This window comes from uncultured Mobiluncus sp. (assembly GCF_947254095.1).
Lineage (GTDB): Bacteria > Actinomycetota > Actinomycetes > Actinomycetales > Actinomycetaceae > Mobiluncus.
On sequence record NZ_CAMYBV010000008.1, the window covers coordinates 1 to 57,671 of the forward strand.

Sequence of the window (57,671 nt, forward strand, 5' to 3'; positions counted from 1 at the left end):
CAGCCGGCAACACACCGTCCTGGTAGCCTTGCGCCAGACTTCCTGTCCGACAAACCCCTCAATCGGAAAGCAGACAAGAAACTTTAGGAAAATTCATTCCAGTACTTAATTTTACTGCAATTGTTCGCACAATCAAGGGAAATTCCCGATTTAGCTGACATTTTCGTTTCAATAGGGTAATAACCGACCGGCACAGTTCACCGCGGACTGAGGCTAAGCTGCGCTGAGCAGCGTCAAAACTCCGCGGGGAGCAGATATCGCCTGGGACAACACCGCGTTGGAAGATTGGCTCAGGATTCGGCCTCGCATATAGTTCATGGTTTCTACCGCCATGTCCGCATCCTGCATGCGACCGTGGGCAGAAGACAAGTTTTCCACCGAGACATTCAGATAGTCTATGGTGGATTCAAAACGGTTTTGTACCGCTCCCAGGCTCGCTCGCGCCCCAGAGATGACCTCGATTTGGTCGTCAATGTTCGTGATGGCTTCCCGGAAAGCATTAGCGCCGGCGTCCTGAGGGATCTGACCCAGTTGGGCACGGGCGATGTCCACCACGTCCACGAAAGTAATCGCGATGGTGTCAAATTCCGTCGCTCCCGCTCCAATCTGGAAGCGCAGGGCGTCGGCTGGCTCGGTGTAGCGGCCTCCCAAAATTTTCCGGCCCATCGCTTCGGTTGCCTGGCCGATACGCCCGATTTCTTGGCGCAGCGCATCCATCTCCCCAGCTATAGAGAGACTGTTTGCATTGGTATTAGTAGCATTGGCGCCCTGCACCGCGAGGACTCGCATCCGTTGCAACAAACTGTGCACGGTTCCCAATACCCCATCGGCCGTTTGCACCAGCGAGATACCGTCCTGAGCATTACGGACCGCCTGTTTGGTGCCCAACACCTGGGATTTAATACTTTCAGCCACCCCGAGTCCAGCCGCGTCGTCAGCCGCCGTATTAATCCGGCGTCCCGTCGAGAGTCGCTGCAGGGATTGGTTCAGGATCTGCTGGGCCGAAGTCACATTCCGGTAAGCGTTTAGAGCCATGGTGTTGGTTTGGATTGATTGGGCGGCTCCCGCTCGCACATTTTTGGAACTGGAGGGTGGCGGGGAGGAAAACTTTGACAAACCCACAGCTTCCCCAGAAATCCGGCTTCGTGGCATCGAACTGCCTCGAGGGCTCGACGCGGAGCCAGCTGCATAGCTGGTGCGAATCGGCGCCGCGTCGCCATCGCTGGACACGAAACTGTTCACGGCATAAGCCAGGTGAGAGGGCATACCGGAAGTATCAATCGAGGACTCATAGCTGGGTTCTGAGCCGGGCAGGGGCAGTTCGGAGGCACCAGACTGATCAAAAGAATCGGTGTCGGGCGCAGAAAAACCCGCCGCTGACATGCCTGGCGACATGGCGACGGAGTATCCATCCACAGTTAACGTGGTCATCGCTCCCACCATCCTTGGGGTCATTTCTGAAAGGCCGGACACCGGGTGCCAACCCATCACCGAGGAACATTCCTTGCCCTCGCGCGGGGCGGATTTTCGGTTTTCCCGAAATCACACCGCAAAATTTAGTGTAAGGGGTGGTGAGGGAAATGTGAATAGTCCAGTTTGGCTTGTGCAAATGACCGGACAAATGCCGCCCGCCCGGCGTCAGCCGTTGATATGCCCGTCGTCAAAGCCGATGTTAACGTGGCTGGCGTCACAAAACGGGGTGTTCTTGGAGTCATCACAGCGGCAGAGCACGTAGCGATTTTGCACCGGGTAAGTTTGCCCGTTCGCGTCCGTCAGCGGGATTGCGCCCTGGACGTAGATTCCGGCGGAGCACTCATTTTGAGGGTCTTGGGTGACGACGACCAACGGCTCTAAGTCCGGTTCCTGCACGGCGCCCTGCGGGTCCAGGCGCGTCAAACGACCGGCCGGGCATTCGTCAATCACCTTGGTGGCTGCCGCCACCTGAGCCGGAGTCTGCGCCGCGGCGACCTGCGTCCACGCGTCCCCGGCGGGGCCGTGACAAAACCGAGCGTAAGCGCAGCGTCCGTCGTCGCCCATCCGCAGCTGGGGACCTTCCACAATGTCAATACGTTCGGTATAGGGCTGGTGATTGGCCGTTTCCGTCCCCACAAAGTCCGCCTGATGATGCGAACCGTCACAAAACGGCTTGTCATGCGACAGTCCGCAGCGGCACAGGGCATAAGTTTCGTCCTGAGGCAGGACCCGTCCCGGATCCCAGGTGTAACCCGGCCCCTCGGGGTGAATCCGCGCCTCTCGCAGCGGCACTCCGCCGGTCACCAGGTACGGCCCGCCCGCGCTGACCTTGATTCCCATTCCTTTCGCTGACTGAGACATCGCAAACTCCTCGCTGAGACTTGACCATGAAAAGGTCAATAAAGCTTATAGAATCTGTATAAAACTGTACTCGCAATAGCCGCCTGGCGCGAGGGATAGACCGGATAGCCCCACTCGCACCAGACCGGGAGGACCCGCGGGAGGCAGAGACGGGCGCCCGCGCCTGAAAAAAGGCTGAAATAAAACCGAGTTTTCCTTGAATTTGCAATAATTTTACCCCTTACCAGACGGTAATTTTTCCCACTACCGGTGAGCGTTGGCAAAGGTCAAGGCAACACGCCGAGTTCAATTGTCCTGACAATTCCCTGAAATGGTGATTTCCTGCGCAAATGCTCCGTAATATTTCTAATACGGCGACGAAAACTGCCGAATATGTCAGGTGTAAGTCACCAAGGCGTAAAGCCGAACAATACTTGGAGTCGTAGATGCAGCTGAATGGATTGGGCAATTACCAGGCGAACAACCTGATTACCCCGTGGAATAATGCCGCGACCTCCAAAGAACTCGCCACCACCAACCAAGGCGCCTCCGGTCTGAGCGCCGGTCTGAACGCCCTGCGGGGAGCGGCGCGTACCGCCCCGGTTGCACCCACAACCACCCAGGTCAACACCAGTTCCGCCCAGGTTGACGGTTTCGGCGACGAAGTCCAAGTTTCCCCCACTTCCAACACTCGCGCGGAAGTCGCCACCGAAAACTTTAAATCCCAGACCGCCCAAGCCGCAGTCACCACTGCCAACGCGGTCAACGCATCCTTGGGCAAAACCGATGAAATCCTGGCCGGCATGAAAACCATCGTGTCGAAACTGTCCAACCAATCCCTGACCGGCACCCGGCGCGCCGAACTGACCGAAGCCTTCGGAACCTTGGCCCACCGCCTGGACAGCCTGGTCGACGACGAATCTTTCGCCGGTCACAAGACGCTGGACGGCCGGTTCCGCGCCACCTTCACCGTCGGCGATTCCACCCGCGTCACCATTGACGCCACCCTGCCCAACGGCAAAGGTTTCAACACCGAAGGCTTGGGACTCCAAGGTTTCGCCGGTCTGCTGGCCACACCGAACGCCACCCGCGACGCCAACCCGGCAGTCTCGCAGGGCTTAGACATCGCCCAAGGCGCGGTCGCCCAGGTCCGCACCGGTTTGAGCGATGCGACCGCCTCGACCGTAGACGCGATGAACTCCAGCTCCAAGCTGTTGGGCGCCGCCATCGGCGGCACCCCCGCCCTGGCTCAGAACCTGGTCGCCAACACGATGGCGCAACTGGCTCAATCCGGCGCCGCCGCTTTCACCGCCCAAGCGAACACGGCGACGTCTTCCGCTCTGCGGTTACTGTCCTAACCTGGCCACGGCCCCCGATTCTGGCGGGGATTATTTTCCCCTGCGTTCCACTCGTTGCTGGTGTCCTCTCATCGTTGCTATCGCGCTGGCCGCTCACACTGCACAAGGTGTTTCCGTCACCCTCTCCGGGAACGGAGCTATGCGGAGGTGCCGCGCGGCGGTTTAGATTCGCAGCGGCAACAGCTCCCCCAGGTCCGCACGGTTCCCCGAAGCCGCCACCAACCCTTGTGAAATGGCAGTTGACCAGGATAAACCCCCGACCGCCAACGCCAGCCACACCTCGGCAGGCATCTCAATAACCGCCGGCGGAGTCCCGCGCCGATGCGTCGTCCCCGGCAGAATCTGCACCGCCCCGAACGGCGGAACCCGCACCTCCACCGCCTGACCCGGCGCTCGTGCCTCTAACAGCTGCAGGGCAAACCGGACCGCGGTCGCCACCGTGGCCCGGGGCACTGACGCACTCAACTCGGGCAAATGTCCTATCAAATCCGGGGGCCACGGCGAGAGTGCAGGCTCGCCAGAACCGACCTCGGGAATGTCGCAAACCCTGGAAATCCAAGCGAAAACCGCGGTCCGACCGACCGTGTCAGAAATCTTCTTTGCCACGAATATAAAATCTTTCTATTCCCAGGTTGCTTTCAGGATGTTATCATTGATTCAACAGCTTGGTGACTAGGCAGGTCACCAAAAACAAACTTATATGTCCCAGGATTACCGGAACGACGATACACGCTAAGGAAGGCCATCATGGTTGTTCAACTGACCACCAATACCAATGCCAGCCTGCTGGCGATGCAGCAGGCAGCTCAGAGCGCCGCGGCTCAGAAAGCCGAGTCCCTCCATCAAGCCGCCGCGCCCAGCCGCGTGGATTCCTTGGACTTGCGGGCTAACCCGCTGGCGGCCAAAGTCGGCCAGACCCACCAGACACTGAACGCCGCCCAGCGCGGGGTGGAAGTTTTGCGTGTCGCCAATGAAAACCTGGATACCGCCGCGAAACACCTCGAGTGGATTCACAGCGTAGTTGCCGCTGGTAAATCCGACCCCTCCGCCCGCTTGGCGCTGGCTGACGGACTGGCGAGACTGGATCAGACCCTGCACGGGGCTCGCTACCAGGGCGAAACCGTCTTGGACGGCACCGACTTTTCCATCGCCCCCGGCGCGCACGGCGCGGGCGTGACCGTGTCGGTCGGCTCCCCGGATTTGCGCGACCTGGCCTCCCTGCTGGCCACCGGCGGACGCGGAATCGCGGCCATCAACCTGGACGACAAGGACACCTCGATGAAATCCGTGGAACGCGCTGATTTGCTGGTGTCCCACGCCAAGATTCAAATCGCGGCTCAGACCTTCGCGCTGGGCGGGCTGTTCAACTCCCTGACCGGCAATCTGGACGAACTGGGCGGATCGGCGATGACTCCCGACCAGGCTGGCGCGACCGCGGGGAACGCGATGTCCGCTATTGCCGCGGCACCGAAAGCCGCGACCGCGGCCCACAGCATCAGCACCGCTGCCGCTGAAAACTTGTTGATGAACTAAGACCCGAGAGACGCGTAGGGCCGGTCCTTTTGCAGGGCCGGCCTTTTCGCTGCCCGAGCTGCGCTGGCTCAAGTGCGGGTCAAGTGCGGGTCAAGTATTTCCTTTTACGGGGCTGAATCCAAGCCATCTCGAATCCGGCTCAAGCCTGACTATTTGTTGCCCACGCTGAGACAGCTCGAGTCCGGCTCTTTTGCTGAACTGGCCTTTCGCGGGGGCCGGCCGAAACGCGACGAGCCACCGAACCGGGCTTGTGACAACCCGACCTTATGCGAACCGACAGTGAACTAAACCTGGCCGGCAGCAGCGGAAGGCTCGCCCACCAAGAACGCCGGCGCTTGCCAACCGGCCTGACGAAACGCGGCAGTCACAGCACGAGCAACCCGATCCACGTCATCCAGGTCAACCAGCGCGATAGCGCAGCCGCCGAAACCTCCGCCCGTCATGCGCGCCCCCAACGCTCCGGCCTGCATCGCCGCCTGCACCGCCAAGTCCAACTCCGGACAGCTGACCTCATAATCGACGCGCAGAGACTCGTGAGACTCGCTCATCATCCGGCCCAGTTTGTGCCAATCCACCGTGGGACGCATCAACTCGTAAGCAAAGTTGCGGGTCCGCACGATTTCGGTGAGCACATGGCGAGCCCGGCGAAACACCTCCGCCGCCGCCTCGCCCTCGCCCAGACGCTTGGACAAACGCGGCAAAATCGTGGCAATATCAGGGTTTTCCAGCGGTCGGTCGAAATCAGAGGGCTGCAGCACCCCCGCCAGTTCACCTAGGAACTCCACGCCCATCGCCGCGGCCGCAATCTCGCATGTCTGGCGGCGGGCCGCGTATTGGCCGTCAGCCAAATCGTGACGCGCCCGCGTATCGATGACCAGCAGTTCCATTCCCGCTTGGGCCAGTGCAAACGGGAAATCAATCGTCTCAAAAGTCCGACAATCCAGCAGGAACACCTGGTTGGGGTGGCTCAGCAGCGCCGCCGCCTGATCCAGCCCGCCGGTGGGCGCCCCGACATAGAAATTTTCCGCCCGCCGACCCGCGTCAACCAGCTGGTGGCGGCCCGGAATCGAATCAGCCAAGCCGAAACCGCACAGCGCGTCAACCCCGACCGCGACGGCACATTCCAGCGCCGCCGACGAGGACAACCCCGACCCCAACGGTACGCAAGAATCCACCGCAATATCGAAACCGGTCGCCGCCCCCGGGCGTTCCAACACGTCCTCCAGACTCAAAATCGTGCCGCCCACATAAGCCGCCGGACCACGCACCAGGCGCGAACCGTCCTCGGGAATCGCATCGGTCAAACCGCGGGAAAACTCGTCCAAGTCCAGTTCCAGAGCCTCGCTGTCCGGGTCAAACTGGGCCGAAATGAGGCGCAACCGGCGGTCCGGGCGCGGGCGCATCGCGGCATAAGTCGCGTGAGGCAGGGCCATCGGCAGCGCGACTCCGCCGTTGTAATCCGTGTGTTCCCCGATGACATTGACCCGCCCCGGCGCGCGAAACACGCCGGCCGGCTCGGCGCCAAACGTTTTCCAAAACAAGCCGGCGGCGCAGGTCCGACCCTGTTCTAACGTGTAGGGGTTCATGAATAGCGGCTGGGATTGGTCCGGGGTGGCCGGGGCGTTGCCCGGATTGGCGGGGGCAACGGGGGTGGCGGGGGTGACGGGGGTGGCGTCGCTCATGTTTTGCCTCGTTTCGTGGTGTGGATTTATGGATTAAGTTCAGAAGGGCGGTTGACTTGGTTTACCGGTCGGGGCGATGTGCGGGGGTCTAGTGGAAAGTCGTGGGGTAATCCAGGCCTGCAAAAGCGTCCAGCTCCACACATTCGTGAGCCGCCTGGCGGGCGCGAGTGGCAATCCGTTCCGGGGTCGTGTCGGAAATCCAAGCGCCCATTCCCGACTCGGAACCCGCCAGGTATTTCAGTTTGCCCGGCGCGCGCAAGAAAGAGAAAAACTCGCAGTGCAAGCCCAGTTGGCCGCGACCGTCCGCGGGCGACACCGGCGCTTGATGCCACGCCGAAATATAGTTGACCGGCAGATATGGCCCCGGCTGCGCGTCGCCGCCACGGGCCAGCTCGCGATGAAAATGGTTCGCCACAATCATCATCTTTAGATAAATATCGGCCAGCGACTCACGCTGAGCCGCGTCCAGAGCCGCGAAATCCGGCACGATTCGCCGCGGCACCAAGTGAAACTCGATGGGCCAACGCGCCGCAACCGGAACATAGAGCACCCAGTGGGCGTTTTGTGCGACCAGGCGCGTGCCCGCCCGGACTTCTGCATCCCGCACCGAGGCGATGAGGTTCACCTCGGGGTCGCCGGTTTTATCCGCCAGGGCGCGAGCCTGGCGCAACATCGCCGCGGTCTTCGGCGTCAAGTATGGATAAGCATAGATTTGCCCGTGCGGGTGAGACAGGGTTACCCCGATGTCCTCGCCGTGATTTTCAAACACGAAAACCTGTTTTATCTGGGGTAACGCTGAGAGCGCGGCGGTGCGGTCCGCCCAGGCCTCAATGACCGTTCGCATTCGGTGCGGTCCCATCGAAACCAGGTTCGTGTGCAAATCCGGGCCGAAACACACGACTTCGCAACGCCCGTTGGCGGGACGCTCGCGAAACAAGTCCTGGCCATCCGGATGGGTTTCGGAGTTGTTTGCGCCGGGAACTTCCAGCAGCGAGGGGAAACGGTTTTCAAAAACCACCACGTCATAGTCGGTGTCCGGGATTTCGCCGTCTTGGTAGGTCGCACCCGGACGCGCCGGCCCGAGTGGGTTAGCATCGGCGGGCGGCAGGAAAGTGCGGTTCATGCGGTGAGCCGCCATCGGAATCCAATCCCCCGTCAACGGGTCGCGGCGCATAATCGGGCCCGACACCGCCGTTCCATCCGCCGACTCAAACCGAGGCGGGAGCGGACGCGGATCATCACTGCGGCGAGTGGCCCGCCCGGAAACATAGGGCTCAGAATCGTCAAAATAGAACAAATCGCGGCCATCAGCCAGTTTTATCGCGGTTTTGCGTACCAGGTGTTCCATCACGTACCCCTTTCGGGTTAATTCTAAGCGGAATGCGCGGCCAAAGTGGGGGGATGTGCCAATATCTGGGTCAGTCGGGGCAAACCGTGGAGTGTCAGTACGTGCGGCGGAAGGAGGATTGACGGATTGGCTAAGCGGCGGAGAGGACCGCGGGCGGCACGGGGCGACTAAACTGGTTTCATGGATAACATCTATGCTCACGGAATCGCGCGCGTAGCCAGCGCGACTTTTACCATCCAGCTGGGAGACCCCCACGCCAATGCCCGCCAAATCGTCGAATTGGCTCGGGCTGCCGCCGCCCAACACGCCGCCCTGGTAGTGTTCCCCCAAGACTGCCTGACCGGCGTCACCCTCGGGGATTGGGGAGCGAACACCGCGGTCGCCAACGCCACCGTTTCGGCACTACAGTGGATTGCAACCCAGACCGCGGATTTGTCGATTGTGACCATCGTGGGGGCGCGCCTCGGCGGGGTGTCGCGAGCCGTGTCAATCTGGGGCGGAGAGGCTCACGATGACTTGGACCAGAGCTGGGGATTTTCGGCCACGAACCTGCCGGGCCTGCATATTTTGCCGGTCGTCGGCTCGCTGAACCGGCTGGCCGTAGCCGACAATCCGGCTCCGGTGAGCTTTTATACCCGCAATTCTTTCGGCGCGGCCATGTCAGGTAATTCCTTGCCGACCGCCACCGTCATCGCCCACCTGGCCGCACCGGCGCACACGGTCGGCTCCACCCGTCACCTGCACCGCGCGGCTCGCACCCTCTCTCGTGACCTGCATCTGGCAGTCGTGCAAACGATTGGCTCCCACGGCGAGTCCTCCACCGACGGGGCTTACAGCGCCAGCGGATTTATAGCCGCCGATGGTCAGGTCCTAGCTGCGGAAACGCACCTGAGCAGTGCCGGTTTGACCCTGGTCGATATCGTGCTGCCGGAACTGGCACGGGCGGTGCGCTACACCGGCCCGGGCTATACCGAGCTGACCGGATACGGAAACTTCGAGGTGGCGCTGGATTTGGACACCGAGATTCCCCTGCTGGAGCCGCCCGCGCAGCGTCCCCTGGTCCCCGTGACGGACCGGCGCTACCGGGCTGACCTGCGCGAAGCCTTCGATATACAGCGCGACGCCCTGGTGCGGCGCTTGGAGGCGCTGGGGGATTCGAACATTGTCTTGGGGATTTCCGGCGGCCTGGACTCTACGCTGGCTCTGCTGGTCGCCACGGCAGCTAAAGCCACGCGCGACAGCGCGACAGCGCATGAGTCGGCGCGGCAAACGGCGGAGCCGAACCGCGAAAGCAACGATTTGCTTTCGCCGGCGGAGCACCTTGAAAACACCCGCGACAGCGCTTTAGCGCATGAGTCCGCGCGGCAGATGGCGGAGCCGAACCGCGAAAGCAACGATTGCGGGCCGGAAATCCTCACCTTTACCATGCCCGGCTTTGCCACCTCGGAACGCACGAAAGGCAACGCCCAAAAACTGGCCGACGCCATCGGGGTGGGCTGCGAACTTATCGACATTCGGCCTTCTGCGACCGAGATGTTGAAAACGATGGGGCACCCCGCCGGACACGGCGAGGCGGTCTATGACGTCACGTTTGAGAACGTACAAGCCGGGCTGCGCAGTGATTACCTGTTCCGGCTGGCCAATCAGCGCCACGGATTCGTGCTGGGGACCGGGGATTTGTCCGAAAGTGCGCTGGGGTGGACGACTTATGGTGTCGGGGACCACATGAGCCACTATTCGGTGAACTGCGGCGTGCCCAAGTCGATGATGCCCGATCTGATTCGCGAGGCGGCCGAGGTGCTCATCGAGCGCGAGTTGGTCGCCGACCCCGCGGGCTTGCTGGACACGGTGGAATCCATCATCGCCACCGATGTCACCCCGGAGCTGATTCCGGATCACGAGAGCGGCGGGACGGCTCAACACCAGACCACCGAGGGGTCAATCGGGCCGTACCTGTTGCACGATTTCTTCCTGTACCACACGTTGCGCGGGGCCGGACCGGACCTGGTCGGGTTCCTGGCGCTGGCGGCGTTTACCAAACCCGAGGGGTGTACGTGTCAGGACACCGCGGATAAGTGTCAGGACGCCGGGGACACGAAAGACTCCACAGACTGGTCAAACAAGGGCCGCTACTTTACCCGCGAGGAAGTGCTGAAATGGCTGGAAGTGTTTTACCGCCGCTTCCTGACCCAGCAATACAAGCGCTCTACCTCGGTCGATGGGCCGGTCATCTGGGAGGGCATGACGCTGTCACCCCGCGCTGGATTCAACTTCCCCTCCGATTTGAACGCTGCCTGCGTAGACGCGGTACTGGCGAAACTCGATGGGTTACACTAGGCAGCCACTATCTAGCGATGGCGCAGGTAAAAGCGGACAGCGCGATAAATCAGCGGACGCAGCGGCAAGTCGAACTCACCCAATTTCTCAATGACCAGCGGTGAAAAGTGAGACTTAAACTTCATCAAACCGTCGTCAAGCGTCCCTGAAACCCCGCCGATGGAGCAGTAGCGCGCCCCGCGCTCGAAAGCATCACTCATGGATTTGATGTAGATAAGGTCCTGCGCAGTGATTTTAGAATAGTGGCGGTTCATGCCGGCGTAGAGCATCTCAAAACCAGTACCGTAAAGCACCGAAAGACACCCCGCCAGGGGAACAGGGGATTTGTCCACGTGCGAGCGCTCGGTGACGAACTCCAGGTTTTTGCGACTAGAGGCGATCTGCTGGGTGTATTCGCGACGCTTCTGGGTTGCGTTATCGGCCAAAGATTTCAAAGATTCCTCCGCCTTGGATATCTTCGCGCGGTAATTGTCGGCTGCCTCGTCCAAATCGAGGTAGGCCATCCACAGCGAAGCCCTCTGGCCATAAATGCGCATCAAGCTCTCGAAGTATTCCCCCGAACGCAGGTGAATTCCCTTGTCCTGCTCGGTGTGAGAAATCACGTCGAGGAAATCTGGAAGCGCCTCCGGGCCAACCTGGCGCACCTGCACAAAGCGAGACTCGGCATCTTTGACGAAACGCCGGGTGCGCTTGGGCACCACCTCCAAAAGCGTCTTACCCTCCGGCGGACACATCGTGGCCGTGGTGTAGCGCGGCTGCAGGGTTTCGTGCATGACCTTCGGGAATCCCTGGTGGCGGAAGCCCTGGTCCTCGAAGCGCGCAAGTACCTGCAAAGCCCCAGGGTTGCGGGCGGAAGGGTCGTCGCTCATTTCTTCCAGGGGTTTGGCTTGCAAGGCTACGGGAGGGTCAACCTTGATAAAAGCAGCTTTTGCGCGTTTCGCGGAGCGGCGCAGCTCCCGGAGGTAGACCTGAAGCAGGTCAGGGGCACCAGGCTCCGGTTGGCCGTAGTCCATAATCGGGCCGTGCGGCAGATACCACATGGTGTAGCCGAGTTTTAGCGGGCGAATCAACACCAGTCCCGCAACAAGTATCCGACCGGAGGTGTCTCGCAGGGCCGTCAGACGGTGGCCCCAGGTGTTTTTCACCTTGGCCCAATCTGCAGACTGCAGTAGGTTGCAGTTCGGCTGGGCGGTGACGAAAGCGTCGTATTCCGCCGGATCGACGTGGTTATCAAAGACAAACTGTTCTGAGGCACTCACAAGTCTAAGTTTAGCCGTTATGCCAAATTTCGCTATAAAGTACGTATTAGTAACGGCTTAGTTGTCGTCAGTCGCAAGGTTCTGTGCGACGTCAAGGAGCGAAGGCGGGGTTACTCAGCAGGAGACTAGGGGGTGTGCTTCCCCTCCATCGGAGAGGAAGCGAGGGGGGTCCGTGCCCCCTCGGTCTCCCGCGAGAATCCCGCGAGCGACGATGATGCCGCTAAAAATCCTTGAAGGACTAGATAACCCCGTGAGCCAGCATGGCGTCAGCAACGCGGCGGAAACCGGTGATGTTCGCACCGTAAACGTAGTCGCCGGGCTTGCCGTAATCCTCCGCGGTCGCCAAGCAGTCGGTGTGAATGTCGCGCATCATGGCTTCCAAACGTTCCTCGGCATACTCAAAAGACCAGTGAGAACGCGAGGCGTTCTGTTCCATCTCGAAGGCGGAAGTCCCCACGCCACCGGCGTTAGCGGCCTTGCCCGGAGCGTAGGAAACGCCGGGCGCAGCCTGGAAGATGTCAATGGCCTCGGGAGTCGAGGGCATATTCGCGCCCTCCACCACATACTTGCAGCCGTTCTTAACCAAGGTCCGAGCGTCGTTTTCATCGATTTCGTTTTGAGTCGCGGCAGGCAGAGCCACATCCACGGGAATGGCCCAAACCCGACCGGAATCGTGGAACTCCGCACTGGGACGCTGCGCGGCATAATCAGAAACCCGACCGCGGCGCTGTTCCTTAATCTCTTTGAGCAAATCCAGGTCGATGCCTTCCCTGTCATACACCCAGCCGTTGGAATCCGAACAGGTCACCGGCTTAGCACCGAGCTGCTGGGCTTTTTCGATGGCGTAGATTGCCACGTTGCCCGAACCGGAAACCGCGCAGGTCCGGCCTTCCAGGGATTCGCCCCGATCCTCGGCCATGAAGCGGGCGAACATGACCTGGCCGTAGCCGGTGGCTTCGGTACGGACCAGAGAACCGCCCCAGCCCAAACCTTTTCCGGTCAATACGCCGGCCTCGTGCACGCCGGTCAGACGCTTGTACTGACCGAACAGGTAGCCAATCTCGCGGCCTCCCACACCGATGTCACCTGCAGGGACGTCGGTCTTATCGCCGATGTGACGGTAGAGCTCGGTCATGAAGGACTGGCAGAACAGCATGACTTCGTTATCTGACTTGCCGTGCGGGTCGAAGTCTGAACCGCCCTTGCCGCCGCCGATGCCCTGGTTCGTCAAGGCGTTCTTAAAGATTTGCTCGAACCCCAGGAACTTGATGATGTTGCGGTTCACCGACTTGTGGAAACGCAAGCCGCCCTTGTACGGGCCGAGCGCACTGTTGAACTCCACGCGATAGCCGCGGTTAACCTGGACATCGCCGTGGTCATCAACCCAGGGAACGCGGAAAATAATCTGGCGTTCCGGCTCGGTCAGACGCTCCAACAGGCCGTAATCAGCGTATTCGGGGTGCCGTTCGATAATCGGATCCAGCGAGATGAGTACCTCGGTCAAGGCCTGGAGGAACTCCGGTTCGCCGGGGTTACGATGATCAGTTTCTTGTAATACTTTTTCTAGTTTAGGATGCATGAGTTTACGCTCCTTTGGTTTAAATAATTTTGTTGCGCCAAATATACCACCTGTCTCACTTGACAAAAGAATCGTTCCGCATCTTGGACGGGTTCCGCGACGTTCCGGGGCTGGCCGCACCACCGCCCTTGTGAACGCCACAATGACCCAAAAAAGTGACCGGGAAACCTGGTGAGGTTCCCCGGTCATGAAGATGAAGACAGAATCAGATGGACAGCGACACCAAGTTCGTGGCTGCTTTGAACACATCGAGAGTCGGTTCGCCCGGATGCCACCCACAAGAGGTCAAGCCGCCGGACTGCAGGGCGTCGAGCTGACGCACCAGCTCCTCAGCGTTACGCCCGACCGAACCGTCGTCGACCGAGACGAAACGCACCCGATTATCGGGGTCGACCAGGAACGACGCGCGGTCACACACGCCCTCGCGATTCAACACCCCGACCGCTTTCACAAAGTCATAAGTCAGGTCGCTGGCCAGCGGGAACGGCACGTTTTTCAGCAGCTCGTCCTTGGAGCGCCAAGCCAGGTGGACGTACTCGGAGTCAGTGTTCACCGCCACCACGTCACAGTGGCGTTCCTGCAGGTCTTCGTACACTCCGGCGATTCCGGCCAGCTCGGTGGGGCAGACAAAAGTGAAGTCCTTGGGCCACATGATAAACAGGCGCCACTGACCCTCCGGCACGTCAGCGGAGCGCACCCGAGTGAAGTAGTCTTCTTCCTTGTTCACGGGCAGCTCAGAGAGTACACCGCCCACTACGGCCTGAAAGTCGTACTCCGGAAACTCATCACCAATAGTCAAAATCGCCATCGTTTATCTCTCCTCTGGGCTTAGAGTCAGCACGAACCGCTGACTTGGTAATTGTATGTGAAAGCCGTACCATATGCAGGCTTATGCGGTCATAGCCCCTCGGCGCGGCTCAGTCAAACAGATTGGGCAAGACCTGGGCGCTGGCGTCGACCAGTTCCCTGACCGAGAAACGCACTTCGCCCTGCGAAAGGGTCATCGACAGGTCGGACCCGCCACTTTCGCCAATCTGCCACACGCCGACACCGGCCGCCTCGGCCCAGTGGCACACCGCGTCTATCTGATCCTCGCGAACACAAGCCACGGCTCGCGCCTGAGTTTCGCTGAACAGTAGCGCGGTGGCGCCCAGCCCGGTTTCGGCCTCCAGCCGGCGCAAATCCAGGCGCGCCCCGGTTTCGAAACGGCACGCCATATCCACCAGGGCTTGCGCTAAACCGCCGTTCGAGAGGTCGTGCGCCCCCAGGTGAGACCCACGTTTCGCGCCGGCAATCAGAATCTCTCCCAAGGCCTGTTCCGCGGCAAAATCCACCACCGGCGGCTGCCCCCCGAAATGACCGTGGAACCGGGCCCACGCCGAACCGTCCAGCTCCGCGGCCGTTTTGGCGCCAAACAGCAGAATCGGCTGCCCCTGGCCCACAAAACCAGCGGGCACCACCCGCGTCACCGAGTCCATCAGACCCAGCATCCCCACCACCGGGGTCGGGTTGATGGAAGAATCCGGCTGGCTCATCGTGTCTCCTGACGAGTTGTAGAGCGACACGTTACCGCCGGTCACCGGCACTTTCAGGGTGACGCAGCCGTCCGCGAGGCCCGTCATCGCCGTCACCAGCTGCCACATCGCGTCCGGATCCTCGGGATTCCCAAAGTTCAGGCAGTCCGTAATCGCCACCGGACGCGCCCCGACCACGCAGACGTTGCGGTAAGCCTCCGCCAGCGCCTGCTGCGCCCCGACGTAAGGATCGAGTTTCGTGTACCACCCGTTCGCGTCCGTCGACAGCGCCACCCCGCGCCCGGTCTCTTCGACCACGCGAATGACCCCGGCATCATCAGGCTGGGACAGGGCGGTGTTGCCGCGCACGTAACGGTCATATTGGTCGGTCACCCAAGACTTTGCTGCCGCGTTCGGGCTGGTCACGCACACGTCAAGGATTTCTTGGCGCAGTTTCGCCACGTCGGTGTCCCCCGGCATTGCCAGTTCGTCACGCGCCATCGCTTCCAGCACCGTGTTTGCGTTCAAGGCGTCTTGCCAAGCCGGTTTCGCATAAGGCCGGTCATACACGGGCGAATCAATGGCGACAGTTTTCGGGTCCACGTCCACGATGCGTTGGCCGTGATGGTCCACGGTCAAGCGTCCGTCCCCGGTCACCGTGCCAATCACGGCGTATTCCACGTCCCACTTGCGGACAATGTCCTCAAACTCGCTGAGGTGGCTCTGGGAGACGATGGCCATCATGCGTTCCTGGGATTCGCTCATGAGGATTTCCCCAGCGGTCAGAGTCGGGTCGCGCAACAGGACTTTCTCTAGGTCCACATGCATTCCCGAGTCTCCGTTGGCGGCCAGTTCCGAGGTCGCGCAGGAAATCCCCGCTGCGCCGAGGTCTTGAATCGCCTCCACCACGCCGGCTTCAAACAGATCTAAACAGCATTCAATCAGGACTTTTTCCATGAACGGGTCGCCGACCTGGACACTGGGACGCTTCGTGGGCATTCCGTCCTCGAAAGACTCGGACGCGAGGATGGAGGCTCCGCCGATGCCGTCCCCGCCAGTACGCGCCCCGAACAGCACTACGTGGTTACCCACGCCGGTCGCGTTCGCCAGGTGAATGTCCTGGTGACGCAGCACCCCCACGCACAAGGCGTTGACCAGCGGGTTTCCTTGGTAGCTGGGGTCGAACTCGGTTTCGCCGCCGATGTTGGGCAGTCCCAGGCAGTTGCCGTAGCCGCCCACGCCCGCGACCACGCCGTGCACCACGCGAGCCGTGTCGGGGTGGTCTACTGACCCGAAACGCAGCTGGTCCATGACCGCCACCGGGCGCGCGCCCATCGCCATGATGTCACGCACGATACCGCCCACCCCGGTGGCAGCGCCCTGATACGGCTCCACAAAAGAGGGGTGGTTGTGTGACTCGACCTTGAACGTCACCGCGTAGTCGTCCCCGATGTCGACCACCCCCGCGTTTTGGCCCATGCCGACCAGCAGGTGTTTCTTCATTTCCGCGGTGGTCTTCGCGCCGAACTGTTCTTTCAGGTGCTTTTTTGAGGATTTATACGAGCAGTGCTCGGACCACATGACGGAATACATCGCCAGTTCCGCCGCGGTGGGTCGGCGTCCCAGAATCTCTTTGATATGCGCGTATTCCCCGTCTTTCAGCCCTAAAGCCCGGTAATCTTGCGGCTCGTCGGGGGTCTGTTGGGCATTTTCAACAGTGTCATAAGTCGTCATGAGTGGTTTCCTTTATTAGTTGATTAGGGTTTGGCGGTGCGGTTTTCTAAGGATCCTCACACCGCGCCTTCGCTTAGACCAGCACTGAGCTAATGGCGGAAGTAAAGAACTTGAGACCGTCAGTGCCGGTCCGATTATCCTGGCCGGGAGTGGAGCCGAAACCCGGCTCCACCGCGTGCTCCGGGTGCGGCATCAAGCCGACCACGTTACCTTGTGCATTCGTAATTCCGGCGATGTCGTTCAACGAACCGTTGGGGTTGCCCAACGGACCGGCGTAGCGGAACACGACCTGGCCTTCGCCCTCGAGACGCTCCACAGTGTGCGGGTCAGCGCGGAAATTGCCCTCCCCGTTTTTCAGAGGAATAAGGATTTCTTCGCCCGCGCTAAAAGCGCTGGTCCAAGCCGTGTGATTGTTTTCGACTCGCAGCACCTGGTCGCGGCAGATGAACTTTTTATGCTCGTTACGCATCAGGGCTCCATCCAGCAGGTGCGCTTCAGTCAGCACCTGAAACCCGTTGCAAATCCCCAACACCGGCATACCCCGACCGGCGGCCTCGACGACTGACTCCATCACCGGGGCAAAACGCGCAATCGCGCCGCACCGCAAATAGTCCCCGTACGAAAACCCGCCCGCCAAGACGATGGCGTCAACCCCGTGCAAGTCCGCGTCCTGGTGCCACAACCGAACCGGCGTGGCTCCAGCCAAACGCACCGCCCGGCGCGCGTCCTGGTCGTCGAGGGTCCCCGGGAACGTCACGACCCCAACTTTTGCGCTCATGCTTGCGCCTCCGTGACGGCTTTGACAGCCACAACGTCCTCGATAATCGGGTTGGACAGCAGGGTTTGCGCAGCCTGGCGAGCCGCTTCAAGGTCCGCTTCGGTTACGTCACCGGCGGTGTCCAAGGTGAAGCGTTTGCCCTGGCGCACGTCCACAAAGTTGTCGATTCCCAGTCGCGCCAGCGAGCCTTTAATGGCTTTGCCCTGCGGGTCGAGAATCTCTGGTTTCACCATAACCTCAACAACGATTTTTCCCATTTTTCTTCCTTTTTTCCGTGGATAGGGAGCTTTCCGGGGTTCCGGCAAGCGTTTCAGAGTTTTAGATAAGGGGCTGGCCGGTCAGAATCCGGTAAGCCTCCAGGTAACGTTCGCTGGTGCGCTGGACCACCTCGGGAGGCAGAGCCGGAGGCTTGGCGTCGCCGTGACGGTCCCACCCGGACTGGGGACCTGTCAACCAGTCCCGCACATACTGCTTGTCGAAACTGGGAGTGACCTGGCCTTCCACCCAGGCATCCGCGGGCCAGAAGCGGGAGGAGTCCGGGGTGATGACTTCGTCGCCCAGCACGAAAGACGCGGCGGCGTCATCGAGGGTGTCGCCGTGGACGTAGTGTCCGGGCAGCGCCCCGAATTCAAACTTCGTGTCAGCCAGGATAATCCCACGTTCAGCCGCGATTTCTGCGGCTTTGCGGTAAATCTGCAGGGTCAGGTCCGTCAGGTTCTTTGCTACCGCCCGGCCATGCAGCTGGGCAATGCGGGAGGCGGAAACATTTTCATCGTGTTCGCCCAGTTCAGCCTTGATAGCAGGAGTAAAAATCGGTTCGGACAGTTTCGAGGCCTCGCGCAGTCCCGGCGGCAGGGCAATGCCACACACCGCGCCCGATTGCTGATATTCAGCCAACCCCGAACCGGTCAGGTAGCCGCGAGCCACACATTCGACCGGATACATTTCCAACCGTCGGGTAATCATCGCCCGCCCCGCGACCTCCGCCGGCACGTCAACCCCGAGGTAATGGGTGTTGACCAGGCCGTTAAGCTGGTTAAACCACCAGCGAGACAGTTGGGTCAGCACCGCGCCCTTACCGGGAATCGGGGTGTCGAGGATAAAGTCGTAAGCCGAAATCCGGTCGGTCGCCACCAACATCAAACGGTCTGCGGTGGAAATTCCGGCGGCGTCTTCGGGAATAAAGATTTCCCGAACTTTGCCTGCCGCTGCCTTTTTCCACCCGGGAATGTCTGGAATCTCAGTCACTGGGTGCTCGAGAACGTCACTGGGAACATAATCTGGAGCTACAAAATCAGCCATGCGTTCATTCTTTCACACAAGCGCCAGCCCCCTCAAACCATTGTGCTTGGCCTCGTCTGACCCAGATTTTGCCGCAAGTCCTGGCGGCGCCAGTATGCCCGCGAGGTTTGGCGGCGTTCGGGGGGATACTTGTCGGGTTGCGGATATAAGGTGGGATTTGGGTCGTAGCTGCCAATAATGGCAGCTACTGCCCAAATCCCACCTTTAAAACACGCACACCCCGAAACCTAGGAAGGTTTTACGCCCAAACAGCGCTGAAATCAGGTTATAGACACCGGAAGGCAGGTTGGTAGCGCAGCCTGAAGTGGATGGTCCCACCATTAGTGACGCTATTTCAGCCCCGGCAGGGAGCTGGGCGTACCCCTGCGGAATGTGATAGCGTCCGCGGGAATTTAGCCAGGCGGGGCGGGGAGCGTGGGGGGCGACTCAGCGAGAGGCTGGGGGGTGAGCGTTTTGCGACAATAGTCGCGCAAAACGCGAGGGGGCACTCCCCCTTCCGCCTCTCGCGAGCGCCCCCGAGCGACGACCCCGCTACAGCCCAGCCTCCAAAAACCGGATAAGTCGCCCCGAAAATCCGGGGATAACTCCCCGCGAAAACCAGGGATAGCTGCCTAGGTTGTAAATAACTAGGGGGATTTGGGCAGTAGCTGCCAATAATGGCAGCTACTGCCCAAATCCCACCTTTAAACCACGCACACCCCGATACCCCGGTAACAAACAGCCCCTAAATTCCTCGGATAACCCGCAATAAAACCTGTTTAAACCTTTCGGTGTGCCATATATGGCACACCGAGGCAAATTGATAGGATTAACGCCGGGGCAAACCCCGGACAACGCCGCTAGTTAAAGCACATGACGCCGAAGCGGCCCTTGCCGTAGCCCTCGATGTCGAGGATGGAATCGCGACGCTCCACATATGAGGTGACCATCTTGTACTCGTTGGCGGGCAATTCCTCGCCGGGGGTGTACATCAAACCGATGGTGACGTGCGGAGCATCGTCTTTGTTTAACAGGCCAGAGAAAATGTTGAGGATTTCGTAGACGTTCTCAATGTAGCTGTCAGCCAGGGTGCCGTTGTTGATTTCATCTTGCGCCCCGGCAGCGGGAATGAGCTGCAGGGCGGCGCCGGCATAAGCGCACAAATCGAGATCCATAATGCAGGCGGCGCACACTTTATCCATAGCGTCGTTAAAGAACGCCACACAGCAACCGAACTCCTCGTCCGGCTTGAGGATTTCGTAGTCCGGCGAAACCTCAACGGTCCTGCCCAACAACATTTCAAACAGGTCGCGAATCTCTTTCGCAGTAGGCAAAGGGGTGGCACTCATCGGTTGAACGCTCCTAAAATCGACTTGAATGTGGCGGCATCGAAAGGTTTTTGAATCAGGAAGTTCGCACCCGCCTGTTGCGCGATTTCCCGCATCTGAGGAGAACCCTCGGAAGTCACAAAGCCGACCGGAATCTTTGACCCCGTCGCCCGCAACTGCTGCAGCATCTCAATACCCAGCATATTCGGCATATTCCAGTCGGAAAGTACCAGGTCAGGCGACTCTGACAGAGCCAACTGCAAAGCTTGGGCACCATCTTCGGCTTCCATAACTTCCCAGTCAAATCCCGCTTGGCGCAGGGTACGCACCACGATCTGTCGCATCACTCGCGAATCGTCCGCAACTATAATACGCATCGATTACCTCCGTGTTCACCCTTGTGCCGCATCCTGCGAGGCACCAAGGTCACATACTGAGATTACCAGGAATTTGCCTTTCCAGTTGAGGTTTACGCTAACTAAAGGCGATTCTGGCAGTGTCGGTTTTTCCTTTCCGACTTCTGGAATAATCAGGTTTCCGGAATCTTCCACAATGGATTTCATGTTTCCGCCAATAACGTTGACGATTTCCCCGAATGCGTCCTGTTGATCTTCCTCAGTCACCTCATCAGTTTCACCCAGGCTGTACATGGCTTTGGTCAGGTCTTTTGCCGTGGAATCTTCCATCTCTAGCATGACGCGCAGCTGCTTATCGCCTTGGGAATCTACCCAGGCATAAACCGGATTCTGAAAGGGCTCGATTTCATCAGGCCACTCCATCACGGTGCCTTCGTGTTTATCAATCAAGGCATAGAAAACATCGTTAGCGATGTTCAGCACCGCTTCCCGAATTTCCTGATCCATCTTTACTCTCCTTGTGTTCCTTGCTCGCAACGGGCCCCGGGGTTTTCGGTTTCACCAGCCGTCCCGCGGGGCTGAGGCGGTTCCTCAAGTTCCCAAGCCCAACAGCATGAGCTTTTCGTTGACCGCTTCGGGGGTGAAAGGCTTGATGAGGTACTCGTGCGCCCCAGCCGCTAAAGCGCGCACAATCTGAGAGTGCTCCGACTCGGTGGTCACCATCATCAGGGTGATATTGCGCAGTTCCTTTTCCGCGCGGATATTCACCACCAGTTCCAACCCGTTCATCACCGGCATATTCCAGTCGATTGTCGCCAAGTCGACGCGTCCCGTGGCGGGGTCATGCAAGACTTCCATGGCCTGTTCGCCATCGGCGGCTTCGAGGATTTCAAACCCCTCCCGGCGCAGGATACCGCCAATAATTTTGCGCATAGCACGGGAGTCGTCAACGATTAATGCTTTCATTTCCCGGCCCCTTTCAATTTATATACCGCACCTTTTGTCAACGTCATGCGCTCCCATACGGGATCCATCCCCATAGTGGTTTCCGCCGCCCCCAAGAACAGGTACCCGCCGGGCGCCATAGATTTCGCCACGCGACGCAAGACCTCACGCTTCGTGTTGATATCGAAGTAAATCAAAACATTGCGAATAAACACGATATGGAAAGGTCCGCCTTTTGGCGGGGTCGACAACAGATTGTGTTCCAGGAAGTTAATGCGCGACCGCAGCGACGGGCTGATGACCCAGTTGGCGCCCTCGCGGGAAAAATAGCGCACCAGCATGGGTGCCGGCAGACCGCGGTTCACTTCCAGCTGGGTATAGAAACCCTGTCTGGCCTTGGCTAGCACTGCCCGAGAAATGTCGGTGGCGACGATGGAAAAATTCGGAGCCTGCGCCATTTCCAACAGGCTCATGGCAATGGAATAGGGTTCCTGACCGGTGGAGCAGGCCGCGGACCAAATCGAGAGATTGCGATGACCGGCCTCAGCCAGGCTGGGAACTACTGATTCTGTCAAACCCTTAAACGGGGTGACATCACGGAAAAACGAGGTTTCGTTGGTGGTCAGCGCCTCGGCGATGTCTTGCAGGTCACCAGCCCGGTGGGTGGCGATAACCTGTTGAATCCACTTGTCCACCGCGGCAGGGCCGGTGAATCCGGCTTCGCGCGCCAAAGGAATCAGCCTGGATTCAACCAGGTATTCCTTTCCGGCGGGAAGTTGGATAGCACTGCGTTGCTTGACCAATCCCGCCACATAGTCAAATGTTTGGCGGGTCAGGCTCATCGTCTGGCCTCCGGAGCATAAGTTTGGACGTGACGCTGAATCTGGGTCGAGATTTCATCTAAGGGGCGAATCTCGTCAGCAAAGCCGGCATTGGCCACCGCTCCCGGCATCCCCCACACCACGGAAGTGTTTTCGTCCTGTACCAGGGTGCGCCCCCCGGCCTCCAAAACCTTGCCGCAGCCGTTCTTGCCGTCTTGACCCATGCCGGTCAGCACGACCGCCAACATATCCCCGCCATAGAGATTCACCGCGGATTCAAACATGACGTCCACGGAAGGGCGGCAAAAGTTCACCGGCTGGGTCTGGGTCAATTTCACGCGCGGAGCCCCGGCGTTACCGGCAAAAGTCATGTGGAAGTTGCCCGGCGCCAGATAAATATGGCCAGGCGCCAGCATCATGCCTTCCGACGCCTCCTGAACAGTCGCGGAGGTCAGTTTGTCCAAACGAGCCGCCAACTGGGTGGTGAACACCGGGGGCATATGCTGAGTGATGACCATCGGTATCGGCAGGGGACGGCTCAGACCGGAAATGACCTTGGTCAACGCCTCGGGGCCGCCAGTGGAAGAACCGAGGATGACGATACGAATCGGCTTGTCGGGCATCCCGGTGCGGTCGTGCAGTTTGAGCGGGCCGGCAAACATGGACGGTACAGACGAAATATTGGCGCGCGCCTCGGGGGACAAATTGGCAGACACCGCCCCCAACGCCCGAACTTTGCTGGGCAGCAAGCCCAAGATGATAGGAACCAGCTGTTCACGAACACTTTGGATAGATTGCTGGACGGAACCCTGGTTAGCCGGTTTCGTCACGTAGTCCGTAGCGCCAGCGGACAGAGCCTCCAAAGTCGCGGTCGCGCCGCGCTGGGTCAAGGTAGAGAACATGATGATGGGGTCTTTGCAGCCCAATTTGCGCAATTCGCGCACCGCCTCGATACCGTTCATCTCAGGCATTTCGATGTCCATGGTGATGGCATCAGGCTTCAGCTGCTTCCACTTCATCAGCGACAGTTTGCCGTTCGGGGCCGTGCCCACGACTTCCAAGTTAGGGTCGGCGTTGAGCGCGTCAGTTACGATTTTGCGCACCACAACGGAATCGTCCACCACGAGGACTTTAATGCCAGCCATCTTCTCTCCCTCAGCTGCGAGTTCTACCTTGTTAAGGCTAACTGGTTTTACGGTTCTTCGCCCGGCAACGGACGGTGGTTTTTTGCGGCGCTCCAGACCCGAACCACGCGTTACTTTACATACAGTTTACCGGAAAAGCCGCCCCGAAAAACGCGGTTGCGCCCCGACCTTGTGCGGACAAATCGGAGGGAGCCACCGCAGTGACCCCCTCCGACTTTGCAATCTCTAAACTACGGCTCGACTTCACGCTCCTCGGGCTTCGGCGTCGATAGCGACCACGCGCTCGACGTCGAGAACCAGCAGCAAGTCGTCGCTCAACTTGTACGCACCCAAGATGAGTTCGCGCATGTCCTGACCCAGCGTGTCCGGCGGGGCCTCGAAATCGGACTCGTCGACCTCGCGAACATCACCAATCGAATCCACCATCAGCGACAGCGTCTCGCCGTCCAGCACCACCACAACCATCATGGCTTCGCGGGGGTCCTCACGAGGCGGCAGGTGCAGCTGATTACGCAGGTCAATCAGGGTCGCGATTTGTCCGCGCAGGTTCACAAGGCCGGTGATGGCGGTCGGCGACAGCGGCACGTTCGTGATGTCCTCACCGTGCAGAATCTCGGTGACCTGGTTGACTTCAATACCGTAAAGTGCTCCGTCCAAACGGAAAGTTACGTACTGCGTCATCGCTCATCACGCCCCCACCATGTCCAGGCGAGAGTTCATCTCGAGTTCCGCGTTGAAGTCTTCGATTTCGTCGAAGAACGTCGGGTCGGCGGCACGGACAGCCTGTTCGACGTCCAGCAGCTCGGTGACCCGATCCTTCAGCACCGCAGAACCCAGCAAGCCGTGGTCTTCGATGTTGGAGTGCTTGCGCTTGTCGTCGGCCACGATGTCCAGAATCTCGCGGACCACCATCGCCACGGAACGCTCGCCTCGACGATACACCACGACCTGCAGATCCTTGGGCTCCTCGTAGTCCATGACCCCGAGCAAACGATCCAGACGGACGATAGGCAGAATCTGACCCCGGTATTGGATAACTTCGCGGCCACCCACGCGTTCCACCGCCTCGACGCTGATGTGCTCCAAGCGGGTAACGGCGGCCAACGGAATCGCCACGCGACGCCCGTCGCCAATCCCGACCACCAGCGCTTGACCGGTCATCTCGGAGCTGCGAGCCTGCGCGGCTTCCGCGTCCATCTGCGCCTTTTGCGCCGCCTGGTTAGTCGCGCCAGTCAGCGACTTGCGCGCCACCGCGCCGATATCCAGAATCAGCGCCACTCGGCCATCGCCCAGCAGGGTCGCCCCGGCGTACAGACCAATGGACTTGAGCTTGGAAGACAGTGGCTTGACCACGATTTCTTCGTTGTTGATGACCTTGTCAACCACCAGGCCGAAACGCTGGTCGTCGTTTTGCAGCACGGCGATGACACCGTTGGCTTCGGAGCCGCGGTCGTTGGATTCCTCGGGGTGCAGCACATGGCTCAAACGAATCAGCGGGAGCAGCATGCCGCGCAACCGGTAAACCGGTGAGGAGTTCACGTACTCCATCGAAGTCTCCTTGCGAGACGAATCCAAAACGACCAACTCAAGCAGGGACACCTGTGGAATGGCGTAGAGCTCGCCGTGAGACTCGACCGTCAAGGACGGCTGAATCGCCAAGGTCAGCGGAATGCGCATCCGCCAAGTCGAGCCCTTGCCGAGTTCAGACTCGACGTCAACCGTACCGCCGATGGCCTCAACAGATGTCTTAACCACGTCGGTGCCGACCCCGCGGCCGGAAATGTTCGAGACTTTCTTTGCGGTCGAGAATCCTGGCAGGAACAGCAGGTTAAAGATTTCCTTGTCGCTCATCTCGCCGAGCTGCTGCTGGGTGACCAAGCCCTTGTCCAGAGCCTTGTTGGCGACCACAACCGGGTCGATGCCCGCGCCGTCATCGATAATGTCGACCACAACTTGACCACCGGCGTGGTAAGCCTTTAAGGTCACCGTGCCCTTCGGGTCTTTCCCGGCAGCCTGGCGAACCTCGGGCAGTTCCACCCCGTGGTCAACCGCGTTACGCACCATGTGCGTCAGCGGATCCTTGATGGCTTCCAGCAGGGAACGATCCAGTTCGGTGTCCCCGCCAATCATGACCAACTGCACGTTCTTATCAGTCTGTTTCGCCAGGTCACGCACCACGCGCGGCATCTTGGACCAGAGGTGTTCGATGGGCTGCATGCGGGTCTTCATAATGCCCTCTTGCAGCTCGGTAGCCACGATAGACAGACGCTGGGACGACTGCACCAGGTTCATGTCGGTCATCGAGTCGGTCAGGCGCACAATCTGGTTACGCACCAACACCAACTCGGACACTTCGCGCATCAGCACGTCCAGCAGGTCGACGTCCACGCGAATGGAAGAATCCGCGGCTGAACGCGCCGAACCGTGTTCCGCCGGTTTGGCTTCTTCCTTCTTAGAGGCCCGCGGAGCTGACTGCGGGGCGGGGGGTGCCGGAGGTTCCGGTTCCGGTTTCGCAGCCGGGGCAGCAGGAGCGGCCGGGGCTGGCGGGGCGGCGTCCTCACCCAGGTTCACGTTACCGTTCTCATCAGCGACATTGGTCAAGAACGGAATCTCCGCCGGGGGCTCCTCGGCGGCGGCTGGCGGGGTGACCAGGTCCTCGCCCAAGTTCACGTTGCCGTTCTCATCAGCAACGTTGGTCAAGAACGGAATCTCAGCCGATGCCTCAGCAGCCGGGGCAGCAGCCTCAACCGGAGCCGGTTCATCCGCTACACCGTCAGCGGCCGGCACCGCAGCACCGGGCTGTTTGCCTTGAATAGCTTCAATCTGAGCGATGACGGAATCGATGTCCACATCGCCCTCTTGACCGGTTTCTTCCACCGAACCCATAATGTTGCGGATACGGTCTACCATCAACAGCAGTACGTCAGCGGTCTCTTGATCCATCTCACGTACACCGTCACGCAGCTCGGAGAGCAAGTTTTCACCGCGGTGTGCCAACTTCTCGAGCCGGTTGAACGCCAGGAATCCTGACGTGCCTTTAATCGTGTGAATAGTCCGGAAAATCGAAGACAGGAGTTCTTTTGAACCCGGTTCGGATTCCAAAGACACCATGTCTTGTTCAAGTTGATCGAGGTTCTCATAGGACTCGACCAGGAATTCGCGGACAATTTCATCCATTTCGCCCATAAAGCGACCTCCCAAATAAGTGGTGCCTACGGCACCGTCTACGCACCAGTTTCGGGCATTTTTCTGAGTTTTTTAGCGAATTCAGTAAATTTTCAGGGATATTTCTTGATTTCAAGAGCGCTTTTGGACGGTTCGCTCAGCTTTATGGGGTTTTGTCCAGCTCAGGAGGCTGGTTCGCGGTGATCAATTCGTCTGTGGGGGGCGAGGTTTCGGAACCGGTTTAGCGGCGGGTTTTGTCTGCGATGCTGGTGAATTCGGGGAGGATTTGGGTGCCTGGGACTGTGCGGAGGCAGCGCCCGGCAGGGCTGAAGACCCTTTCATCAACCGGCGCAAGTCCAAGGGCTGGCCGGATTTGGGCTTAATGGACTGCAGGGACTGCAGGGCTGCGGCAGCTTCGGTATCCGACATGGCGGCCTGGTTTTCCTCAGAAACTGCCTGCAGCAGCTCGGCACGGTTGACTGGGACAGAACGCGGGGCATCCACGCCCAAGCGCACCGAATCGCGGTGAACTTCCACGACGGTAACCACGATGCCGTCACCGATGACAATCTTTTCGCCTATGCGCCTAGATAAAACCAACACGGGACTACTCTACATGAGATAAACCCGCAAACTCACGATTTTGCACACAAACCGCGAAAAACCACCCCGATACCCTCGCCATGAACCCCTATGTCCGGCCAGTCTTGCACGAATGACCGATTTCACTTTGTCTAGGCGCAACCGTCTGCAACTAAAATCGCCATAACCTGCAAGTTTAGAAAACCGGGAGTTGGTGATGACCCAGAATCTAGGTTGAAATCGGTCGTTAGTGCAACTATTCCAGATACCCCGGAAGGTTTCACACCTAAACATGGCAGAAATCCGGAGCATAGACACCGGATTTCAGGCGCGAGAACCCCGAGGCTACTTGCTGGGTTGCGCATATAAGGTGGGATTTGGGTCGTAGCTGCCATTATTGGCAGCTACTGCCCTATTCTCCCCTTATAATCCCCACACGCCCGATACCCCGGAAAGTTTCACGCCTGCATAGCACTGAATTCAGGTTATAGACACCGGAATTTTGGCAGGTTGGTAGCGCAGCCTGAAGTGGATGGTCCCACCATTAGTGACGCTATTTCAGCCCCGGCAGGGAGCTGGGCGTACCCCTGCGGAATGTGATAGCGTCCGCGGGAATTTAGCCAGGCGGGGCGGGGAGCGTGGGGGGCGACTCAGCGAGAGGCTGGGGGGTGAGCGTTTTGCGACAATAGTCGCGCAAAACGCGAGGGGGCACTCCCCCTTCCGCCTCTCGCGAGCGCCCCCGAGCGAACGCCCCACGTCCAAAACAACAAACAGCCTCCAAATTCCCCGGATAACCCGCAATAAAACCAATTTAAATGGCTCGGTGTGCCATATATGGCACACCGAGCCAAATTAATAGGATTAACGCCCGTGCTTTACCGGGATTGTCTCAGGGTTTGAGATCTTGGCACTGCCAAACCAAGAAAGGCTGCAGCCTGTTCACCAAGCGAGGGGATTCTTGGCAACTACGCCAAATTGAGACGGTGCGAGCCGGTTTATTGGCGGAAAATCAGTGGACGCCGGCGAAAATGTCTTCCAGCAGCATCTTCCAGGCTTCCCCGCGGGCGGGAACCCCGTCCAACATACCGATGGGAATGCCCACTTCAAACAGGGCTCCGGGATGTTCAGATTCCCAAATGCGCTGAACCGCCAGGGCATCGGGACGTATCGCGTCGGGCAGGCCGCGAATCCAGCTCTCGATTTTGTCTGCCGGGCTGCGCGCATCGACTACCGCCCAGGTTTGATCGACATAGATAACCGAGATGAGTTTCGCCATGGTGCGCCGGTGGGCTTCAATGAGCGAATCCACCAGAGCCAGCACGCAGGTTTGCCCCGGATGGGCCTCTATCAGGGACTTCAGTTCTTCTCCGGAGCGAGCCCGCAAAGCCTCGCCGGGAAGAGTGGTCTTTGGTCCACCCAGCACGCAGTAGGCGTCCTCGCCCAGCCGACCCGCCAGGCGCTGCGCGGTTTCCACAATCGACAGGGAAATCGGTGAGGAGCCGACCACCACAATCGTGGAACCGGGCTTTTCCAGCAGAGGCACCGGTTCGGGCAAAGCCCCCAGTACATCATCCAGCGCCATCTCGCTGGTGTCTACGGTGCCGTTGGCGACGGATTCGGCCAGGTTTTCCCCGCCCGGCACCCCGGCAAACAAATCCACGGGAAATCCCAGTTCGCTCAGCGCCGCCGCCGGCAGTTTCGGACCGGCAGTAACGCGCGGAGCGGGGATAATGACACGACCGGCACTCGCGCCGGGCGCCGCCGCCCCTTGCAGACGCGCATCAAAAGCCCCGCCGGCCGGTCGAGAGACAGCCCCCAACGCGCCTGCCATACCGGCAATTTCACCCGCCGCGGGAGCCGGAACACTGGGCTCAGGCTGAGATTCTCTAATCAGCGAAGTGGCATCCCCGATTCCCATCTGAGCCATTTGGGCTTCCAGCTGGGCTTGGGCGGCGTCAGTGTTGGAGCTGAGCTGCGAGCGGGCCTCGTCAAGCAGGTGTTCCAGACCGGGGTCTTTCTTAGCGGAGGAAGTACCGCCATCATCTCGGGCATTGTCTTTACGGGCAGGCGGCTCGGCAGAAGCGCCGGATTCACGAGCGGTGGGGGGAGCCTGCTTTTTCCGTCCTAAGCCGGCGTCGTCAGCTTGCTCCGAGAGGGTCTTGTGGGTGGACTTGGGCCTGGCAGCAGCGGCACCGGTAGCGTTGCGGAAGCTCTCCGGAGGCTCGCCGACCCCCTCGACTTCCACCAAGACTTCATAGTGTTCCTTGGCGAACATCCCGGCCAGGCCGCCCTTACGGACTTTTTCGGCTTTGAGCACGGTGACTCGTCGACCCATACGTTTTACTTGGCCGATGAGGACGTCAAGGCGATCGCCTTCAACCAGATATCGCGTGGCTGCCACTTATCGTTCCCATCGTCTCGATCATCACTTTCGCGCCCGATACTTCAGTGTAGGACAGTACCGGCAAGCGCGCTATACCCAGGTTAACAAGTTTTCGCAGCGCTGGGCGTAAGACAGGCGCGCAAACTAAAACAACAGAAAATCCGGTTTGCTCCGCCTGCTCGGTGACTTCGCGGGTCTGGTTCAGGAATGTCTCCATTCGGTCCGGATCCAAAGCCAATTGCGAACCTTCATCGCCGGGACGCACGCTCTCTAGCAGGGACTGTTCAAAAATCGGATCCAGGGTAATCACCCGCAGTACCCCGTCCATCACGTACTTTGCCACAATCGAGGGACCCAGCTCCGCCCGAGCCGCCTCGATGAGCTGCTCAGGTTCAGTGGTTTGCTTGCCTTTCACGGAAAGCGCCTCAAAAATCCGCGGCAGGTCCAGGATGGGAACCTGTTCTTCCAGCAAGCCTTGCAGCACGACTTGGACTTCACCCAAAGACAGCATCGCCGGGATCAGTTCCTCCACCGCGCTCGGGTTCGTCTGGCGCACCCCGTCGACCAAGATCCGCACGTCTTCACGAGACAGGAGCCGCGCCGCGTTCTCGCTGACCAGCGCCCCCAGGTGGGTAATCAGCACAGAGACACGATCCACTACGGTCGCTCCGCCCAGTTCGGCGTTGTAGCGCAGCTCGACCGGGATCCATTTGCCGGTCAGGCCGAACACGGGTTCGTTCGTGATTTCCCCAGGCAGGTCATCCAGCATATCGCCCAAGGCCAGAACCTTGCCAGGCGGGGCGATGCCGCGGCCGACTTCCACCCCGGACATCCTGATGACGTAGGTGGACACCGGCAGGTCCACGGAATCGCGGGTACGCACCGGCGGCAGGACAAAGCCCGATTCGAGCGCCACTTTGCGTCGCAAGCCGCGCACTCGCGCCAGCAGGTCGGTGTCGGTGTTCGCTCCCACCAGGTCGATGAGGTCAGGAGCCAGGAGGATTTCGAGGGCGGGGACTCGCATCTGTTCAATGAGCTGTTCAGGGGTTTCGCCCGCGGGTTTGGAGTCGTCGTCCTCGACTACGACTTCTTCCTCAGCCTCGACTTGCTTGAGCTTCGCCATGGAGCGCCACCCGGCGTACAGCAGCATGGCGCCGATAATAAAGAATGGGGCCTTCGGCATGGCCGGAATAATCCCCATAAAGACGCAGGCCACCCCGGCGATGAACAGCGCGGCAAAGGACTGGGTCAGTTGGCGCGAGAAATCCCCGCCGATACCGCCCTCGGGAGAATCCTTGGAACGGGTAACGATGACACCGGTAGCCAAGCTCATCAGCAGGGACGGAATCTGGGAGACCAGACCGTCACCGACCGTCAGCTGGGAATATGTCGAGATTGAGTCGGTAACCGGCATACCTTCCACGACCATGCCGATGATGAAGCCGGCGATGAGGTTGACGATGGTGATAACGATACCGGCGATAGCATCGCCTTTGACGAACTTGGAACCACCGTCCATAGCGCCGTAAAAGTCAGCTTCGGAGGCGATTTCGGCGCGCCTGGCACGAGCGGTTTCTTCATCGATGAGCCCGGAGTTCAAGTCGGCATCAATAGCCATCTGTTTACCGGGCATAGCGTCCAACGTGAAACGCGCCCCGACTTCAGCTACACGTCCCGCGCCGTTGGTAATGACCACGAAGTTGATGATGACCAGGATTACGAACACCACCATGCCGACGACGAAGTTGCCGCCCACCACGAAAGTGCCGAACGCCTCGATGACTTTGCCGGCTTTCGCGGAGCCGCCCCCGGAGCCGGGAGTCAAAATCAGACGGGTCGAAGCGATATTCAAACTCAGCCGGAACAGGGTCAATACCAAAACCAGGGTGGGGAACACCGAAAAGTTCAACGGCTTAGAAACGAACATGGTGGTGAGCAGGGAAATCATGGACAGCATGATGGACAAGGTGAGGAAAACGTCCATCATCCACGGCTGCAGCGGGAAAACGAGCAGCATGACGATGCCGACAATCCCCACGGGAACTATCAGCTTCGATATTGTGGCGGCATCAAATTTGCCCTTCACGTGCCGGTCTCCTCACGGCCATGGACTCCATTCCTGCTTCATCCTACCGTCAGCTCATCGACAAACGGGTCTTTTACATTAGCTTTTCGAAGTTTTTTGGGGCCACAACACGTCGTCAGGATTCTTTCTCGAACAGGTAAGACGGCATCTTGTGAACTCCGCCGCGGGTCCCGCGCTTCTTCAAAATCAACACGAACGCGAGGACCTGGGCGACCGCGGTGTACAGCTCCTCGGGAATCGCCGCACCGACCTCGACCGTGGAATACAAAGTACGCGCCAGCGAAACGTCCTCTACCTGGGGAATCTTTGAATCCTGGGCGACTTCACGAATTCGCGAAGCCACATGATCCACCCCTTTCGCCAGGACTTTCGGGGCGCCTTGACCCGCTTCGTACTTCAGGGCGACCGCGTAGTGGGTCGGGTTTACCACCACTACGTCAGCGTTCGCGGCGTCGGCGATCATCCGGTTGCGGCTCATGGCGATGGCACGAGAGCGGCGCTGCGACTTAATCATCGGGTCGCCTTCGTCCTGCTTGTATTCCTCCTTGATTTCCTGCTTGGACATCTTGGTCTGTTTCTGGTTCTTTTTAAAGATAAACAGCGCGTCCAGGACGGAAACCACGATACCGGCAATAACCGAAGCCCAGATGAGTAGCCACATCTTGCCCTGACCGTAGGCAATCAAATCCCACAGCGAAATGTGCCCAGCCGCGCCCATTATCTCGGTGACCCCGGAAATGACCACGTACAGCACAATGCCCACGGCAATGGTCTTTAACAGGGCCTTCAAACCATTCCACAGCGGTTGGATGCCAACCACTTTCTTAATGCCCTTGACCACATTCAGGTTCTGAAGTTTGGGCTTCAAGTGTTTGGCGGAGGGGAACACACCTTTGCCTTGGATAATGTTCACCATCACCGCGATGAGCAAAATGGACAGCATGAATGGCAGCAGCGTCCACAAAATCGTCCCCAGCGAACTTCCCAGGTAACCGATTAGTTCGGGCTGGCTAGGGATTTTTGACAATGTAACCGCGTTAATTGCCTGGTAACGAGCGTTTTGGAAAGCCGTATCAATCATGGACGGGAGCAGGGCTGCCCCGGCCGCCAAGGAAATCCACCCGGTCAGGTCCTGGGATTTTTGCAGGCCACCTTCCTCACGAACCTTTTTCAGTTTTCTCGGGGTGGCCTTCTCAGTCTTTTCGCCGGAATCGCTCACTGGAACACCCCCTGGAGACTCACCATGACCTTATCCAACAGTTTGTCCACAACCTGGGGAATGACCACCATAATCAGAGGAGCAGTAAACGCGGTCATCATAATCTTCAGCGGGAAGCCCAACGTAAAGGCGTTCATGGCCGGTGCCACCTTGGTCAGCAGACCCAGCCCCATATCGGTGAGGAACAGTACCAGCAACAGCGGACCGGCAATCTCTATGGACGCCACCATCAGCTCGCCGAAACGAAAAACCAGACGGTCAGCATAGTTGGCCATGTCAAACACCGCCCCCACCGGCATGGCGGTAAAGGAACGTGCCAGCCCCATTATCAGCAGCTGGTAGCCGTTCGTGGCGAAGAGCATCGCCATCGCCGACAGTTCATAGACCCGCCCGAATGTCGCCTGGGTGTTCATGGTCAGCGGGTCGAAAGTTTGGGCCATAGAGAAGCCGCCTTCAAAGTCGATTAACGAACCGGCCATCTGCAGTGCCGCAATGATGATGCGCACCATCACCGCCATCGCGAATCCAATCAAGGCTTGAATCAGCAGCTCAAAAAGGAACACATCCGACTGCGCTACCGGTCCCACCCGACCCATGCAGGCGAACCCCAAAGCCGCTCCCAGCATGGCTTTGATCCGGCCGGAGATGGCGCGGTTATTGAAAGGCGGACACAGCGCCAGGAAAACGGTGGCACGCACGGTAGCTAGGGCAAAAGCCGTAAATAAAGCGAGATTGATGGTCATAGCCCCACCCCGCCTTAAGAATTCAGCAGGGCTGGAATCCGCGCCATCATGTCCTCGGTGGTGGTGACCAGGGTTTGCAGCATCCAGTAGCCCGTGATGTACAGGGCAATCCCCACGGCGACTGTCTTTGGCACGAAAGTCAGGGTAACTTCTTGGATTTGGGTGATGGACTGGAACAGTGAAATCAGAAAGCCCACGACCAGGGAGGTAATCAAAATGGGTGCCGCCAGCTTGGCCCCCATCAGCATGGCGGTCAACGCGAGGTCCAAAACAGCGGAGGAGTTCATCGGTACGTTCCTATCAAGGTCTTGGTCAACAAGCCCCATCCGTCAACCATGACAAACAATAGAACCTTGAATGGCATGGAAACCATCACCGGAGGAAGCATCATCATACCCATACTCATGAGGGCGGCGCCCACGACCAGGTCAATGACCAGGAAGGGGATGAACACGACAAACCCGATGATGAAAGCGGAACGAACTTCGGAAATCATAAACGCCGGCACCAGCGTGGTGAAAGGGGTTTCTTCCAGGCTAGGCGGGTTGGGGCGATCCGCAGCGCGAGTCATCAGGGCGATGTCCTCCTCGCGGGTCAGCGGTCCCATGAACTCGCGCACCGGCTTTTCCGCAAGTTTGAACATGTCCTGCACTTGAATCTTGCCGTCCATGTAAGGCTGCACCGCATCTTGCCAGATAGACGTGATGGTGGGGCTCATGATGAACAGGGATAGGAATATCGCCAATCCGGAAATGACCTGAGTCGGCGGAATCTGGTTCAACCCCATCGCGTTTCGCGCCATCGCCAAAACGATGAAAATCTTAGTGAAGGACGTCATCATCAGCAGCAGTGACGGCGCTATCGAAAGCACGGTAATCAGCAGGAACACCAGGACGGCGGTGGAGGGTGCTTTATCCCAGCCGTTGACATTAAGTTGAATCCCGGGCTTTTCTGGATTGACCGGGGCGTTCGGGTCATTGGGACCGATGATGTCTCCCGGATTCGGTAACGGGTCGGTTTGTCCCGGTTGGATTCCAGTAGAATTCACAAGGGCGGGTTGTCCTGGTTGACTAAACGCGGGGGCTGCCGACTGGCTCGCGGGCGACACGGCCGAAACGGTCAGCGCCGCGGGTTCGGCTGAGGCGTGAGGGATGGAAAAATTAATGGCAAACACCGCGATGACCGCCAGGAACCAAGCCAGCTGCAGACGCAGACGAGCCACGCGCTGTTCCGGGCTCAGCTCCCGATGTTTCAGGCCGAATCCAAAGCGAGAGCTACGGGCGCGGTTTTCCCGGTTTTCCCGCTCGAGGCTGGCGGCATCGACAGGTCCACGCCCAGGAACGAGGGTGTCCACAGTAAAATCGGGGGGCAGGGTGAACGTGACACCCAAGCGTTCCCAGTGAGCGGCGCTGGTGCGATACTGCTCACGAACTGCCTGCCGGAAAGCGGCTTGACGCCGCGCTTGACGTGCCTGGCGCGCCCGCGCATAGGCTTGAAAGTCCGCCACCGAAGCGGCGTGTTGAGCCAGCAGCACGTCATTCATGCGGATTCACCGCCTGAGCTGCAGGCTTCGAGTTTCCAGCGGCGGGGGGCTGCGGTGCGGCGCTAGTTTTTGCGCTTTCCCCAGACCCGGACTGGGCTGATTTTGCGGGGGCTGCCGGTGCTTTCGCAGCCGGTTTCCGCGGCCCTTTAGCGCCGAACTCAGCGGCAATCTGAGCCGCGAGAGCATCCATCTGTTCCTCAGTGACCTGGGATTTCGGCTTGGCTTTGGTCGGTGAAGGGGCGGGCGGGGTGGGCGTGGCAGGCCGGCTCTGCACCGCGGAACGAGTCTGCACCGCGGGTTTGCTCTGCGCTCCGAGACGACCCCCGGCAGCGGAACTCGCCGGTTCCGGCGAGGGGCGCGAACCTCTCTCGACCCGCTTCGTAGCGCGAGCCAACAGCTCCCCAAAAGGCCTGGTTACCGGCTGATTAGCACGCTCTTGAAACGCCTCGGCGGCAGCGCTCAACTCCGCAGACATTTCTTCGGTGTCATAAATCTCGGCGATAGGAGTGACGGCAGAATCTCCCGCCCCCACCAGGAACATCCGCCCGCCAATCTCGATGAGGGCGACTTGGGAAACTCGAGACAGCTGCAGACGAGACACCAAACGCAAGCCCGGACCCTCGTAATCACCGAGGTTGGTGCGCTTAAACCAACGCCACAGCAACCACATCAGCAGGAAAACGACCACGATTCCCACGATGAACCGCAGGAAAACCATCATGGGATTCTCGGCGGGCTGGCCCGTAAGCGGCACGGCCGGGGTGGAAACGTCGGCGGCAGGGGAACTCGGCGTGGGGCTCCCCGCGGGGGTACTCGAGGTGGAGGCCGGAGTGGGGCCGACCAGTTTCGTATTACCGGTCGGGCTGGGGGTGGTCGGGTCTGAGGTTCCAGAGGCGCTCAGAGCAGCGGCAAAGCTATTGAGGCGAACGTAACCGAGCGTTGCCCACGCCGCACCGGTCTGTAAAACGCCCAGCAAGCTCACCGCACACCCCTTTCCGACTGATTCAACCCACTAGGCCTGGCTCTGATTCTGTTGGTCGGCCAGAGACACAATCTCAGTAATACGGATACCGTATTCTTCGTCAACCACGACAATCTCACCGCGAGCAATCAAGCGGCCATTCACCATCACGTCAGCAGCTGAACCGGCGGAACGATCCAACTCGATAACAGAGCCGGGGGACAAATCCAGCACATCGTGCACCGCCAGTTTCGTTCGCCCGATTTCCGCCGTCAAGGTCATCTCAACGTCATAGAGCAGTTTCATCGACTCGGCACGTTGTTCCGGAGTGGCGGTGGCCTGGGTAATCGGACCCTCCGGGGCGGCCTGGGTTTCATCCTCATCGGCGGTTTCCTGAACCGGAGCCGGACGCACCGCTAACCAGCCCTGTACCGTTCCGTCAGCCTCCAAGGTGACCTTGGTCCAGTCCTCGCTGTCCAGCAGGTCATCCACCGTTCCCTCAGTGGTGTTCTCCATGACTCCGGTCCCCAGGGAGGAAGCCGCCGCCTCCAAAGCCGGCAGCAAAGCCTGAGTTTGGGTCATCCCTTCCGCGCCCTCTAAAGCTTCCGCAATAATCGAGGACGCCACCAAACACACTTGCACAGATTCCTCGGCTGAGAGAGTCGTGACTACCGCTGGAGAATCAGCACTCGGCATCGGGTCGCCCGGCTCCCACGAAGAGGCCGAAAGCTCAGTTGTCGAGGGTAACAGGGGGATAACCGCCTGAGCAGCATCCAGTACCTGGTTCGGGGTCACGCTCATTTCTTTTCTCCTTTGTTAACTGAAACCACCATCGCCGCTAGACGCGACCCGGAAGTTCCTGCAGCCGTTTCCGCCAGAATCAAATCCCCAACCACCATATCCAGTGGACGGGAAGTCGGGTGTATCAAGGGCAAAGTATCGCCGATAGCCAAACCATCAAGTTCGCGCGGATTGACCTTTCGCGGGGTGAAACGCACCGACACCCCAATCGGCACGTCTTCTAAAGTGTCCACCAGATGCTGACGGACCGCAGCCGCCTCCGCCTTTTGCTGCTCGGTACGAGTGTCATGCACATCGCCCTGATGAATCGCGTCCGTAATCATCGACACCGGCATCATAATGGAGCAATTGTCCTGATGCTCCCCGGCAGTCAAAGTAATCGGAGCAAACAGCACCGGGGTGGATCCGTCAACGACCTGCACAAACTGGGGAGCGTACTCGATGGTACGGAACTGGCTGCCCAAAGGCAGCATCGATTGAAAAGCCGTATCAAGGTCGGAAAGCACCCGCTTGAGGAAGTCAATCAGGACCGAAACCTCCACCTCGGTCAGTTCCCGGTCCGGGGTAGACTCGACGTCTCCGGTTCCGCCCAGCAGGTGATCGACCCAAGCCAGAGCGGTTTGGCGGGGGAATTGCAGGATTCCTTTGTTGCGTCCCCCTTGGAAATCAATAATCACCATCAGGGTCTGGGTCGGCAGGGTCTGGATGTAATCGTCATAAGACCGCATCGAAAGATCCCCAACCTCACCGGTTATCACCACGTGCAGGCGACCTACCAGCTGATTGACCCAATGTCGGGTGAATGCTTCCAAAGCCATTTCCATAATGCGCGCGTATTCGCGGGGAAGCTTCATCGGTTTACTAAAGTCGTAAACTCTCGCATCCACGTCGGTTTGAACGGTACTTGTCTTTGCCATCGTTTCCCATTTTATCTAGGTCAACCGTTAGATTTTCGGGTTTTCCTGCGTTGTTAGTAAGAATCGCCTTTGGTTCCAGGGGCTTCGCCAGGCAGCCTCGGGGCTTTACTGATAAGCAAACGTGGTGAACTGAACCGTTACCACGTGTCCGTCGTAAGGCGGGATAGGGCTCTTATTCAGCTCGGCGGTGTATTTCTTTTGCAGCTCCTGCATCGCGCCGGGCTTGTCCAAATCGGCCTTTTTCATGCCCTTGAACAGCCGTAACGCGGCGTCACGAGCGGGGGATGGATCGATGTCCGAGCTGCCCTCGCCCTCCGGCTTGACCTCTTCATCAAAATAAATCGTGGCCGCAAACGACATATAGCCATCGTCGAGGTTGATACTCAGTGGCTCCCCAGTCGACACCGACAGCTCGCCCATCACCAAAGTTTTCTTGGTCTCTGCAGGTTTCGGAGCATCATTGCCGCCTCCCCCAAGGACACCAAGCAGTTTCAGCACCAGGAACACACCCACCGCTAGAACGGCCAGAATCACCACAATCAGGACGATAATCAGAATCTTTTTCTTGCCGCCGCCCTTCTTTCCCGGTTCCGCACCGGCTGGAGGCGCGGTCGGGGGCGCAGCCGGTTTAGCGGCCACCGGGGCCGGTTTCGCTGCGGTGCCTCCCGCTGGTTTCGCTCCAACTCCGACTGGCATATTTCCTCCCTAAGGTCCAGACCATTGTGGCCGGTTCCAATCTGTATTTAGAATCGGACCGCGTCAGGGACATTCAAATCACCTGCACCGGGACGATTCGTATTATCCTTCTCCTACGTTACCTATAAAGTCCTGCTCTCGGGGCGGCTTGACCTCAAAAATCCAGCTTTTCCAACGTCACCGCTCGACCAGCTCACCGAGTCTAACCCGCACTGCCGCCCTGGGCGCCTTCCGGGGGTGCCGGCGCCACAGACGGGGCAATCGCCGGAGCTTCGGGAGAGATATTCCCTTGTGGCCCGCCCGCCAGTTGTTTAGCCGCATCAGGCAGCAAGGCGCGGACAGAATCCTTAGCGGTTGACATGATCACAATATCCACACGTCTGTTGAAAGCCCAGGCATCCTGACCGGGCGTAGCCTCAGTCTGGTGATCGGCTCCATAAGAAATGGAACGCAGTTTCGTCCCGGGCACCCCGTCGTCCTTGAGAGCAATCAGAACCTCAATCGCACGAGCTGAAGCCAGGTGATAGTTCGAGGGGAATTTCGCGCTGAAAATTGGCCGCGGGTCGGCATAGCCTTCGATGGCAATGCTTTCTTCCAAAGACATCAGAGTCGGAGTAATCGCTCTCAGCACTTCCCGCGCGGTGGGCTGTACGGTCGCGTCCCCGGTTTTGAAATAGGTGTCGTTAGCAACCATGCCCAACACCAGACCCTTGTCGGTAATCCGCATCGCCAGGGAGCCTTCCTTGCCGGCCGTCTTTAATTGTTCCTCAACCTGGTTCTTAATGGAGTTCAGGTGACTGGCTTCCTTCATGGCCTGGATACGTTCGGGCTGCGATTCAGGATTTTGGTTCAGGTTCCCCATCATGGTCCCCAGCTGCACCGCCGAGGTGGAACCGGCCAAAATCCCCAACCCCCCATCAGTTTTGAGCGGATTGGTGACCTGAATGGTGGAGTTAAAACCAGCCGCCAAAGACGTGCGCAGCTTGGCCAACTTGCCCTGATCAACCTGAGAAATCGCGTACAACACCAGGAACAGGCACATCATGACGGTAATCATGTCCAGATAGGACACTGCCCAACGTTCTGTGTTGTCAGGTTCCGGACATTCATGCTTACGTTTGGCCACGGTAGGTGCCTCCTCTCAGTGTGTTACGGGAAATCGGTTTTCTGGTCACAAGTCGGGGTTAGGCGGCTTTCTCGCCCTTTTCGGTCTTTAACTGGTTCGGCGGAATCAGCGAGCGCAGACGTTCGCCAACCTGACGCGGGTTCGCCCCGGACTGCAGACTGATGAGCCCCTCCGTGACGATTTCCATCCGCGCCAGCTCCAGACCGGAAATCCTCTCCATACGTGAGGAAATAGGCAACCAAATCATGTTGGCACTCATCAGACCCCACAGGGTAGCCACGAACGCCGAAGCAATCAACGGGCCCAAAGTCTCGGGCTCGGACAACTGCGTCAACACGTGAACCAAAGAAATCACGGTACCGATAATGCCGATAGTCGGGGCATAACCGCCGGCCTGTTTAAAGAATCCATAAGCGGATTTGTCTGACTGCTTGCGGGCCTCAATCTTATCTGTCAGCATGGAACGCAAATCTTCCGGATCCATACCGTCGATGGCGGCCATGAGCCCCTCACGCATGAACGGATCCTCAATGCCTTTCGCGGCATCTTCCAAAGCCAGCAAACCTTCACGGCGGGCCTTTTCAGACAGCGACACAATGGTGTCAATTGCGTCGGTAGCATCGGGAACCTTGGCGGTAAAGGCTTTCGGAACCTGGCCAAAAGCATAGAGAAAATCTCTCATGGTGAAAGACGCCATCGTTGCCAGGATGGTTCCGCCGAACACCAGAATCATCGGAGGGGGCAACAGAATGCTCGTAATCTCGGCACCCTCCATGTACAGCATGGCGACCACTGCCGAGAGCGCGCCAACAATGCCAACTATTGATGCGGGATCCATACTCAGTCCTCCGAATCTTGCTTAATGTTCACCACGGTCAGCCTCGCCGCGGGAGCCGAAGTCCGGGAATCTTCTTGGATGAGTTCCTCCACCCGAGCCAGTAGGCGGGCGCGGTCCTCACGAATCAGTTCGATGACTTCGGTCACGGTTTGGGAAACCACGTAGCGAGTAGCGTCCACCATGACGATAATCGTGTCAGGCGTGGACTCGACGCGCTCAATCAGGTCAGGATTCAGGACAAAGTCCGACCCGCCCAAGCGTGTCAACGCAATCATGGCTCCTCCTCTGCGTGGTTTTCCTTAACTTCGGTGCTTTTTCTGAAATTGAAAGGCTTTTAGGGATTTTTCAAGGATCTTTTCGGGATTTTTCACCCCGTGTTCAGTCCTGGTTTACCCCTGTTTTAGCGCTTCATGTTCACCAGTTCCTGCAGGATTTCGTCCGAGGTCGTGATGACACGGCTGTTTGCCTGGAAACCGCGCTGGGAGAGAATCAGGTTCGTGAACTCGGCGGCCAGGTCGACGTTCGACATTTCGATGGCGCCGCCCGTCATAAAGCCTCGGGGACCAGTGCCTGCTTCCCCAATCTGGGGCTGCCCGGAGTTACCCGCTTCCACAAAGTAGGAGCTGCCGGCCTTTTCCAATCCCAGCGGATTAGCAAACGAGGCTAAGGCGACCTTCGCCAAGGCTCGAGAATCCCCGTTTGAGAACGTCCCGCGAATGGTCCCGTCCGATTCAATGGAAAACCCGGTCATAGTCCCGGCAGAGTTACCGTCGATAGTGTCATGAGCAGCGCTGTTGACTCCTGCGTAACCCGTAACAGCAGAGAGATCCAGAGTGGTTTTGGCCTGAGCTACCTTGTCATTTTCAACTGTAACAGCCTTCGTATCGGGATTCACGTTAACCTGTCGAATTTGGAACTGTAGCCCTTTGAGCGCAGCTTTTGACGCTTCATCCAGAGTTCCGTCCGACTTGAAATCAACTGTCAACGATCCTTCATTGATTTTTTCCCCTGCATTAGCCGTCTGTTCATTCCCATCTGCATCAATGTACTTGACCTCAGTACCTTCAAAGTCGATACGCGCACCTCCTTCGTCTAGGCCTTTTTCTTGCTCGGCCGGTTTACCGTCAAGAGCCTTGTAGGCATCCGCATCATAAGCAGTTAGTTTCCACTTCGGTTTCACACCTGGAGCCGCATAATCAGGACGGCTAAACTTTAACAGGACGTTATGTGGATTGCCCTTATCATCAAAGACCCGCAAAATTTCCGTTTTGATGAACGCATCACCCGATTCGTTCCTAACTTGGTCAGCCGGCAGGTTTCCTGCGTAAGTGATTTTCTTGGTGGGATTAGCCTCGAAAGTTGCGGTCAGAGGCAAAGTAATGTTCTTTGTGGCCCCCGCCACTTCAACTTTGCCCTTTTCATCCGCCATCCAGCCTTGGACGAAAGAGCCATCCGCCGCCACCATTTGTCCTTGAGCGTCCAAACCGAAAGATCCGTTGCGAGTATAAACCTGGGTGCCGTTAGCTTTCTTAAGAACATAGAACCCATCACCGTTAATCATGGTGTCCAGGTTACGGCCCGTCATCTGGGCCGCGCCGCCGGTGAAGTTTTGGGTAATGGACTGGAGTTTCACACCCAAACCGACCTGTGCGGGGTTCATACCGCCTTGCTCATTGAGTTTCGGGGCTGCCCCGGTACGCACCAGCTGGCTGAACGTGTCCTCAAAACGAGTCGACGCGCTCTTAAACCCGGTGGTGTTGACGTTAGCAATGTTGTTGGAAGTCACATCGAGCATGGTCTGGTGGACACTCAAGCCCGAGATGCCGGTAAATAGTGAACGTAACATTTTCTCTTTCCTTTGCTCTATGAAGCCGCGGGGGCTGGAGTGTTGTTTTCTTCATTAGTGGTCTGTGCAGCCGGGGCGGGAGTGGCTCCCGTCTGGCTCGGGGTGGTTCCAGTGGCGGTTCCCGAAGCCGCCGGCGTGTTCTTGGGTTCGGTGGCCGCCCCTGTCTTTTGGCCCTCTTTGACGGCATCCTTGATGGCCTTATCCAAAGGCGTATCGTCAGTCGGGTCGGCGATACCGAGGATGTCGGTCATCTCGACCTTTTTGTTACCGATGTGGGCCAACACCTTGCCGTCCGCGAGGAACTCGACAGCTTCAATCTTGCCGGCGGTGGTCACGGCGTTGCCTTCGGCATCAATGGCGTCATACACGGCGGTCTTACCGACCATGGTCGTGCCTTGGGCGCGCTGCTGAGCCTCAAAAGACTTCTTGGAGGCCTCGGTCATCTGAATCATCTGTTCCATGTTCGTCATGGTCGAGGTCTGTTCCAACAGCTTCGCGGTATCCATCGGCTCGGTGGGATCCTGGTACTTCAACGTCGCCAACAGCAGCTTCATGAAGTCGTCCTTGCCCAGCTTGCCGGGGTTTTCTTTCGTTTCGGCCGCCTTGTCAGTTTTCTGTCCCTGGTTCATTTTCTTAAGGAACAGGGCTTCTTTTTCGGCCTCAGTCATTTCCTTGGTGGTGGCGAGGGTTTTTGCTTCCTCTTTTGCCTTGGCGTTCGCCCCGATTGTGTAGTTATCCACAATCGGATTGGCGCCGGCGCTTACTGCATCAACTGGCATTATCTTCTCCTCACAATCACGCGAACATATCCACCGAACCGTCAGTGCCGTCCTTCAGGACGTCACCCACTTTCGGCTGGGTCACGACGTCTTCTGGTTCTGTTTCGGATCCATCCGTTCTGGCTGCGCCTGCCTGGCCAGCCTGACCGGTTCCCCTCTCGGAAGAACCGGTTCCCGCGCCCGTAAACTGGGCAAACTCTTGAGCGTTTTCCGCCAAATCCAAATCCGCCTGCAACCCGGTGGATGCCAGGTCGCGGCGCAAGTCACTCAGGGCTTGGCGCAGCTGCTCGCGCGCCGCTTCCGAAGCCCCCAACAGCTGCAGATGCACGGTGCCGTCAGCGTGGAAGTTCGCCGCCACCCGCACCGGCCCGAAAGTCTCGGGGTTGATGGCTAACTTCAACTGATGCTGACCCTGACCCAGAACTTTCAACCGCGACAGCTGGTGTTGCATCTGATCAAAGAGCTGCTGGCTCAAGTTTGGGGCATAAGTCGGCGCGGCCTGAGCCACCGGATTCGGGGTAGACACAGACGGAGCGGCAGCCGGCGCGGCGGAAGCCACGGGAGTGGTCTGGGCAGAAGTGCCAGACACGCCGCTCACCGCGGAACTACTCGCGTTAGACGCTCCCGCAGCAGTGGCATTCGCGCTGTTCCCAGCCGTTTGCCCAGCCACCGCTACAGCTTCGGCCAAAATCGTTGGCTGCTCGGTTGCTTCGGGTGTCACCGGAGCTGTGGCCTCCGGTTTTGCCGGAATCAGTGACGGGGCTTTCCCGGATTTCAGCTGGGCGGCGATATCTGCCCCGTCTATGGGTTTTTCTGCCTGCTGGGCCTCACCCGGGGCAACGTGAGTCTCCGGGATGTCCGGGGCGGTCTCGGGTTGCACCAAAGCCGATTCCCCGGTTTCAGGCGCCGTATCTGGTGTTTCCATAGCTGGCTCTGGGGTCTGCACCGCGGTTTCCTCCGGGGTGAGGGGAGCGGCGGATTCCTCCGGGATAACTGCCGCAGCAGCTGCAGCGGTCCCAGTCAGCTCCTCCACAATCTCCGCGCCCATCTCGGTTTGCCCAGCAATCGCGGCATTCGCAGCAGCGTCGGTGTCGAGAGTGGTTTCCGAAGTTTGTTTGGCCTCAGCCGAGTCCGTGGCATCATTAGCCGGTTTATCTGCCGTTTTCGCTTTATCGGCAGGATCCTTTGCAGAGCTCTGATCCTTTGCCTCGACTTTTTCGGGACGCTCCGGACGCTCCGGACGTTCCGAACGCTGGGGACGTTCCGGCCTGCCGGGCTTGTCGGCCCGAAAATTGTCCGGTTGACCAGCGGCATCACGACGGGTACTGGACGGACGCACCGATACCACCGGTTCTGGAGTCCCGACGCGAGACGGCTTTGGTGCAGCAGGGCGGTAATCACGAGCCGGGTCGGGGTAGTTTTCCCCTCCGCGCGCCGCGCCCTCAACGGGAGTGCGGGCCTCGGTCGCCAACGCACTCATGAGCGACTCAAAAGCGGTGGTGTCGGCTGCTTTCGCGCCCTGCGAAGCCATTTGCGCGGCTATCGCCGCCGCGTTCGTGTTCTTAATATCAATCATGTCACACCCCCAAAGATGAACGTAAAGCGCCCAGCGCGCTCAAAGACGAAGCCGTATTGCTCAAGCTCGCGTTGGCTCCCATCGTGCCCTGGTTGCCTGCCAAAGCTCCCAAGCCGCCAGCCGCGTTGGAGCCGTACAGGGAGGAGCCGCCCAGGAATTGGCTGAGCAGCGTCGAGCTGTAAGAGTTATTCGAGTTGGCGGTTCCCATCAGGGACGCCAGCGGATTCGTACCCGCAGCGCCCGCCCCCGCTCCTGACAGGGCTCCCACCAGGGCGGCAGCCAGGTCTGCGGACGGATTGCCCGGATTTGCCGTACCCCGGTTCGCTGCTCCTGGCACGGCATTATTCTGAGTCAAAGCCGCGTTGCCCAGGGCTCCCAGCAAACTCACCAAGCCTGCCCCCACCGCATCAGCCGAGGGCGCCACCGCGCTGCCGTGGTTTTGGGTCGCCGGATTTTCACGCACCGCATTAGCAGCCGCGGGCCTGGCAGCACCTGAGGCTGCCGGCATCACCCGAGACGCCGCTTTTGCGGCAGCATTAGCGGCGGGAAGAGCGTTACCCGTGGGAACGGCCGCCCCCGGAGCATCTCCCGCGGAACGCATGACGCGACGAATGGTCACAATCGGACCCAAGTCAGAGACATTGGCTTCCGTCACGGTCTTGCCCGGACGCGGAGCGTGAATCGCCTTGCCGTTGCCGACATAAACCGCCACATGCCCGGAGTTACGCAGAATCAACAAATCGCCGGGTTTGGCATTCTTAATGCCGTCCACTTCCACCCCGGAGTGCTGCTGATCATAAGTGACTCGCGGCAGCGTTACGCCGACTTCCCGCGCGGCAGTCTGGACCAATCCGGAACAGTCCAAACCGGTTTTAGGGTTGGTGCCGCCCCACACGTAAGGTACCCCGATATAGGACCGGACCTTTTCCACAAAGGCTTCAGCAGTCCCCGGGACTCCTTGGACTTCCCCCTTGCCGGAGGTTCGGGTGGGAGTGGCCTTGTTAGCCGCAGAAATTTGACTGGCCAGCATAGTGCTGAAGTTTCCTGAGGTCCCGGAAGTTTTAGACGCAGAATTCGCGGCCCCGCTCTCGGTCACAGAGACCGGAGGACGGCCGTGATTATTCAACGCGTTAATCATGTCTTGAATTGCACTAATTCTCGACTGGACACTAGCCAGGCTCACAATTGACCTCCCTTGGCAAAAGCCGGGTTTCGCTGACCGGTTGAGCCCGTCACAGACTCACTCGGGAGCGTTTCCCTCTTCGTGCGAACACGCGGTTCCGCACCGGTTTTGCCTTCCGTGGCACTGCCAGTGTTGCCCATGTGAGACGCGAGCTCATCAAGAACAACCTGTTCCTTATGCAAATCATCGGCAATAACTTCTTCCGCATGACGATTTTCAAGCTTTTCTAAGGTTGCGGTGAGGCGCCGCGCCCCCTGCCATTCGTCTTGACGCTGATCCACCACCGCTTGCGCGTATTCTTTTCGAGCAATACCCTCTTGAATCTGCATCATCGCCGCGTTACGCATCGCCGCAGCTACAGCCAGGTTTGTAGCCCCGGAAGTCTGCATGGAACCGAGCCGGGCCCGGGCCGAAGACAGCTGTTGGTCAGCGTGGTTTAAGTCCGCGTGAGCCGAGGCCAGACGACCGGCCGCCTGATCCTCTTGAAGCTGGCGTAAATTGAGTAAACCCTGAAGACGAAACGCGCGATCTACCATTTACTCCACCCCCTACGCCGCTTCCTCAGACTTGAAAGCCTGATAGAGGTCAAACAGTTGTGACCATGCCGCGTCGAATTCGACCTTTTCATCGGTCTTTTGAGTCAGGAACGCCTCGATGTCAGCATCGTATTTCACAGCCGTATCCACTTCGGGGTTCGTACCGGCCTGATAAGCCCCCACGTCCAGCAGGTCCTGAACCGAACGTTTCGCCCCCATAATCTGCCGCAGAGCGGTAGCAGCCTCCTTTTGTTCCCGCGTCGTCACTTTTGAAGCCACCCGGGAAATGGAACCCAGGGCGTCGATAGCCGGATAGTGGCCGGCTACCGCCAGTTTCCGGTCCAGCACCACGTGCCCGTCAAGGATAGAACGCGCTTGGTCAGCGATGGGTTCGTTGTGGTCGTCACCATCCACCAGCACGGTGTAGATGCCGGTCACGGACCCGACCGCACCGGAACCGGCCCGTTCCAACAGTTGGGCCATCATCGAGAAAGTCGAGGGCGGGTAGCCGCGCGTGGCGGGCGGTTCGCCGACAGACAGGCCGATTTCGCGCTGCGCCATGCAGGTACGGGTCAGGGAATCCATCATCAGCAGGACGTGGCGGCCCGCGTCTCGGTAGTACTCGGCGACGCGGGTGGCGGTAAAAGCAGCGCGTTTACGCAGCATCGGGGACTCGTCCGAGGTCGCCACCACCACGACCGAACGGGACAGCCCCTCCTCGCCCAAGTCATCTTCCAAAAACTCACGAACCTCACGCCCGCGCTCACCCACCAGGGCAATGACACAAACTTCGGCGTTCGTGCCGCGCGCAATCATCGACATCAAGGTCGATTTACCGACCCCGGAACCGGCAAACAAGCCGATGCGCTGGCCTCGTCCCAAAGTCACCAGCGTGTCCAAAACCCGCACCCCCATCGCGACGGGCATATCAATTCGGGCGCGTTCCAAAGCATTGGGAGCCGCCCCGTGAATCGGCACGCGGTCAGCCGCATAAATAGGACCTTTGCCGTCAAGCGGACGGCCCGCCGCATCAATAACCCGACCCAGCAGAGCCGGACCGACCGGAACTGTGGCCGGTAAACCGGTACCGCGAACCGGAGAACCAATCCGCAAACCGTCCAGATTGTCCAGCGGCATACACGAGGCAATGCCCGCGTCCAGCGCCACCACTTCGGCGGGCACTCCCGGATCGTCACCGACCAGCACGACTTCACCAACAGAGCATTGCAAGCCGCGGACCTGCACAGACAGGCCCACAACGGATTCCACCTCACCGACCCGTTGGGGGCGTGAGGCGTTCAGCAAACTCACAAAAGATGGTAAAGTGGCCAGCTCCAAGATGCTCACTCCTCGGCTGCTTGGGCGGACACCAGAGCCTCTCGAGCACGCCGCACAGCCGAAGTCAGCCGGGCATCCAGCAAACCCTCCGGCATGTAAGCCACCGCGTCGCCCGGATCCAGTTCCGAATCGGGAACCAGCTCCACCGGGCAATCCACGCCCAAGCTGGTCAGCGTAGCCACATCCTGTGGGTTCATATTGACTTTCACAATGTCTTTCGGATCATTCATCGACAAAGCCCGCTTTAACGCCGCCTTGGCGCGAGTCGGTTCGTCGGACAGTTCCGCCCCTATCAGGGCTTCCGCCAAATCCACAGCCGCTTCCATCAACGCGGCTTTCATCTCCTCGATGACCAGGGCGTCCCGGGAGGAAACCGCATCGGCGATGGCCTGAATTTCATCCATCGCGTCGACATAAGCTTCGGTGCGGGCTTCCTCAGCCAGACGAGCGTCCTCGTTTATGATGTTGCGTTCCTGTTCAGCTTCACGCGACGCCCGTTTTTGACCGGCCGCCCATCCGGAGGAAAACCCTTTGGCGTATCCGAAAGCCTGGGTGGATTTGTCGTCGCCCTTGGCTTGATTGGAAGCACCCGCCAAACGGAACGCGCCCGCCGCGGCCGACCCGGAAGCAGTGGACAAAGCCACCGGGTTGGGCGCGCCGCCGCGTCGCTGATTTTCCTTGACCTCCAAGAGGTCCTGATCAAGCCACATATTCGTCTTCCTCCTCGCGGCGGATGACAATCTGGCCGGATTCCTCCATCTTGCGGATCAGCTGGACGATTTCGGAACGAGCCTCCTGAACCTGGCTCATGCGCACGCTGCCCAGCATGTCGATTTCTTCCATAACGTTCTGACGAGCACGCTCGGAGAGATTCTTCATCAGGCGAGAACGCAGATCTTCGTTCGTGCCTTTCAGAGCCATCGCCAAGCGAGCCCCATCGACCTGACGCAGCACCAGCTGAATGCCCCGGTCTTCGAGCATAACGATGTCTTCAAAGACAAACATGCGGGAACGGACTTCATCAGCCAAGTCCTCGTCACGTTCTTCCAGTCCGGTCAGAATCATCTTTTCAGTGCCCGGATCGGCTCGGTTGATGATATCGACCAGCGGCTCGACACCGCCGATAGCTTGCATCTCTTCAGAGTTAATGACCTGCTCAGCCTTCTTTTGCAGGGATTCGGCGACCAAGGTCACCATCTCGGGGTTAGCGCGTTCCATCTGGGCAATCCGCACCGCCACATCGCCTTGGAGTTTCGGTCCCAAACCGGCCATGACGCGCGCGGCATGATCCGGACGCAGGTGCGCCAGCACCAGGGCAATAGTCTGGGGATGTTCCGAGGAAACCAACGTCACGATTTCACGCGGGTCGGCGGACTTCAGGAAATCGAAAGGCTGACCCTGCATGCCTTGCATCAGGCGGTCCATGATTTCCTCGGCCTTTTCCCGACCGAAGGTCTGTTCCAAAACTTTCTGGGCGTAATCCAGACCGCCGTGGCCCAGCTGCAAACTTGCCGACGCTATCGAGTTTTCATAGAACTCATCAATGACATCAGCGGTGATTTCGCGGGGTACGTTAGTCATCCGCAGAATCTCGGCTGACAGAGCCTCGACTTCATCATCATTCATTTCGCTCATGACGCGAGCGGCACGGTCCTTGCCAATCTGAATCAGCAGCAAGGCGGCTTTCTGCAACCCGCTCAGAGTAAGCGCTTGTGACACTACCATGATTAGTGACCTCCCATCCAAGCACGCAGCTGCTCAGCAACCAGTTGCGGCTTGTCCAGAGCCAGTTCGGAAATCTCCTCGCGCTTAGCTTCCAGCTTGAGCAGGACTGGATCCGGTTCAGGCTCGGGTTCCGGTTCAGGCTCCGGCTCGGGTTCCGGAATCGTGGCCGCCTCAATCTCGAGAGCTTCATCTTCCGGAGCACTCAAGGTGTAAGGATCGGGCAGCTGATCCAACTCGCCGAGGTCCAAAGCCTCACGTTCACGAGCCTTGGCACGTTTCTTGGCCACCGCCGCGATAATAATCAACAGCAGGATAATCAGCCCAGCAATCACAGCCTGACGAATCAGGGAGGCGGTCTTTGCCGCGGCCTCCGCGGCCGCTTCATCCGCCGCCGCCTTTTCGGCCGCTTTCTTGGCCGTGTCGTCAAACGGGGAGCGGGAAATGTTCACCATGTCTCCGGTGGCCGCATCGATACCGGTAGCCGCCGCCACCATGTCACGCACTTGTACCATATCTAGTTTCATGGAAGTCTCTTGATTCAGCACAACCGACACGGACTTGCGCAACGCCGCGCCAGGACCGCGAGTCGATTGGGTCACCTCTTCGTTGACGGCGTTGTTCTGCACGTTTTGGGTGTTGGTGTAATTGCCCCCGTTATTACCGTTCAGCTCATAAGGGTTACCGATGTTATCCGGCCCCAATACGCCTCCGACGATGGCTCCACCTCCTGTGTACTGTTCGGCCGCGTTCGAGGCGGACAGAGGCTTGACCCCGCCCTCCGGATCGGTATAGACCCGAGTCGTTTTCACTTGGTTATCTTGGGAGAGGTCAACTTGCGCCGAGACGCGGGCATTGCCCACTCCAACCAGGGGCTCCACTACCGCCAAAGCCTTGGCGACTAGACTCTTTTCCATCTCTGAAGCTGCGGCCGTACCACCCTCGACCTTGTCTGACAAGCTATTTCCCAGCGTATCGACCACGGTCACTCCCGACTTATCCAGGTTCGGCACGGAAGCTGAAACCATATTAATAATCGCCTGCACCGTGTCATTGGTAACGTCTTTGCGATTCTTCGGGGTGATAGTCACCGAAGCGGTGGTGGCAACCGGTTTCTTCGGGTCGGCAAACACGGTTTCCTGAGGGATGGCCAGGGCGACCGAGGACTTTTCAATCTCGTCCATCGTGTCAATCGTTTTGGCCAGCTCGCCTTCCAAGGCGCGTTTCTTTGCCATCTGCTGTTGGAAGTCTGAAGCCGCTACGCCCAAGTTGTCCAAAACGGCGTAACCGGCAGTGGGCTGAGTAGGCAGGTCGGCGGCAGCCAAGCTCATCCGTGCGCTCTGCACATCTTTGGCTGGCACCTTCACCACACCATTGTCGGTGACTTGATATTTGATGCCTTGCGAATCGAGCTGTTCAGTTACGGCGGCTTGATCTTTGTCCGTTAAACCGGAGTACAGAGTGGTGTAATCAGGACGTGCCACCCAAGAGTAAAGCACTACGCCGCCCAAAATCAGCACGGCTACCCCGATAATCGACAGGGTCTTTTGGCCCAGGGAAAACTGGCCGACGGTGCTCTTGACTTTATCTACTGCGTTTACGATGACCGGTGGCATTATGCTTGCATCCTCATAATCTCGTTGAACATATCAACTGCCTTATTCCGAATGGTGGAGGTCAGTTCCATGGTCAGCTGGGATTCTGCGGCTGCAATAGTGTATTGGTGGACATCATTGAGTTGCCCGGTTAGGGCCTGCACACCCAGCTTCTTGGCGGTACTCTCACGTTGCTGCATGTTGTAAACCGCATCGGCAAAGACGTTGCCGAAAGAGGTTTCCGCGACGTCGCGGATATCCCCACCCAACGGAGTTAGACCGGTGCCAGTCGGAGCGACGTGCGCGGCATTAGTGCCCAGGCGCGACGGACCGGCTTGGGTGGCTGCGGAACGTGAGAACCCAAGGGATTGTACGAAGTTATTGGTCAGCTGCTGAGTTCCGGTCAAGGAACTGGTCAGGTTGCTACCAATACCGTCTACAGAGTAAGGCATGGCTTACTTACCTCCCGATTTGCAATGCTGATTCGTAAGTGGACTTAGCACGGTCCACCACGGCAGCGTTCGCTTGGTAAGCCCTTTGCGCCATAATCAACTGGGTCATCTGTGATCCCAAGTCAATATCAGGGTGGCGGACATACCCTTCTTCATTCGCGTTCGGATCGCGAGGGTCGTACACGATCCGTCCATCGGTGCCACCGAGCGCAATGCCCGATACCATCGTTCCTGCTGGACGCCCATAATCAACAGCCTGAGCCACGACGTAGCGGGCCCGGAAGGCCTCTTCGTCCATGGGTTTGGTGGTGTTGATGTTGGCGATGTTGTCCGAGATGCAGTCCAACCATTTACGGTTGACTGTCATGCCGGTTCCAGCGATACCGATTGCTCCAAACGTGGTCATGATGTCGTCCTCATGGCCGAGCGAATGTTGGTATATTCCCCACTGATTGCTTGGGTAGCCAGCTGGAAGCGAAGAACCGTATCCACACTCGAGATGGTCTCAGTGTCCAGATTGACATTGTTACCGTCGATACGAGTGGGCTCCAAAGAGCGGGCAGTGGCGATATGCGTGGTGGCAGGGTGTCCGAACTCAACGGCGCGAGCCAGTTCATTTTCGAACGAAACCTTGCCGGCTAAGAATCCCGGCGTCTGAATATTGGCGATGTTGTCGGCGATGACTCGCTGACGCATTGACAATCCATCCAGCGCGGTCCGCATTGCTACGTAACCAACAGAATCAAACATGACGACCTCACATGTTTTCTCGCTGGATCATTCCTTCGATCCTCATTCCGCATAACTTCCTGCTTGCGGTTCAGTGCTTTTTGCGCTGACATATTCAAGTATCGGCAGTTCCCAAGGATTTGTCGAGGGAATTTAATTATTGCGTTTGGGGTTCATGGGAAGTTCCTGGGAACCTCACTATTTTTACATCAAGTAGGTTTTTGTCAGTACAATTGTCCGAACTATATTCCCTGGTAAAGGCGGTTTCTGGAAGATTACACAGCTGTAACTTACCGTATTCCCAGCATTGGACTTTTACCACCTTGTAAGCTTTCAATCCGACCGCTTGCGTTCACCGTGGAAGTATTTTTTATAATGCTGAGAAATATTTTTTCAGGCTTCTCTCAGTTTATGAGACGACGTCTTCTGATTACATTTATCCCCCGGTAGCTCGATTTCCATCTTTTTCTTGAACATTCAAAAGGTTCCCCCACAAGCGGCTTTAGACACGAATACTTTAGGGGTGGTAACTTTCTGAAGTCTGACTGGGAGTTATAGTAAACTTTCCAGGGTGCACAAAATTTATTAGCGTGTAGGTTACATGGTGAGAAAAATCGTGTAGCGTTCATCGCATGAACCCCGATGGGACTAATGTCCCGCATGTGATGTTGGTCACATTATCTGATTTGTTCACATTTACACAGCAATTCCGCCGCTGTTTTGCCCCAATACTAAGGAAACTTCCAGGAAAAGTCTTTTTCCTGGAAGTTTCCCGTGAACGCAAAGCGAAGTATAGGCCTCTAACCCTGAACATCTAAATAAATCGGATTCGGATCGGTTTTCTGACTCGACCGTTGGCGCAAACGATCTCTTTCTTCACGGTTATTATCCATTGCAGCCATGATTCGTGCCTGTATGTCCTGCAACTCGCTTTGTAATTTGTGGGCCTGATTACGCAGTTGCGGCGGCAAAGCCCCCACAGCTGGTGGCTGCCACACGATTTCTTCCGGAATCTGACCGGCGCCAAGCTGCTGGCGAGCTTGCAGAACCTGCTGATGGATTTTTTCTAACTCTGCGGACCACTGCACCACATCCTGACTATCCGACACCCAAATCACCCTTAGAGTTACGCTTGACCCCTGCCAGATCCGGCTGAGTCCCACCATTTTTTGCGTCGTTAGCTTCCATTTGCGCAGCCGCCTGTTTCCACGCGTCCGCCAGCGGCTCAAACAGCTCCCGTATCTCTTGAGCTTTATCAGCGTCACCCTGCACGTTGGCGTTGACCAGTTCCTTCATGGCATACACATACAAAGCCATCAAACCCTCAGCGCCGTCCCACACGTCCATCCGCAGGGATGACATCAATTCGGCGATAATGTCCTGGGCGTGAGTGAGATTCTTATGCGCTTCTACCCGGTTCTGGCCGCGCAGGGCTTTCTCAGCCCGTCCAATATCAAGCAACAATCGGTCATAAAGCATTGTAAGCAGCCTCGCGGGAGAAGCTGTCGCAATAGAGTCTTGTTGGAACCGGTTAATTGCGGTTTGCATAGTTTCCCTCCGTAAAAATCACTACCCACTACTACAATACTTCGGCTGGGTCACTAATACAGTGAACCCAGCCGAAATACCGAAAAATCTGCGTGGAGAATCTTCAGTCTGTCAAAACTACCTCGCCAACCCGGCCAACTGAGAAGTCAGCCAAGCCTGCTGCTGACTGAACCCGGCCAGCAAGGTCTCCAACCGAGAGTACTGCTGCTTCAAAGATGCCTCCTTGCGCACCATACGCTCCGTAAAGTCGCTAATCCGAGACTCGACGTAGCTCTTCTCGTCGTCGTTGGACTTGATAACACTCGTCAGCATTCCCGTGCTCGAATCGGAAATGTTGCTGCCGAAATCCCCAATTTTTTGGGCAAAAGCAGACACAACTTTTTCAGTCTTGGTCGGGTCAGACTCCATCATGGCCTGGAACTTAGACTCATCGAACTCCACCTTCAAACCATCCGAGGTGTTCTTCAGGACAATCCCGAAGTCCTCCGCAGAATAGGTTTGAGCATTCCCTGCAGCATCCTTAATCGTGACTCCAGAGGAGAGTATATCTCCCAGCTCGGACTGCACCTGGCGACCAATCGAGTTCGATAGGACACCCGGAGCCTTCCACGTAGACTTTCTTCCATCTTCGTCGGTTCGGGTTTGCTCCACCGACTTCATGCCTTTGGCTAAAGTCCCCAGAATCTTGTTCACGTCTCCGACGAGGGACTTCACCTTGCTGGTTGCCTCGGACTGGTCGGCCACGACATCAATCTTGACACCCTTGGTCAGGTACCCGGGGTAGACATTGGTTCCGTCCGCCTTGGTTTCCGCTTTCACACCAGAAATATCCACCGTAACCTTATCCATCAACTCAATCTGGTTGGAGGAGTAGCGGTGGTCCTCACCGTAGAGAGAGATAACCGCATCACTGGACGCCCGGCGCACCGTACCGTCATAGGAAGTAATCTTCGAAGTGGCGGAACGTAGCGCTGCCGCATCATCAAAGGTGTAAGACACTGAATGAGAAGCCGCGTCGGGAGTGGTGGTCTTGGGGGTCACGGATAGACCCTTCGTTACGTCCCCGGCAAAAATCTTGAAGTCCCCAGCTTCAGCGCCAGTTTCCTTGCCAGTGACCTGCAAGACATACTGGGCTTGTCCGTTGCTGTCGCTAACGCGCACCACGGTGGCAGCCACGCCGGAGTCTTTCACGGAGTTGATTGCCTGGGCAATATCCTGCATAGAGTTGGAAGCCGGGGTAACGTTTGTGACTTTGTTCCCAACCATAATGGAGAAAGAGCCGCCCTGGCCAACTGCATTGGTAAGCTCGGTGAGCTGATTGCTGTCAAAGGTAACCTGCTTGGATTGAGCTAGGGACTTGACGTCAAACTCCACCGAACCCACGGCCGCGCCAGCCTTGGTACTGACACTGACCATGTCGCTGGAAGAAGAGCCCTTCACTGCACCCCAGACGGCCGAGGCGTCAAGGCTTTTATCGAACTTGCTTTCCTTGCCATAGACCGTCCAAGCATTCTTCGTCAAAGCTGCCAGCTGTGTGTTCAGATCCCGGAATGCCTTAGTGCGGGATTCAAGCTGGACTTTCTTGGTCTGCAGCCCCTTACCGGCCTGCCATTCCAAAGCCATTAACTTCTGGACAATACCCTCGGTATTGAAACCGCCAATACCGCTTATACCCATACCCATGATTTCTCCTTCCATGGAATAAAAGGTGTTATCCCATCCTGAGATAACGCCGAGGCACAGAACACCGACAGGTGTCCCGCTGACACTACCTCACGCTTAATTGTCGGCCATTAACTCTGAAAATTAAGGGGAAATTATTTTTTTCGTCGATTCCGGCGTGCTTCCGCCCGCATATTCTGTTGCCGAATGGACAATCCTCCCAGGTAAGAGGTGGTTGGCGGGGTCGGTGGTTTTTCTTCTTCCGCCGGTAGCTCCACTTCGGGTTCCCCACCACGAGACCGGACTTTGTCTTTACTTTTAGGTTTCTGAGCTTCTTCGGCGGCACGCTTGGCTTCTTGCTCCGCTTCGAGACGAGCCTTCGCCTGTGCCGTGCCGCGGGCGTGACCAGCCAGGAAACTCTTGGTGGAAGTACCCGGGGAATCTTCGGTGGCGGGCTCCCCGTCCTTTTCCTTACGGCGAGACGACCCCGCGGACGTGCCGGACGAAACTTGTGACAACGAATCACGCAGAGACGACGAACGGGAACGAGTCGCCCCGGAAGAATCCCGCGGGCGACCTCGCGCTGACGAAGAGTCAGGGGGTGGAATCAGCGTGTCCTCTATCTCCAGGTCCGCGTCTGAATCTGCGCGCAGCATCTCATCAGCGTGATCTTCAATCTTTTGGAAATAGCTCTCGCGGCGTTTCTTAACGATGCCGGTGACTTCCTCGTTTTCTTCCGCGGCCGTTTCGGGATCGAGGTGGCGGTTCATCCCCTCGCGCATCAGGGTGAGCGCCTCCGAACGTAGCTGGGACACCCGAGATTGGGTTACACCCAGCTCATCGGCAACATCTTGAATCGGACGTTCCTCGAAAAATACCTGTTCCACCACGTAGCGCAGGCGCTGGGGCAGAGCCCGCACCGCCGCGCGCAGATACACCAAACGTTCGTCGTCCAGCAGCGTGTCCTCCGGGGAGGGGCTTTCATCAGGCACTTCCAGGGTCCGCTCGTCGTCTTTGCCGGCGGGCGCATCCATCGAGATGACACGGCGGGCGGCGTCTTGCTGGGCGGACTCCACCGTCTCTACGTCCACTCCCAAGGCCGAAGCAAGTTCCTCTTTCGTGGGGGCACGTCCCGCGGCGGCGGTGAGCGTGGAAGTCATTTCTTCCAGCTGCTTGGTGCGTTGGCGGGCCCCGCGCGTCGCCCAGTCCATAGAACGCAGCTCATCCAGCATGGCCCCGCGAATCCGGTAAATCGCGTAGCGATGAAAGGGCACCCCGGTCGATGGGTCGTAAGAATTAGCGGCTTGCACCAGAGCCAAAGAACCCGCCGAAGCGAGGTCCTCACGCTGCACAAAAGACGGGACACGGCGCAACAACTCCGCCACTTGGTAACCAACCAAGGGGAGGTTTTTTTCAATTAGTTCGTTGCGGTTCACTTCGCCGAGTGAAGCCTCCACCGTGTCTCTCCTCAGAAAAAATCGCAGGTGCAGTCCAAATCAGTTTACCTTTTATACCCTTTAATTAGCGGTAGATTAATGAGGAATCGGCAGGATTGAGAGATTGGCAATTTTGCGGGTAAGTTTAGCTAAAGACCGGTCAAGCATTGACGATTGTGCTGACTGAGGAGGAGAACGCTATGTCATTGGACGCATTATCACGCCAGCTGTGGAAACAACGCGAAACTCTGGAGGTCATGCTGTTCAAGCTGGAGGAAGAACGTTTGATTACCGCCACCGCCTCGTCCCGGTGGCTGCCGCGTGCCACCCGTGAGCTGGAAGCCGTCATTGCGCAGGCTCAGACGATGGAACTGGAGCGCTCCATGGAATCTGAAGCCGTGGCGGTCGACTTGGGACTGCCCCCCGAGGCATCCCTGAAAGAGATCGCCGAGGCGGCCGATGAGCCGTGGAAGACCCTGCTACACCAGCACCGCGAAGCCCTCATCTCCCTGACTTCTGAAATTGCCGATATGTCCCAGGCGAACCAGGAAGTCCTGGCCTCTCTGCAGCGCGCCACCCAGGAAACCCTGATGAGTATGCAAGGGGCGGAAGAAACCTACGGTGAGGACGGCGGAATCCACGCTTCCGGAACAGGTGAATCCACCATGCTTGACACCTCAATGTAAGAACAAGGCCACGGGGTTTTAGAAAAACTCTCATATCCGACCCTTTCAAGCCGATGAGCTTAAACGTGGGCGCGAGAGGCGTCACAAAGATTGAGTAAGCACACAGGCTAGAGAAAGGACACTCCGATGGGTTCAACGTTTTCTTCGCTGAACGCCGGATTGACCGGTCTTTATGCAGCCCAACGTCTCATCGAGGTTTCCGGGCAGAACAT

55 protein-coding genes (1 of these 55 running past the window's edge) are annotated in these 57,671 nt (G+C 58.4%); 5 read left to right on the forward strand and 50 right to left on the reverse strand.

What is annotated here, in order from left to right:
- Positions 1-213 precede the first annotated feature (213 nt).
- On the reverse strand, positions 214-1,431 hold the full coding sequence (locus Q0X47_RS03925; RefSeq protein WP_297723110.1) for a flagellin: 1,218 nt from the start codon (positions 1,429-1,431) through the stop codon (positions 214-216).
- A 207-nt stretch (positions 1,432-1,638) separates the two neighbouring features.
- Positions 1,639-2,334: a CDGSH iron-sulfur domain-containing protein gene (locus tag Q0X47_RS03930; RefSeq protein ID WP_297723112.1), complete on the reverse strand. Its 696-nt coding sequence runs from the start codon at positions 2,332-2,334 to the stop codon at positions 1,639-1,641.
- A 425-nt stretch (positions 2,335-2,759) separates the two neighbouring features.
- Here Q0X47_RS03930 and Q0X47_RS03935 point away from each other — a divergent pair, with 425 nt between their 5' ends.
- On the forward strand, positions 2,760-3,671 hold the full coding sequence (locus Q0X47_RS03935) for a hypothetical protein (RefSeq protein WP_297723114.1): 912 nt from the start codon (positions 2,760-2,762) through the stop codon (positions 3,669-3,671).
- 162 nt (positions 3,672-3,833) lie between these two features.
- On the opposite strand, the gene Q0X47_RS03940 is transcribed toward Q0X47_RS03935, so the two are convergent.
- Entirely contained in the window at positions 3,834-4,277 is a 444-nt protein-coding gene (locus tag Q0X47_RS03940) for a sterol carrier family protein (protein WP_297723116.1), read from the reverse strand.
- Positions 4,278-4,418: 141 nt separating this feature from the next.
- Here Q0X47_RS03940 and Q0X47_RS03945 point away from each other — a divergent pair, with 141 nt between their 5' ends.
- Positions 4,419-5,204: a hypothetical protein gene (locus Q0X47_RS03945; protein ID WP_297723118.1), complete on the forward strand. Its 786-nt coding sequence runs from the start codon at positions 4,419-4,421 to the stop codon at positions 5,202-5,204.
- A 284-nt stretch (positions 5,205-5,488) separates the two neighbouring features.
- Here the strand turns inward: Q0X47_RS03945 and galK are convergent, their stop codons facing one another.
- Together galK and galT are read right to left on the reverse strand one after the other, a co-directional pair.
- Positions 5,489-6,886 carry a galactokinase gene (gene galK, locus Q0X47_RS03950; RefSeq protein WP_297723120.1) on the reverse strand — a complete coding sequence of 466 codons (1,398 nt, stop codon included), beginning with the start codon at positions 6,884-6,886 and terminating at the stop codon, positions 5,489-5,491.
- Between the two features lie 88 nt (positions 6,887-6,974).
- A complete protein-coding gene (galT, locus tag Q0X47_RS03955) occupies positions 6,975-8,234 on the reverse strand; it encodes a galactose-1-phosphate uridylyltransferase (RefSeq protein ID WP_297723122.1) in 1,260 nt (419 codons plus the stop codon).
- A 180-nt stretch (positions 8,235-8,414) separates the two neighbouring features.
- On the opposite strand from galT, the gene Q0X47_RS03960 reads away from it, so the two are divergent.
- Positions 8,415-10,571: an NAD(+) synthase gene (locus Q0X47_RS03960; RefSeq protein WP_297723124.1), complete on the forward strand. Its 2,157-nt coding sequence runs from the start codon at positions 8,415-8,417 to the stop codon at positions 10,569-10,571.
- A gap of 11 nt (positions 10,572-10,582) precedes the next feature.
- On the opposite strand, the gene Q0X47_RS03965 is transcribed toward Q0X47_RS03960, so the two are convergent.
- The 45 genes from Q0X47_RS03965 to Q0X47_RS04185 all read right to left on the reverse strand — a co-directional run bounded on the left by Q0X47_RS03965 (position 10,583) and on the right by Q0X47_RS04185 (position 56,794).
- The gene (locus Q0X47_RS03965; RefSeq protein WP_297723126.1) at positions 10,583-11,830 is read right to left on the reverse strand and encodes a peptidoglycan bridge formation glycyltransferase FemA/FemB family protein; all 1,248 of its coding nucleotides are present in this window, start codon (positions 11,828-11,830) and stop codon (positions 10,583-10,585) included.
- 238 nt (positions 11,831-12,068) lie between these two features.
- A complete protein-coding gene (gene gdhA / locus Q0X47_RS03970) occupies positions 12,069-13,409 on the reverse strand; it encodes an NADP-specific glutamate dehydrogenase (protein WP_297723128.1) in 1,341 nt (446 codons plus the stop codon).
- A 205-nt stretch (positions 13,410-13,614) separates the two neighbouring features.
- A complete protein-coding gene (locus tag Q0X47_RS03975) occupies positions 13,615-14,217 on the reverse strand; it encodes a redoxin domain-containing protein (protein WP_297723130.1) in 603 nt (200 codons plus the stop codon).
- Between the two features lie 109 nt (positions 14,218-14,326).
- Positions 14,327-16,657, reverse strand: coding sequence for a phosphoribosylformylglycinamidine synthase subunit PurL (purL, locus tag Q0X47_RS03980; protein WP_297723132.1), 2,331 nt, complete (start codon positions 16,655-16,657; stop codon positions 14,327-14,329).
- A gap of 73 nt (positions 16,658-16,730) precedes the next feature.
- Complete coding sequence (gene purQ, locus Q0X47_RS03985) at positions 16,731-17,435, reverse strand: phosphoribosylformylglycinamidine synthase subunit PurQ (protein ID WP_297723135.1); 705 nt, start codon at positions 17,433-17,435, stop codon at positions 16,731-16,733.
- On the reverse strand, positions 17,432-17,692 hold the full coding sequence (gene purS, locus Q0X47_RS03990) for a phosphoribosylformylglycinamidine synthase subunit PurS (RefSeq protein ID WP_297723137.1): 261 nt from the start codon (positions 17,690-17,692) through the stop codon (positions 17,432-17,434). The genes purQ and purS overlap by 4 nt, the downstream gene beginning before the upstream one ends.
- Before the next feature lie 61 nt (positions 17,693-17,753).
- Complete coding sequence (locus Q0X47_RS03995) at positions 17,754-18,737, reverse strand: phosphoribosylaminoimidazolesuccinocarboxamide synthase (RefSeq protein WP_297723139.1); 984 nt, start codon at positions 18,735-18,737, stop codon at positions 17,754-17,756.
- Positions 18,738-19,576: 839 nt separating this feature from the next.
- Entirely contained in the window at positions 19,577-20,065 is a 489-nt protein-coding gene (locus Q0X47_RS04000) for a hypothetical protein (protein ID WP_297723141.1), read from the reverse strand.
- Entirely contained in the window at positions 20,062-20,421 is a 360-nt protein-coding gene (locus tag Q0X47_RS04005) for a response regulator (protein WP_004007547.1), read from the reverse strand. The genes Q0X47_RS04000 and Q0X47_RS04005 overlap by 4 nt, the downstream gene beginning before the upstream one ends.
- A 15-nt stretch (positions 20,422-20,436) precedes the next feature.
- On the reverse strand, positions 20,437-20,907 hold the full coding sequence (locus Q0X47_RS04010) for a chemotaxis protein CheX (RefSeq protein WP_297723143.1): 471 nt from the start codon (positions 20,905-20,907) through the stop codon (positions 20,437-20,439).
- Positions 20,908-20,991: 84 nt separating this feature from the next.
- Positions 20,992-21,366, reverse strand: a complete 375-nt coding sequence (locus Q0X47_RS04015) for a response regulator (RefSeq protein WP_169756067.1) — start codon at positions 21,364-21,366, stop codon at positions 20,992-20,994.
- Positions 21,363-22,187: a protein-glutamate O-methyltransferase CheR gene (locus Q0X47_RS04020; RefSeq protein ID WP_169756066.1), complete on the reverse strand. Its 825-nt coding sequence runs from the start codon at positions 22,185-22,187 to the stop codon at positions 21,363-21,365. Before Q0X47_RS04020 ends, Q0X47_RS04015 begins: the two co-directional genes overlap by 4 nt.
- On the reverse strand, positions 22,184-23,311 hold the full coding sequence (locus tag Q0X47_RS04025) for a chemotaxis response regulator protein-glutamate methylesterase (protein WP_297723145.1): 1,128 nt from the start codon (positions 23,309-23,311) through the stop codon (positions 22,184-22,186). The genes Q0X47_RS04020 and Q0X47_RS04025 overlap by 4 nt, the downstream gene beginning before the upstream one ends.
- A gap of 243 nt (positions 23,312-23,554) precedes the next feature.
- Entirely contained in the window at positions 23,555-23,992 is a 438-nt protein-coding gene (locus tag Q0X47_RS04030) for a chemotaxis protein CheW (RefSeq protein ID WP_169756064.1), read from the reverse strand.
- Between the two features lie 6 nt (positions 23,993-23,998).
- Positions 23,999-26,497 carry a chemotaxis protein CheA gene (locus tag Q0X47_RS04035; protein WP_297723148.1) on the reverse strand — a complete coding sequence of 833 codons (2,499 nt, stop codon included), beginning with the start codon at positions 26,495-26,497 and terminating at the stop codon, positions 23,999-24,001.
- A gap of 183 nt (positions 26,498-26,680) precedes the next feature.
- Positions 26,681-27,079 (reverse strand): carbon storage regulator CsrA, encoded by a 399-nt coding sequence (gene csrA, locus Q0X47_RS04040; protein ID WP_297723150.1) that lies wholly within the window; start codon positions 27,077-27,079, stop codon positions 26,681-26,683.
- 988 nt (positions 27,080-28,067) lie between these two features.
- Positions 28,068-29,459, reverse strand: coding sequence for a hypothetical protein (locus tag Q0X47_RS04045; RefSeq protein ID WP_297723153.1), 1,392 nt, complete (start codon positions 29,457-29,459; stop codon positions 28,068-28,070).
- The gene (flhA, locus tag Q0X47_RS04050) at positions 29,434-31,527 is read right to left on the reverse strand and encodes a flagellar biosynthesis protein FlhA (RefSeq protein ID WP_297723156.1); all 2,094 of its coding nucleotides are present in this window, start codon (positions 31,525-31,527) and stop codon (positions 29,434-29,436) included. The genes Q0X47_RS04045 and flhA overlap by 26 nt, the downstream gene beginning before the upstream one ends.
- 115 nt (positions 31,528-31,642) lie before the next feature.
- Complete coding sequence (locus tag Q0X47_RS04055) at positions 31,643-32,746, reverse strand: flagellar biosynthesis protein FlhB (RefSeq protein WP_297723158.1); 1,104 nt, start codon at positions 32,744-32,746, stop codon at positions 31,643-31,645.
- Complete coding sequence (locus Q0X47_RS04060; protein WP_297723160.1) at positions 32,743-33,489, reverse strand: flagellar biosynthetic protein FliR; 747 nt, start codon at positions 33,487-33,489, stop codon at positions 32,743-32,745. Before Q0X47_RS04060 ends, Q0X47_RS04055 begins: the two co-directional genes overlap by 4 nt.
- A 14-nt stretch (positions 33,490-33,503) precedes the next feature.
- On the reverse strand, positions 33,504-33,776 hold the full coding sequence (locus Q0X47_RS04065) for a flagellar biosynthetic protein FliQ (protein ID WP_296182551.1): 273 nt from the start codon (positions 33,774-33,776) through the stop codon (positions 33,504-33,506).
- A complete protein-coding gene (gene fliP, locus Q0X47_RS04070) occupies positions 33,773-35,032 on the reverse strand; it encodes a flagellar type III secretion system pore protein FliP (protein WP_297723163.1) in 1,260 nt (419 codons plus the stop codon). Before fliP ends, Q0X47_RS04065 begins: the two co-directional genes overlap by 4 nt.
- Entirely contained in the window at positions 35,025-36,014 is a 990-nt protein-coding gene (locus tag Q0X47_RS04075; RefSeq protein ID WP_297723165.1) for a flagellar biosynthetic protein FliO, read from the reverse strand. The genes fliP and Q0X47_RS04075 overlap by 8 nt, the downstream gene beginning before the upstream one ends.
- A gap of 30 nt (positions 36,015-36,044) precedes the next feature.
- Entirely contained in the window at positions 36,045-36,794 is a 750-nt protein-coding gene (fliN, locus tag Q0X47_RS04080) for a flagellar motor switch protein FliN (RefSeq protein ID WP_297723167.1), read from the reverse strand.
- Positions 36,791-37,711 (reverse strand): flagellar motor switch protein FliM, encoded by a 921-nt coding sequence (locus Q0X47_RS04085; RefSeq protein WP_297723169.1) that lies wholly within the window; start codon positions 37,709-37,711, stop codon positions 36,791-36,793. The genes fliN and Q0X47_RS04085 overlap by 4 nt, the downstream gene beginning before the upstream one ends.
- 105 nt (positions 37,712-37,816) lie before the next feature.
- Positions 37,817-38,407 carry a flagellar basal body-associated FliL family protein gene (locus tag Q0X47_RS04090; RefSeq protein WP_297723171.1) on the reverse strand — a complete coding sequence of 197 codons (591 nt, stop codon included), beginning with the start codon at positions 38,405-38,407 and terminating at the stop codon, positions 37,817-37,819.
- 202 nt (positions 38,408-38,609) lie between these two features.
- Complete coding sequence (locus tag Q0X47_RS04095; RefSeq protein ID WP_297723172.1) at positions 38,610-39,533, reverse strand: flagellar motor protein MotB; 924 nt, start codon at positions 39,531-39,533, stop codon at positions 38,610-38,612.
- Positions 39,534-39,591: 58 nt separating this feature from the next.
- Positions 39,592-40,371, reverse strand: coding sequence for a motility protein A (locus Q0X47_RS04100; RefSeq protein WP_297723174.1), 780 nt, complete (start codon positions 40,369-40,371; stop codon positions 39,592-39,594).
- 2 nt (positions 40,372-40,373) lie between these two features.
- On the reverse strand, positions 40,374-40,646 hold the full coding sequence (locus Q0X47_RS04105; protein WP_297723176.1) for a flagellar FlbD family protein: 273 nt from the start codon (positions 40,644-40,646) through the stop codon (positions 40,374-40,376).
- A 125-nt stretch (positions 40,647-40,771) separates the two neighbouring features.
- Positions 40,772-42,217, reverse strand: a complete 1,446-nt coding sequence (locus tag Q0X47_RS04110) for a flagellar hook protein FlgE (protein ID WP_297723178.1) — start codon at positions 42,215-42,217, stop codon at positions 40,772-40,774.
- A 17-nt stretch (positions 42,218-42,234) separates the two neighbouring features.
- The gene (locus tag Q0X47_RS04115; RefSeq protein WP_297723180.1) at positions 42,235-42,996 is read right to left on the reverse strand and encodes a flagellar hook assembly protein FlgD; all 762 of its coding nucleotides are present in this window, start codon (positions 42,994-42,996) and stop codon (positions 42,235-42,237) included.
- Between the two features lie 16 nt (positions 42,997-43,012).
- The gene (locus tag Q0X47_RS04120; protein WP_297723183.1) at positions 43,013-44,572 is read right to left on the reverse strand and encodes a flagellar hook-length control protein FliK; all 1,560 of its coding nucleotides are present in this window, start codon (positions 44,570-44,572) and stop codon (positions 43,013-43,015) included.
- Position 44,573: 1 nt separating this feature from the next.
- On the reverse strand, positions 44,574-45,710 hold the full coding sequence (locus tag Q0X47_RS04125) for a C40 family peptidase (protein ID WP_297723185.1): 1,137 nt from the start codon (positions 45,708-45,710) through the stop codon (positions 44,574-44,576).
- 41 nt (positions 45,711-45,751) lie between these two features.
- Positions 45,752-46,291: a flagellar export protein FliJ gene (locus tag Q0X47_RS04130; RefSeq protein ID WP_297723187.1), complete on the reverse strand. Its 540-nt coding sequence runs from the start codon at positions 46,289-46,291 to the stop codon at positions 45,752-45,754.
- A gap of 12 nt (positions 46,292-46,303) precedes the next feature.
- On the reverse strand, positions 46,304-47,602 hold the full coding sequence (locus Q0X47_RS04135) for a FliI/YscN family ATPase (RefSeq protein ID WP_297723189.1): 1,299 nt from the start codon (positions 47,600-47,602) through the stop codon (positions 46,304-46,306).
- A gap of 32 nt (positions 47,603-47,634) precedes the next feature.
- Positions 47,635-48,339 carry a FliH/SctL family protein gene (locus Q0X47_RS04140; RefSeq protein ID WP_297723191.1) on the reverse strand — a complete coding sequence of 235 codons (705 nt, stop codon included), beginning with the start codon at positions 48,337-48,339 and terminating at the stop codon, positions 47,635-47,637.
- Positions 48,329-49,354, reverse strand: a complete 1,026-nt coding sequence (fliG, locus tag Q0X47_RS04145; RefSeq protein WP_296182507.1) for a flagellar motor switch protein FliG — start codon at positions 49,352-49,354, stop codon at positions 48,329-48,331. Before fliG ends, Q0X47_RS04140 begins: the two co-directional genes overlap by 11 nt.
- A 2-nt stretch (positions 49,355-49,356) precedes the next feature.
- Positions 49,357-50,967: a flagellar basal-body MS-ring/collar protein FliF gene (gene fliF / locus Q0X47_RS04150; protein WP_297723193.1), complete on the reverse strand. Its 1,611-nt coding sequence runs from the start codon at positions 50,965-50,967 to the stop codon at positions 49,357-49,359.
- Positions 50,967-51,398 (reverse strand): flagellar hook-basal body complex protein FliE, encoded by a 432-nt coding sequence (locus Q0X47_RS04155; protein WP_297723195.1) that lies wholly within the window; start codon positions 51,396-51,398, stop codon positions 50,967-50,969. The genes fliF and Q0X47_RS04155 overlap by 1 nt, the downstream gene beginning before the upstream one ends.
- Positions 51,399-51,405: 7 nt before the next feature.
- Entirely contained in the window at positions 51,406-51,804 is a 399-nt protein-coding gene (gene flgC / locus Q0X47_RS04160) for a flagellar basal body rod protein FlgC (protein WP_296182501.1), read from the reverse strand.
- Positions 51,801-52,148 carry a flagellar basal body rod protein FlgB gene (flgB, locus tag Q0X47_RS04165; protein ID WP_297723197.1) on the reverse strand — a complete coding sequence of 116 codons (348 nt, stop codon included), beginning with the start codon at positions 52,146-52,148 and terminating at the stop codon, positions 51,801-51,803. Before flgB ends, flgC begins: the two co-directional genes overlap by 4 nt.
- 779 nt (positions 52,149-52,927) lie before the next feature.
- A complete protein-coding gene (locus Q0X47_RS04170) occupies positions 52,928-53,236 on the reverse strand; it encodes a hypothetical protein (RefSeq protein ID WP_297723199.1) in 309 nt (102 codons plus the stop codon).
- Positions 53,226-53,675: a flagellar export chaperone FliS gene (gene fliS, locus Q0X47_RS04175; RefSeq protein ID WP_297723201.1), complete on the reverse strand. Its 450-nt coding sequence runs from the start codon at positions 53,673-53,675 to the stop codon at positions 53,226-53,228. The genes Q0X47_RS04170 and fliS overlap by 11 nt, the downstream gene beginning before the upstream one ends.
- Before the next feature lie 117 nt (positions 53,676-53,792).
- On the reverse strand, positions 53,793-55,358 hold the full coding sequence (gene fliD, locus Q0X47_RS04180) for a flagellar filament capping protein FliD (RefSeq protein ID WP_297723203.1): 1,566 nt from the start codon (positions 55,356-55,358) through the stop codon (positions 53,793-53,795).
- 134 nt (positions 55,359-55,492) lie between these two features.
- A complete protein-coding gene (locus Q0X47_RS04185) occupies positions 55,493-56,794 on the reverse strand; it encodes a sigma-70 family RNA polymerase sigma factor (protein ID WP_297723205.1) in 1,302 nt (433 codons plus the stop codon).
- 179 nt (positions 56,795-56,973) lie between these two features.
- Between Q0X47_RS04185 and Q0X47_RS04190 the strand changes: the two genes are divergently transcribed.
- Together Q0X47_RS04190 and Q0X47_RS04195 are read left to right on the forward strand one after the other, a co-directional pair.
- Positions 56,974-57,459, forward strand: coding sequence for a flagellar protein FlgN (locus Q0X47_RS04190; protein ID WP_297723207.1), 486 nt, complete (start codon positions 56,974-56,976; stop codon positions 57,457-57,459).
- A gap of 126 nt (positions 57,460-57,585) precedes the next feature.
- Positions 57,586-57,671 carry the start of a flagellar hook-associated protein FlgK gene (locus tag Q0X47_RS04195; RefSeq protein WP_297723209.1) on the forward strand. The gene runs 1,927 nt beyond the window's last position, so only the first 86 of its 2,013 coding nucleotides appear in the window; its start codon is at positions 57,586-57,588; its stop codon lies beyond the right edge, outside the window.

What these genes read in the sequence shown, in the direction of transcription:
- galT (WP_297723122.1), bottom strand. Translation starts at nt 8,234, where the DNA reads ATGGAACACCTGGTACGCAAAACCGCGATAAAACTGGCTGATGGCCGC.
- purL (WP_297723132.1), bottom strand. Translation starts at nt 16,657, where the DNA reads ATGACGACTTATGACACTGTTGAAAATGCCCAACAGACCCCCGACGAG.
- Q0X47_RS04060 (WP_297723160.1), bottom strand. Translation starts at nt 33,489, where the DNA reads ATGACCATCAATCTCGCTTTATTTACGGCTTTTGCCCTAGCTACCGTG.
- Q0X47_RS04100 (WP_297723174.1), bottom strand. Translation starts at nt 40,371, where the DNA reads ATGGATCCCGCATCAATAGTTGGCATTGTTGGCGCGCTCTCGGCAGTG.
- Q0X47_RS04030 (WP_169756064.1), bottom strand. Translation starts at nt 23,992, where the DNA reads ATGACGCAGTACGTAACTTTCCGTTTGGACGGAGCACTTTACGGTATT.
- fliF (WP_297723193.1), bottom strand. Translation starts at nt 50,967, where the DNA reads ATGCCACCGGTCATCGTAAACGCAGTAGATAAAGTCAAGAGCACCGTC.
- Q0X47_RS04130 (WP_297723187.1), bottom strand. Translation starts at nt 46,291, where the DNA reads ATGGTAGATCGCGCGTTTCGTCTTCAGGGTTTACTCAATTTACGCCAG.
- Q0X47_RS04035 (WP_297723148.1), bottom strand. Translation starts at nt 26,497, where the DNA reads ATGGGCGAAATGGATGAAATTGTCCGCGAATTCCTGGTCGAGTCCTAT.
- Q0X47_RS04005 (WP_004007547.1), bottom strand. Translation starts at nt 20,421, where the DNA reads ATGCGTATTATAGTTGCGGACGATTCGCGAGTGATGCGACAGATCGTG.
- Q0X47_RS03930 (WP_297723112.1), bottom strand. Translation starts at nt 2,334, where the DNA reads ATGTCTCAGTCAGCGAAAGGAATGGGAATCAAGGTCAGCGCGGGCGGG.
- flgB (WP_297723197.1), bottom strand. Translation starts at nt 52,148, where the DNA reads ATGTTTGATTCTGTTGGTTACGTAGCAATGCGGACCGCGCTGGATGGA.
- Q0X47_RS04015 (WP_169756067.1), bottom strand. Translation starts at nt 21,366, where the DNA reads ATGAAAGCATTAATCGTTGACGACTCCCGTGCTATGCGCAAAATTATT.
- Q0X47_RS04105 (WP_297723176.1), bottom strand. Translation starts at nt 40,646, where the DNA reads ATGATTGCGTTGACACGCTTGGGCGGGTCGGACTTTGTCCTGAATCCT.
- Q0X47_RS04190 (WP_297723207.1), top strand. Translation starts at nt 56,974, where the DNA reads ATGTCATTGGACGCATTATCACGCCAGCTGTGGAAACAACGCGAAACT.
- Q0X47_RS04120 (WP_297723183.1), bottom strand. Translation starts at nt 44,572, where the DNA reads ATGATTGATATTAAGAACACGAACGCGGCGGCGATAGCCGCGCAAATG.
- Q0X47_RS04085 (WP_297723169.1), bottom strand. Translation starts at nt 37,711, where the DNA reads ATGGCAAAGACAAGTACCGTTCAAACCGACGTGGATGCGAGAGTTTAC.
- fliD (WP_297723203.1), bottom strand. Translation starts at nt 55,358, where the DNA reads ATGGGTATGGGTATAAGCGGTATTGGCGGTTTCAATACCGAGGGTATT.
- Q0X47_RS04065 (WP_296182551.1), bottom strand. Translation starts at nt 33,776, where the DNA reads ATGAACTCCTCCGCTGTTTTGGACCTCGCGTTGACCGCCATGCTGATG.
- Q0X47_RS04010 (WP_297723143.1), bottom strand. Translation starts at nt 20,907, where the DNA reads ATGGATCAGGAAATTCGGGAAGCGGTGCTGAACATCGCTAACGATGTT.
- Q0X47_RS03995 (WP_297723139.1), bottom strand. Translation starts at nt 18,737, where the DNA reads ATGGCTGATTTTGTAGCTCCAGATTATGTTCCCAGTGACGTTCTCGAG.
- Q0X47_RS03975 (WP_297723130.1), bottom strand. Translation starts at nt 14,217, where the DNA reads ATGGCGATTTTGACTATTGGTGATGAGTTTCCGGAGTACGACTTTCAG.
- gdhA (WP_297723128.1), bottom strand. Translation starts at nt 13,409, where the DNA reads ATGCATCCTAAACTAGAAAAAGTATTACAAGAAACTGATCATCGTAAC.
- Q0X47_RS04155 (WP_297723195.1), bottom strand. Translation starts at nt 51,398, where the DNA reads ATGCCTTACTCTGTAGACGGTATTGGTAGCAACCTGACCAGTTCCTTG.
- Q0X47_RS04125 (WP_297723185.1), bottom strand. Translation starts at nt 45,710, where the DNA reads ATGATTAACGCGTTGAATAATCACGGCCGTCCTCCGGTCTCTGTGACC.
- Q0X47_RS03935 (WP_297723114.1), top strand. Translation starts at nt 2,760, where the DNA reads ATGCAGCTGAATGGATTGGGCAATTACCAGGCGAACAACCTGATTACC.
- Q0X47_RS04110 (WP_297723178.1), bottom strand. Translation starts at nt 42,217, where the DNA reads ATGTTACGTTCACTATTTACCGGCATCTCGGGCTTGAGTGTCCACCAG.
- Q0X47_RS04020 (WP_169756066.1), bottom strand. Translation starts at nt 22,187, where the DNA reads ATGAGCCTGACCCGCCAAACATTTGACTATGTGGCGGGATTGGTCAAG.
- Q0X47_RS03925 (WP_297723110.1), bottom strand. Translation starts at nt 1,431, where the DNA reads ATGACCACGTTAACTGTGGATGGATACTCCGTCGCCATGTCGCCAGGC.
- fliP (WP_297723163.1), bottom strand. Translation starts at nt 35,032, where the DNA reads ATGAATGACGTGCTGCTGGCTCAACACGCCGCTTCGGTGGCGGACTTT.
- Q0X47_RS03945 (WP_297723118.1), top strand. Translation starts at nt 4,419, where the DNA reads ATGGTTGTTCAACTGACCACCAATACCAATGCCAGCCTGCTGGCGATG.
- Q0X47_RS04025 (WP_297723145.1), bottom strand. Translation starts at nt 23,311, where the DNA reads ATGGCTGGCATTAAAGTCCTCGTGGTGGACGATTCCGTTGTGGTGCGC.
- fliS (WP_297723201.1), bottom strand. Translation starts at nt 53,675, where the DNA reads ATGCAAACCGCAATTAACCGGTTCCAACAAGACTCTATTGCGACAGCT.
- Q0X47_RS04115 (WP_297723180.1), bottom strand. Translation starts at nt 42,996, where the DNA reads ATGCCAGTTGATGCAGTAAGCGCCGGCGCCAATCCGATTGTGGATAAC.
- purQ (WP_297723135.1), bottom strand. Translation starts at nt 17,435, where the DNA reads ATGAGCGCAAAAGTTGGGGTCGTGACGTTCCCGGGGACCCTCGACGAC.
- galK (WP_297723120.1), bottom strand. Translation starts at nt 6,886, where the DNA reads ATGAGCGACGCCACCCCCGTCACCCCCGCCACCCCCGTTGCCCCCGCC.
- fliG (WP_296182507.1), bottom strand. Translation starts at nt 49,354, where the DNA reads ATGGTAGTGTCACAAGCGCTTACTCTGAGCGGGTTGCAGAAAGCCGCC.
- flgC (WP_296182501.1), bottom strand. Translation starts at nt 51,804, where the DNA reads ATGACCACGTTTGGAGCAATCGGTATCGCTGGAACCGGCATGACAGTC.
- fliN (WP_297723167.1), bottom strand. Translation starts at nt 36,794, where the DNA reads ATGAGCGTGACCCCGAACCAGGTACTGGATGCTGCTCAGGCGGTTATC.
- Q0X47_RS04000 (WP_297723141.1), bottom strand. Translation starts at nt 20,065, where the DNA reads ATGAGTGCCACCCCTTTGCCTACTGCGAAAGAGATTCGCGACCTGTTT.
- Q0X47_RS04140 (WP_297723191.1), bottom strand. Translation starts at nt 48,339, where the DNA reads ATGTGGCTTGATCAGGACCTCTTGGAGGTCAAGGAAAATCAGCGACGC.
- Q0X47_RS03960 (WP_297723124.1), top strand. Translation starts at nt 8,415, where the DNA reads ATGGATAACATCTATGCTCACGGAATCGCGCGCGTAGCCAGCGCGACT.
- purS (WP_297723137.1), bottom strand. Translation starts at nt 17,692, where the DNA reads ATGGGAAAAATCGTTGTTGAGGTTATGGTGAAACCAGAGATTCTCGAC.
- Q0X47_RS04090 (WP_297723171.1), bottom strand. Translation starts at nt 38,407, where the DNA reads ATGCCAGTCGGAGTTGGAGCGAAACCAGCGGGAGGCACCGCAGCGAAA.